Genomic DNA, 50,084 nt, shown 5'->3' with positions numbered 1-50,084 from the left:
AGGCGTAAGGCCACTGCGCTTGGTTCCTTGACACCAGCATGTGCTAGAAGGCATCGGTACAAAATCTATTTAAAGTGAAACAGATGCGGTCACGAATTTTTCTGGTTGCGGCGTTGCTATCGATCGTACTTCCGGCCAGCCAGAGTTCGGCCGCCACCGCCATCGTCCGGGATGGCAGCACGCTTCAGCTTGGCAATGTCACCTACCGGCTCGACGGCATCGATGTCCCAACCGTCGACCAGTTCTGCATCGACGAGCACGCCGATAGCTGGACCTGCGGTATCGAGGCGCGCGATCAATTGGCAAAACTGACCGGCGGCAAACAGGTCCGCTGCGACGATCTCGGTCCCGATCCCAGCTACAAGAAACGGCGCATCGGCGTGTGCAAGATCGAGGGCGAGACCACGAGCCTCAGCCAGTTGCTGGTCCGCAACGGCTTTGCCTTGAATGTTGAAGCCTCCGCCTCCGGCCGCTTCCAGGCGGACGAAGCCCGCGCCAAGGACGACCGCCAGGGTCTGTGGAAAGGGTGCTTCGTAGCGCCGCGCGAGTTCCGCGCGGGCAAGAAGGACGGCGCCCTGCTCGGCGCCGCGTGCCGCGCCGATCGCGACCACGAAATCCGCGAGGCCTTGTTCCCCGAAGATCTCGTGATGCCGGCGGGTTGCAGCATCAAGGGCAAATACGCCGTCCGCGCCCGCGTCACCGGGAACCTCGGCATCTATCATCTGCAGGCGTGCCGCTCCTATCCGGGCCTGAAACCGGATCGCTGGTTCTGTTCCGAGGATGATGCGCAGGCGGCTGGGTTCCGCAGGGCCTACAACTGCCGATCAACCACGAAGAGTAAATGACGCTGGCAAAACCGCCGCTTCCTGTGTGAAAGTGTCGGCAGAGGTTGCCTGCACGCATGACCCCTTCCGATTCGAACGTTCTGCCTGAAGCTGCCGCCGAACGCTTGCGACGGCATCTGCAGCAAATCGCGAGCGAACGCGACCGCGCCCATCGTGCGCTGCAGGAACGCGAAGCGGAACTGGCGCGGATCCAGCGCATCGCCGGCGTCGGCGGTCTCGAAATCGATTTCCGTGACGGCGTCAAGAATCGCCGCTCCCCCGAATATCTCCTGGTTCACGGCTTGCCGCCCGACGCGGCCAACGAGACCTATGAGGAATGGGTCAGCCGAATCCATCCCGAGGATCGCGAGCGAACGGTCCAGCATCTGTTCGGCGTGCTGAAGAGCGAGAGCGAGGATTATTCGGCCGAATACCGCATCCTGCGGCCGAACGATGGTACGACCCGCTGGATCCGCGTCGTCGCCAAGATCGAGCGCGACAGCGACGGCCGCGCGCTGCGCCTGGTCGGCGCCGATTGCGACGTCACCCCTCAAATGCTGGCGCAAGCCACCTTGCGCGAAAGCGAGGAACGCTTTCGCCTGATCGCCAACAGCGCGCCGGTGCCGGTCTGGGTCACCAAGCTCGACCGCACGCGTTCCTTCGCCAACCAGGCCTATCTCGATTTCCTCGGGCTGCCGTTCGAGGAAGCCATCGTGTTCGACTGGCGCAAGCGGCTGCATCCGGACGACCAGTCGCGCATCGTACAGGAATCGGTCGCGGGCGAAGCCTCGCTCAAACCGTTCGTGCTGGAGGCCCGCTATCAGCGCGCCGACGGCGAATGGCGGTGGCTGCGCTCCGAATCCCAGCCGCGCTGGGATCCGACCGGCAAGCATATCGGCTTCATCGGCGTCGCCCATGACATCACGGCAGCCAAGCAGGCCGAGCACGATTTGCGCCGGCTGAACGAAATCCTCGAATTGCGGATCACCGAGCGGACGGCGCAGCTCGAATCCAGCGAAGCCCAGATGCGGGCGATCTTCGAGACCAGCCATCAGTATCAGAGCCTGCTCAACCTGCACGGCGACGTCCTGTATGCCAACAAGATCGCGCTTGCCGGAATCCGCACGGACGCCAGCGAGGTGATCGGCAAGCCGTTCTGGGAAACGCCGTGGTTCACCGGAACCGAAGGCATGCGGGACGCCGTCCGCGACGCCTTTTTCGCCGTCATGCGGGGCGAAGAAATCCAGACCGAGATGCTGCTGCATCTGCCGATTGGCGATTGCTATTTCGACTTCGCGATGCGCCCCTTGCACGACCAGCACGGCGCGATCATCGGCGCCGTGCCGGAGGCCATCGACATCACCGAGCGCCGCCGGGGCGAGGAGGCGCTGCGCCAGTCGCAGAAGATGGAAGCGGTCGGACAATTGACCGGCGGCGTGGCGCACGATTTCAACAATCTGCTGACCATCATCCGGTCCGCGACCGACTTCCTGCGCCGCCGCGAACTGCCGGAAGAGCGACGAAGGCGCTACATCGACGCGATTGCCGAGACGGTGGAGCGCGCCTCCAAGCTGACCGGACAATTGCTGGCGTTCGCCCGCAGGCAGCCGCTGAAGCCTCAGGTGTTCAATGTCGGCACCCAGGTCGAGGCGGTGGCGCAACTGATCCGCCCGCTGATCGGCGCCCGGATCAGGATCGACGTCGACGTCGCCGATCGAAATTGTTTCGCGATCGCCGATGTCGCGCAGTTCGAAACCGCCCTTATGAATCTCGCCGTCAACAGCCGCGATGCCATGGACAGCGAGGGCCGGCTGAATATCCAGGTCGGGAAGGTAGATTCCATTCCGCCGCTCCGCGCCCAGCCCGCCCGCAGCGGCGACTTCATCGCCATCACCGTGACCGATACCGGCACCGGCATCGCGCCTGCCCTGCTCGAGACGATCTTCGAGCCGTTCTTCACCACCAAGGAAGTCGGCAAAGGCACCGGCCTCGGCCTCAGCCAGGCGTTCGGCTTTGCCAAGCAATCCGACGGCGACATCGCGGTCGCGAGCGATCCCGGCCAGGGCGCAACGTTTACGATCTACCTGCCGCAGGCCGCAGTGCCGGCCGATGCCGTCGAGGCCGCCGCGAGCGGCAGCGAACCCGCCGCGCGCGGCCGCGGCTACCGCGTCCTCGTGGTCGAGGACAATGACGACGTCGGACAGTTCTCCACCGAGCTGCTGGAAGATCTCGGCTACACCGTCCGCCGCGTCGCCAGCGCGGATGCCGCGCTCGCGATCCTTGCCGAGGACGAGTTTTCTGCCGACCTGGTGTTTTCCGACGTCATCATGCCCGGGATGAACGGCGTCGAGCTCGCCGGCATCGTGCGCGAGCGCTATCCCGGCCTGCCCGTGGTGCTGACCAGCGGCTACAGCAACGTGCTGGCGGAGAATGCCCACCGCGGCTTCGAGCTGATCCAGAAACCCTATTCGGTGGAACTGCTGTCGCGGAGTCTCAGGAAGGCGATTTCCGAGGCGCGGCCGCAGCCGGGCTGAAGCAACCCGATCTCCAGCCTTACGCGGCGTCCTCGACGCCGGCCTCCCCCGATGCCAGCAGCACGCGGATTTCCTGCGCCGGACGCGCCGCGCTGAACAGGTAGCCCTGCATCTGGGTGCATCCGAGATTCTGCACGGTCTCGCGTTGCTGCAGGGTCTCGACGCCTTCCGCCGTGGTGACCATGTTGCGGTCGGCGGCGATGCTCACCACCGCGCGGATGATCGAGGCCGACGAGGAATTGCGCGTCACCTCCTTGACGAAGGAACGGTCGATCTTGATCTTGTCGAACGGGAAACGCTGCAGATATTGCAGCGAGGAATAGCCGGTTCCGAAATCGTCGAGCGCGATGTGAACCCCGAGCGTGCGGAGCTGATTCAGCGTCGCCAGCGCCGCGTCGTCGTCGGCGATGAGGACGGCTTCCGTGATCTCCAGCTCGAGCCGGCGCGGGTCGAGCCCGGTCTCGGAGAGAACAGCCGCGACCTTCAGCGACAGCGTTTCCGACCGGAACTGGATCGGCGAGACGTTGACGGCGATGCGGACATGGTTCGGCCAGCTCGCAGCTTCCGCGCAAGCCGTGCGCAACACCCACTGCCCGATCTCCTCGATCAGGCCGGTTTCCTCGGCGACCGGCACGAAGTCGGCCGGAGACACCATGCCGCGCACCGGATGCCGCCAGCGCAGTAGCGCCTCGCAGCCGGTGACACGATCGCTGCGCAGGTCGACCTGCGGCTGATAGTGCAGCTCGAAGCTGCCCTCGGCCAGCGCCGCGCGCAAGTCCGCTTCCAGTTCGCGGCGATGATTGGCCTGCTGCTCCATCGCAGGATCGAAGAAGCGATAGGTTCTGCGGCCAGCCGCTTTCGCCGCATACATCGCGAGATCGGCGTTCTTCAGGAGATCGAACAGATCCGAGCCGTCGCGCGGCGCGATCGCGATGCCGATGCTGGCGTCGCTGGAAAATTGATGGCCATGGCAATCGAACGGGGTGCGCAGCGCCTGATAGATCCGCGCGACCAGCGCGTGAACGTCCTCGGCGCTGTCGATGCCGTGCTGAAGGATGGCGAATTCATCCCCGCCAAGGCGGGCGATGAAATCTTCAGGGCCCACCGACTGGCTCAGCCGATCTGCCACGCTTTTCAGGAATTCGTCGCCGATCAGATGTCCCAGCGTATCGTTGATGCGTTTGAACTCGTCGATGTCGATATAGAGGATCGCAAATTCGCGCCCCTCGGTTTCCAGCAGCAACCCTTCCGCATGGCGCTGGAACAGCGAGCGGTTCGGCAGATTGGTCAGCGCGTCGTAATGGGCGAGATGCTCGATCCTGGCCTGGACGCGTCGCCCTTCGGTGACGTCTTCCATCGTCGTGGCCCAGCCGCCGTCCGGCGAGCGCTTGAAGATCAACCGGATCGTGCGCCCGTCGGGCGTCGAGGTCACGGTGTCCTGCACGAGGCTGCTGTCGGGATCGAGAAACCGTGCGCAATAGGCGTCGACGTCGCCGACGAAGGAGCCGCGTTCCTGGCGGTGCCGGATCAGGTCGCGCAGATGAGCGCCGGGCTTGACGACATCGGCGGAGAGACCGAACAAATCGATATAGCGCTGGTTGCAGATGACGAGCCGCCCCGAAGAATCGAACAGCAGCAGTCCCTGCGTCATGTTATTGATCGCGGTGTCGAGATGCTGGCTCTTTTCCGAAAGCTTGCGCTGTGCCTGCACATGCTGGCGGTGCAGTTGGCGCACGATCAGGAAGACCATGACGATGACCACCATGATCGCCAGCACGGCCGCAGAAAACTGCAACCTGGCCTGCGCCCGCCAGTCGGCAAGCGCCGCCTCCGTCCGGGTGGTCGCGACGATCAGGACCGGAAAGTGCGACAGCGATTTGACGGCGCCGACCTTGTCTTCCAACAACCTCGCAGTGGTGAAGCGTCCGGAAATGTTCCCGTCCATCGCCAGCGCGCTCTGGAACGCAGCGGTATTGGCGACGTTGAGGCCAACCAGTTTGTCGTCCTTGGGATAGCGCGCAATGATAGTGCCGTCGCGATGGATCATCGAGATCGCGGTGTCGCGGTCCAGCGCCAGCGAGGCGACGAAGTTCTCGAAGTGGGAAGGTTCGACGCCGCGGATGGCAAAGCCGACGATCTCGCCGCTACGGCCGATGATCTTGCGGGCAAAGACCAGCGTCCAATTCCTGGTGACCTTGCTGACGACCGGTTCAACGATCACGTCCGGGGTCGGCAGTCCCGAGGTAAATTCCCGGAAGTAACGCCGTTCTCTGATGTTGCTGTCGGGCACCGGCCACATTTCGGAGGAATTGATCAGAAAGCCCTTGGCGCTCCACAGATTCAGGGCACCGACAGGCGGAAGCACCGACAGTTTGGCGCGCAGCATTTCGTGCGCGGCCAATGTCGACATCTTCGTCTCGAACTGATCGGCAGTATCGACGCCGTCGGCCCGCATGGCAGCCAGGACATCGTCGTGCACATGCTGCAGGTCGCTCAGCCGCTGGTCAAAGTGCCGCGACAGCAACAGCGCCGTATTGTTGAGTTGGCGCTCGGCGACCTCCAGCGCGCGCTCGCGATATTCCAGGGCGAAATAGCCGGTCCCGAGCGCGATTGCGATCACGAGCGCCGCAGCGCTCAGGATCAGCCACTGGATGGCACCCATCCGGATTCGCCACGGCACGCCGCCACCGAACAGCGGCCGGCTCCCCGCGATGACGTCTTGCGATGAATTGTTCAGCATTTTCCGCCGCCCCCACAGCCGCATGTTGTAGGGAACACAACCCAAGAGGGCGTTAGCAAAATGAGTTATCGCGAGGTTAAGGCGGCCGCGAAATCAGGCGCTTTCCGCCAGTTCAGCTTCCTTGAGGCTGCATTCGATCAGCGCGCCGTCGATCGTGAACTCCGAGAACGGCGACAGCTCTGTCGCGGCCTGCAGCGGCGCGAAGAACTGCGAATCCCCGGGGCTCTTCAGAAAGAAGCGGATGTGGCTGGCGGTCATCGTATCCCGCGACAGCCATACGATGCCGGAGAACAGCGCCACCATCATCTGGGCGTATTGGCCGGCGTCTGCGATCCCCAGGTCGTAGATCGGCGACACCAGGATAAAGCGCGCACGCAGAATGGGGTTCGGAAACTTGCTCATCATCAGGCGGCTGACCTGGCAGGCCGCATGAACCCGTTCACCGTCAGAAAGGCAATAAAGGTTGGGGTTGTCCCCGTCCTTGGTCAGGCCGTCATAAGCCGCAAAGCTTCCCGTCGAAAAGGTCGAAAAGTCCTCGCCGACGCTTTCAGCGTCCTTCTTCCATTGGCCCTTGATCGACCGCCAGGACCTGTCCGGCTCTTTCATCGGCAGAAGGCGCATGACTAACCAGCGGTTAATGCAAAAGTTGATGCCGGTATTTTACGGACAGCGGCTAAACGTTTGCTTACGCTGGCGTCGCTCGCGCAAATATTTGTTCGACCTCGTAAAACTACTACCTCGGCGAGCGTTTTGTCGTGGCGCTTCCTCGCAATATCTGCCCTCGGCACGATTGGTGAAACGTGGGGCGAAGCGAGCACGGTAACGATCGGGCACGGCCCGGGTTTTCCCGTACCGGCGTTTCTTCCCCCCGTAACGTCAAACTCGAGCCCCGCCGAAAATCCCTTGAACGGGGTTGGCGGGGCTTTCTCTATTCGGTTGCGGCAAGGGCCGACGATGGCGCTTTCCGATATGGCCAACCTGGGCCGGCCTCGAAATCACGGAGTGGATTGCAGAACCATCAGCGCCGCCGGCCGGCTAACGCAGCTATGCCGCGGCCTCATAGTTGACGGCGGTCTCGGCAAGCTTGGTCAGGCTTTCGTCGGTTTTCTTCTCTTCGGCCAGGGTCTGGTCGAGCAGCTTCGCGGCTTCCGAATTATTGAGCTTGAGCGCCCAGGCCTTCAGGGTGCCGTAGCGTGAAATCTCGTAATGCTCGACCGCCTGTGCAGCGGCCAGCAGGCCGGCGTCGAGCGCGGGCGTGTCGGCGTACTCCTCCATGATCCCCTTGCCTTCATCGAGAATGCCCTCGATGGCATCGCACTTCTTGCCGCGCGCGGCCTTGCCCAGCAGCTCGAATATCTGTTCCAGGCGCTCGACATGCCCCTCGGTCTCATCATGATGCTTTTCGAACGCGGCCCGCAGCTTGTCCGAATTGGCGGCCTTCGCCATTTTCGGCAGCGCCTTCAGGATCTGCTTTTCGGCGTAGTAGATGTCCTTGAGCGTATCGAGAAATAGTTCGTTGAGGTCTTTCTCAGCCATGACGTCCTCCATTGTTGGTGCGCGGACAACATCGGATTGAACGGAATGGTTCCTAAGCCGCGCGCGACGCCTCGGCCGCGGGTCAGCGTGCAGGACGACTGTATGGAGATCACGGCCGAAAGCGTTGTTCATGCCGCCTGCAGAGCCGACGCGAGCGCGATCAGCCCAAGATCGTGAACTGGAGGAACGTAAACCCAGAGGAGAGGTCGTCGGCATTCCGCGAAGGCTCGATCGCGCTGGCCATGGGCCCGCCACGCCTGTTGCGGCCCGTTGCGATCCGCAATTCAGCCATCATTTGGGCGTTTAGCCTTCCTCGCTGCCACTGAATTGCTGATGGGAGACATTCCATGCGCGCGATCTTTGGCGTTACCATTTGCATGCTGTGGGCCTTGTTCGCTGGCGCTGCCAGTGCGCAGCAGCGCGGCCCGGCCCAAGGCAACGAACTCCCCGAGCGAGATATTCTCAATGCCGGCACCGTCACGGTGATCACGGCTCCGATCGGCGGCCCGATGTCGATCATGGGCTCCGACATGGCCTCGGTGCTCGACGATGGCGACAAGCTCCGGGTGCTGCCAATCCTCGGCAAGGGCGCGGTCCAGAATCTCGTCGACATCCTCCGTCTGAAGAACATCGACATGGGCTTCGTCACGTACGACGCGCTGGAGTTCGCGAAGACCGAATACAACATTCCGGACATTGCCAAGCGTGTCCGCTACATCGCCCGTCTGTTCCACAACGACATCCACATCGTGGCGCGGAAGGAGATCAGGAGTCTGCAGGATCTCCAGGGAAAGAGGATATTCGCCGAACGGAGCATCGGATTTCCGGCGGCGCGCATCATCTTCCGCCGCATGGGCATCGAGGCTGATATCGACTGGCAGACTGATCCCACCGGCGGACTGCAAAAGCTGCTCAACGGCGAGCGTGACGCATGGATTGCGAGCGTTTCGAAGGGCGCTCCGGTCATCAAGAATATCGAGAACGAGGCAGGGAAATTTCATCTGCTGGAGATTCCCTACGCGAAGCCATTGCAGGATATCTATCTGCCGTCGTCTTTCTCGTCCGAGGAATATCCAAACCTCGTGCCGAAAGACACCAAGGTCTATGCCCTTGCCGTTCCAACCGTGCTGATGGTGTACAATTGGCCGCCTGAAAGCGAACGCTACCGGAGAGTTGCGCGGTTCGTCGATGCGTTGTTCGGCAAGATCGGGCAGTTACAGCAGCCCCCACGTCATCCGAAATGGAAAGACACCGTATTATCGATCAACGTCGCCGGACTGGAACGTTTCAAGCCCGCTCAGGACTGGCTGGACAAAGCCCCGCCGGCGGCGGCACCGCAACCGGGCTCGACCGCTGCAACGGCCGAAGAATTTCGCAAGTTTCTCGTCCAGAAACACGGCAATGAAAACGTCTCTTCCCAGGATGCGGCCAAGGCTTACAACGACTTTCTTAAGTGGCAGTCTGGACAGAAATGACATCATCTGCATCTGCGGGCTGCTGCCGTCTCCGCCGGCGTAAGACAGCCCGCCACTCGAATGTCTCTTCCAGCCTTTCGATCTGATCCTCCGTTTCGTCCTGATGTTTTCGAAGGCCGACAGGAGCTTGTCGAGTTCGCGGCTCGACGGTCAGCCTCGCGCACCTTCAAGATCGATCAGCGCGATCCCAAGGTCCGCCCTCTTCTTTCGTCGAAGCATCGCCGGGACTTCGGTCAGAACCACTTCCAGCGTCGGCCTGACCGTGCCCGCCAGCAGATGGCCGCCGCGTGTAGAACCATCGGAAAGGCCGAGCACGGCGTGGACATGAAGGGTTGGCTTGCCATCATCACCGACGGCAACGTCCCCGATCGCACTGAGGACCTCGCATTGTTCGCCGACTTCGATCTTTCTGTAACTTTTCGAGGCGATGTCGAACCACCCGACCGTCGCCCGCTCGAAGGCGCCGATCGCGGTCAGCGATGCGGCTGAAATTTCCTTGTCCCTGACGAACCGGGTGAGCGCGGCGAATGCCTCCTCGCCCGATTCCAGAACCACGACGTGGATCTGCGCGCCCTGTTCGGCGGCGACGATTTTGCTTTTCATGACTGTTCGAAACCAGAGGTGGCGGGGTTCTTGCAATTCAGGTCCATGAAAATTCTCCCAGAGAGTTCGATCCCGCACCAACTCGGCGCCGTGAGAGTCTTTATCCCAACGCACCTAATTCGACGGCCTTCGCAAGCGAAGGTGAGCTAGACTTTCTTCCCGGGTGGGTCTCCACCTCTGTCCACCCTGCTCACGCGCTGGGCGCGCTCCTTATCGGCAGGCTGCTCCTGTCCACGCTCGTCGCGGACGATGCCCTGGTCATGGCCACCGTCGGACGATCCAGGTTCGGTCGCTTCCCGTTGCTGTTTCTTGCCTTCCTGGACCAGAAGCTCATCACCGAGCATTTGCCCGATGAGCTGCTTTGTCTGGGCCTCGGCTCTCTCGTGAAATTTGCTCATTGCGGCCTCCTGCCGATGAGAACGGCCTCAGGCTGCAATGTTTCCATGGATGCGCCCGGGAATATCGGGTTTTGACTGCCTGCCGCCGCGCGCCGCCCTTGAGGCAGGTTCCAGCAATGGCCGGATGCTAAAACCGGAGACCGTGCGCATGGCGGTGCAGAACCATCTGGGCGACAAAAAGGTGACCGCAGCGACATCCGGGACTCTTCGCCAGGCGCCCCACGCATGTCGCGGAGCCTGTCATCGGGCGCGCATTCGCGCGACCCGGTGGCTCATGCGGGCTACACGTGCTGGAAGCGGAAACAGAAAACGGCGGGGAGATAACCCCGCCGTATGTATCTGACTATCCGATGAGCCTCTGACTATCCGATGAGCCATAGCCCCTTGTGGATGTCGAATTTCACCAGGCCTTCGTCGCGCATCTTCAGAAGCAGGGATTGGCAGGCTTCCTCATTCGCGAGATTGGCACGCCGCATGAGTTGATAGGCCTTTTGCGGTTTCTCGCGGAGCGCATTCAGGATATTCTCGCGATCTTTCAGCATGACTGGTCCTGCAATCCAAAACTGGCGTTGATGATGAACGGCTCAGGCCAATGAACGGCTCAGGCCACGAGTTTGATCTGGCCGTCTTCGAGATTTCCCGCCGCGAGCGCGTCGCGCGCCATCTTTTCGATAACAGGCCAATTTGCGAGAAGATATTTTTGCGCCAGCGCCTTCGTCGGCAACTCGGTTTGCAGAATGCAGCACTGCCGCGCGTTCCCGTTCGCGATCTGAAAGGATACCGCTTGCGGGCCCTCGATGATCTCCTGTTCGGTGGGCCTGGCAGCTATCCGCATCGCTATTCCTTTGTGAACGTCCGATTGGGCCAAGCCGTCGGGATCAGCATCAGCCGCCGCGCCTTATTCCGTTTTTAGGCTTGCGAATGAGCGGCGGGCCGCTGGCGGCCAGCTAGCGCTGATCGTCCTCGGCCTTTGGGGAGCCTTTCGGCCCGTGATCCGCGATTGGCTGCGTGTTGCGGACCGCTTCGGCCAGCATCAAGCGCAACTCATCCTTCGTCATCGGTGGTTGCCGCGTGGTCGATGATTTCCATTGTGCCATGGGGTCTATATGGGGATCCCGGAGCGGGAATTAAACCCCCGGACGCCAAGAACTTTCCAGCCAAATTTGCACGAACTACCCCGCCAGCTCGTAGGGTGGGCAAAGGCGCATAGCGCCGTGCCCACCATTTTTGCGCCGCTACTCCGATGGTGGGCACGCTGCGCTTTGCCCACCCTACGAACTGCGGCCTTTCACCGTCATTGCGAGGCAACGGTGTGACAAAAACCACTTGTCGGGCAAATCACCAAAAACCTGTCCAGCCCCCTCTGCAAAAATATTCCGCTTAACTTGCAGGCCAAATCACCGGCATAACTCCGCGCGTCTCACGGCAGATGAGGGGCGTTGGCCATCGTCACGAACGTGCGGTGAGATGCGATGGACGCAGATGGCGCGATAGACGTACGCGCCTGACGCGTACGGCGAAGTCGTGTGGTTCTGGCGCCGCGGTGCTGGCGTCAAGTTGCGCAGATTCATTTTTGAGCAGCGACGGTGGCAAGAAAGCCGTTCACCGGGGAGAGCACGAAGTAAGCCGTAAAGCCATTGCGCAGGGAAGGCCGGAGTGTTTCCGCTGAACCTGTATGCTCGTGTGCGCATTCTTTGTGTGCAAATGCACGCGAGACCGCGGGTGCAGCGCGCACCCGGTCTTCCCTGCGCCCTCTATTTCGAGAGGGCGGGAAGTTTCTGGCAAGCCTCGGGCGAATTGCGCCGCGAGATCGCCGACACATACTCACCTGTCATCACCCGCGAAGGCGGGTGACCCAGTATTCCAGAGGCCATAGCGATTGAACCGATAGGCCGCGGCGTACTGGATCCCCCGCATGCGCGGAGGATAACAGTGGAGGAGGACGCAAGACCTTCAAAAACAAAAGCGGCGGGAAGTAACCCCCGCCGCCTGGAATTCAATGATCCGCAGATGAACCTACAGCATCCCCATATCCAGCATGCCCGGCAGTTGCGCGAGCGGCAGAGCGGCTACGCCGATCAGGGTTGCGACCAGTGCCATGAGGCGGTGGTTGATGCGGCGCTTGCCGCGCATCTGGCTGGCAAGCCATTCCAGCACCTTGGTGTCGATCTTGGCGGCCTGCGTCGGCGCCCAGCTCTCGATGTCGGTATCGGGCGACAGCGCAACCGTGCGCGGCGGCACCGGCAGGCCGGACTCGGAGGCTGCATGGTGGGCAACCGCCTTGGCCAGGAGGTCGTCGAAACGTCCGTCGTCGGTACGCTCGGCGGCGGCATCGCTGATTTCAAACAGCGCCTCGACTTCGGCGCGGCTCACGGCCTGATGCTCGACCGCGCTCACGGTCAGGATGCGCTCGCACCAGGCGGCGTCGTCGGCATCGAGCGCGCGGGAGAAATGGATACGCCCCTTGGTCGTCGGCCCCTCGCCGGTGATCACGCCGTCGCGCACAATCGTGAGCGCGTGGGCCGCAGTCTTGCGGCAGGAAGGTTGGGGAACTTCGGAGGCCTCAGCAGCCTTGTCAGCGGTCTTGGCAGTCGCGGTAGACATAATTGCACTTCTCAATTTCTATTTCGGTCCAGCATTTCCATACGGGGCATGAACGAGCGGTTAACGAATCGAAACTCGCATTCCGAGATTCTTAGATGGTTGCCAATTGGTCGCTGTGAGGTCGGTCACGGTTCAGGGACCAAGCACTCCCGGGTGCAAAACGGCCCGGCGTGATGCGGGCGATAAAAGGCAATATCGGGGCACCGAGCGAGGGCAGAAAAGTGGAACAGCTTTGAAAAGACTGCGATCAAACAAAAACATAGCTCCAGAGCCTGATCCAACCCGGATGAATGCTGGAGCAAGCCGGTTCTTTTCGTCGCAGAGGCGCAGATCAAAAGAAGATGCTAGGAGTTCCGGGCATGCGGAGAAGGATCTCACCTTTTGCGCTAACCGGTTCACTTAACCGCTTCAGACTTCTATAATCCCAAAGACGAATTTTCCTGTAACTAGAATAAGATGAGGTCGTATCATGGCACTCCAGATTGGCGCAGTCGCCCCCGATTTCGAAGCCCAGACCACCGAAGGAAAAGTGAATTTCCACGACTGGATCGGCAACAGCTGGGCGCTTTTGTTCTCGCACCCGAAGGACTTCACGCCGGTTTGCACCACCGAACTCGGCGCTCTCGCAAAGTTGAAGCCGGAATTCGACAAGCGCGGCGTCAAGCTGATGGGCTTGAGCGTCGATCCCGTCGACCGGCACTCGAAATGGTCCGAGGACATCAAGGAGACGCAAGGCGCGGCGCCGAACTACCCGATGATCGGCGACATCGATTTCAACGTCTCCAAGCTCTACGACATGCTGCCGGCCTCAACCTCGGGCGATCCGCTCACGCGCACGCCCGCCGACAACCAGACCGTCCGCAACGTGTTCATCATCGGGCCGGACAAGAAGATCAAGCTGGTGCTGGTCTATCCGATGACCACGGGCCGCAATTTCGCGGAAATCCTGCGCGTCATCGACTCCTTGCAGATGACGGCCAAGCATCGCGTCGCGACGCCGGCCGACTGGAAGCAGGGCGAGGACGTCATCATCGCGGGTTCGGTTAGCGACGACGAAGCGAAGACGATCTATCCGGCAGGCTGGAAGGCGCCGAAGCCCTACATCCGCATCGTGCCGCAGCCGAAGTGACGGTTGCGATTGCTATGCAATCGAAACCGTCATCCCGGGATGGTGCGTTAGCACCAGACCCGGGATCTCGAGCGAGTTATCGTAGCTTCGTAGGGTGGGCAAAGCGCAGCGTGCCCACCATCAACAGCGACGCAAGTAGTGGTGGGCACGCTTCGCTTTGCCCACCCTACGATTCATCCCTTTGCCACCAGCCAATTCGCAACGAGCAGTCCGGCGGTCGATGAGATCGCCGTCACGAACGCGCCCCAGCTGATGTCGACGATCGCAACCTGCCAGCTCCAATGCTTGAGCAGCGCCAACGACGTGAGATCGAAGGTCGCATAGCAAAAGAACCCGAACAGCGCGCCATAGAGCAGCGTCGATTGCCAGTTCGCCCCTGCCCCGCCGCTAACGAAGATCACGATGCCGGCGACGTAGAGCAGATAGAACAGGATCGCGGGAGCGAGCTTGATCTCGCCCAGCATGTTGCCGACCTGGGAGGTGAAGAAGTCCTTGGCGACGACGCCAAGGAACAGGAAATCAAGGGGAACGATGACGAACAGCGTCACCAGATAGAGCGCGGCGTATCGGTTCACGCAAAGCCCTCCAGCCCGGGAACGAGGGGCAATCATTCGCAGTATAGGCAAACTACGAATCCGGAGGCTTCCGGTTTCACGGGCGGCGGGCTCCGCCGCCGTGATGCTCCGATCAGGCGGCGCGGACGCGGTCGAGGAATTTTTCGACCTCGGCCTTCAGCTGCAGGCTTTCGTTCGACAGATTCTGCGCGGAAGCAAACATCCGGCTCGAGGTCTCGCCGGTCTCGTCGGCGCCTTGCGCCGCGTTGCGGATGTTGGCCGCGACGTCAGCCGTTCCACTTGCCGCTGCGCGAACGCTCTGGGCGATGTTCTGGGTCGCGCCGCGCTGCTGCTCGACGGCCGCCGAGATCGAGGTGGCGATATCGCTGATGCGTTCGATGGTCTGGCCAATCGCCTTGATGGCGCTGACCGACTCTTCGGTCGCAAGCTGCATGTTGCCGATCTGGCTGGAGATCTCCTCGGTCGCCTTCGCAGTCTGGCCGGCGAGGCTCTTGACCTCCTGCGCCACCACGGCAAAGCCGCGGCCGGCGTCACCTGCCCGCGCCGCCTCGATGGTGGCGTTGAGCGCCAGCAGATTGGTCTGCTCGGCAATCGAGGTGATCAATTTCACCACGTCGCCGATCCGCGCGCCGGCTTCCGACAATTCGTTGATACGCTGGTCGGTGGCGACCGCCTGCTTAACGGCATCTGCCGCGATCCCGTTCGATTCCTGGACCCGGCGGGTGATTTCGGCGATCGAGCTGGAAAGTTCGTCCGAGGCGGTCGCCGCGGTGCGGACATGTTCGGAGGCGGTTTCCGAAGCGCCCGCCGACTTGCCCGACAGCCCGGCGGTGGTCCGCGCGGTCTCGGTGAGCTGCCGCGCGACGCGCTCGAATTCGCTGGAGGAGCTCAGCACCTTGTCGAGGATGCTGCCGACGCTGGTCTGGAACTCGTCGACGAATCCGCGCAGTTCGGTCTTGCGATGCTCGGCGGCTGCAGCGGCAGCCGCGGTCTGCTCGTCGCGCATCCGGCGGCGCTCGACCGAATTGTTCTTGAAGACAGCAAGAGTACGCGCAATCTCGCCGATCTCGTCCATCCGATCGTCGCAGTTGATCTCGACATCGGCGTTGCCGTTGGCGATGGCGGTGAGCGAAGCCGCAACCGACGTCAGCGGCTTGGTCACCCGCCGCACCAGCACCATGGTGAGCATCATCACGAGCAGCGTCGCGATGCCGGCGGCGATCGCCATGTTCTGGATGGCATGCGACAGCATGGTCTCGTAGTGAGCCATGGGAATGCCGACATAGAGAAGGCCGACCACCTTCCCCGAATTCACGATCGGATAGTACGCCGTCATGAACGTCTTGCCGAACAGCGTCGCCGGCCCCTTATAGGCCTCGCCGCGACGCACGACCGCCTGCCCCGGGTGGTCGGGGGCGAGCTGGGTGCCGACGGCGCGGTCGCCGTTCTCCTTCTTGACGTTGGTGGTGCGGCGGACGAACTGGTTGCTGGCGTCGTCATAGACGAACAGGGTCGCGTTGCCGCCGGTATAGCCCACGGCGCGATCGACGATCGCGTGGTCCTTAAACTCGGGCATCTTGGCTATTTCGGCGCGGGCGACGGCCCCGTCCTTGATGGTGATCTTGGCGTCGCTGTAGGTCTCGGCAAACGCCAGGCCCAGCGTGCGCAGATTGACCTCGATGTCCCGCAGCGCCCGGTCACCGAATTCGTTGGTCAGCGACCAATGGGCCGCCCCCACCACCAGCCCGGTGTTTACCGCAATCAGCAGGATGGCCGAGATGACGGCCTTGGTGCCGAGCCGCAGCTTCAGCGCCGGCAGAAACTTTCCAATGGATCGCGTGGTCATAACGAGAAATCCCCCAAAATCGGGCCCAATCTGACCCGTTTTGCTTACGATCGCCTTAATGGGCACAACCCAGGGAAAATACTGAGAAGATTAATGAAATTTATACGTGCATGAAGGCCGAGCGCTCTACTTCAAACTGAGCGGCGGTTGACCAGCAGCACCGCTGCAGCACAGGCGATCATGCCAACAATCGAAACCGCGTCGAGCTTCTCGCCGAACAGCACATACGCCATCAAGGACGTCACCGCCGGGACCAGATAGAACAGGCTCGCCACCGACGTCGCGGCCGAGCGGCGGATCAGCCAGTACAAGAGCCCGATCGATCCGATCGACAGCACCACGGCAAGCCAGGCCAGCGCCAGCATGAACTCGGTGGTCCAGTGCACCACATTGGTCTCGAACAGCCATGCGCCGAGGCCGAAGAAAATCGTCACCGCGACGTATTGCACGAGATTGCCGGAGCGCCAGTCGATCGCACCGCAGTAGCGGCGCTGGTAGAGCGTGCCGAGCGTGATGCTGACCAGCGATACGGCCGAGGCGAGCCATCCCCAGCCCGCCTCCCCGCCCATCGGCCTGTCGTGCAGGATCAGCACGACGCCGGCGAGCCCGAGCAGCAATCCGCCCCATTGCAGCGGCGTGACGCGTTCGCCGAGCCAGCGGCTCGCAATCGTCGAGGTGAGGATCGGCTGCAGGCCGGGAATCAAGGCCGAGAGCCCCGCCGGAATCGAATGCGCGATCGCGATCGCCGTGCCGCCGAGATAGATTCCATGCACCAGAATGCCGGCGACGGCGCTGTGTGCGATGCCGATGCGATCCGGCCAGCGTGGCCGCGCCACAGCCACGATGATCGCCATCAGTCCCACGACGAAGGCCATGCGGATCGCGAGATAGGTCAGCGGCTCGGCGCTATCAAGCACATATTTGGTGCCGATGAAGCCCGTGCTCCAGAGCACGACAAAGATCGCCGGCGCCGCGCGCGCGGCAATTTTTTCAAAATCGCCAGTCATTTGGCGTCCCTGTTGCCCGATCATAGGCTATGCGGCAAGAACTGATCGCGCCGGGCGACTGCACCTCGCGCTTCTCGATCGGCGGCAAGCCTGTTCATCACTACATGGGTACGTCGACGTTTGCGAATTACACCCGTGCTGCCGGAGATCGCGGTGGCGAAAATCCGCGAAGGCGCGCCGTTCGACAAGGTCTGCTACATCGGCTGCGGCGTCACGACCGGCATCGGCGCGGTCATCAACACTGCGAAGGTCGAGCAAGGCGCGAAGGCGATCGTGTTCGGGCTTGGCGGCATCGGGCTCAACGTGCTGCAGGTTCTGCGGCTCGCCGGCGCCGACACGATCATCGGCGCCGACTACACCTTCGACTGCACCGGCAACGTCACGGTGATGCGACAGGCGCTGGAAGCCTGCCACCGCGGCTGGGGCCAGTCGATCGTGATCGGCGTGGCGCCGGCGGGCGCCGAGATTTCGACGCGGCCGTTCCAGCTGGTGACCGGCCGGGTCTGGAAAGGCACCGCCTTCGGCGGCGCGCGTGGTCGAACCGACGTGCCGAAAATCGTCGACTGGTACATGCAGGGCAAGATCCAGATCGACCCGATGATCACGCATGTGATGCCGCTTGCCGAGATCAACAACGCGTTCGAGCTGATGAAGCGCGGCGAGTCGATCCGTGGCGTGGTGACGTTCTAGGAGATCACGCTTTCCGCAGACGTCATACCCCGCGAAAGCGGGGTATCCAGTACGCTGCGGCTTCTCGATGAATCGCGAGCGTCTCTGGAATACTGGGTCACCCGCCCCAGTGCGCAATTGCGCACAAGGCGGGTGACGACAATGGTGGGTGGGGCGCTCAGTTCAACGCAACGCGATTGCGTCGCGCACTACCACTCTTCCGGACAGGGATCGACGATCTTCCAGAGCTCGCCACCGTTCTTGATCTTCTTCATCTCGGTGGTGAGCCCGCCATTCCTGCGGATCCAGTCCTTCACGGAGTTCGGATAATAGGACATCAGGTCCGACGTCCCCTCCGCACTCGTGACCTTGATGCCGAAGGTGAAGGCCTTGTCGTAATAGGCCTGGTGGAAACCGACGCTGGCCTTCGGCGTGACGCAGATCTTGTTCATCGGCACGATGCCGAACACCAGCGTGCAAGCCGAATTGCAGATGCCGTCGATGATCACGCGCTCCTTGCGGTCGCGGATGCGCTTGTACTTGGTCTTGTACTCCTCGACATACCCGCCGTGATCGCGCCTAATATGCAGGTCGGCGCGCGCCGGGCTCGCGACCAGCACTGACAGGGACAGCAGGGCAAGAGACGTGATGCGCATGGGTCGATCGGGAACCGGATAGCCTTTGTGAGACGCGGGATAGGTCGGCCCGTAGAGTCAGAACCGGACAGCAAAATTCTGGCCGGACTGTGTTGGGAATTCGTTAAGCATCCCTTGAGGCCAAAAATGGGCGCGTTAGCGTGGTTTTCCGCAGCTTTTCTACCCGTTTCTCCTAGAATGCCAAATCAGATCGGCGAAAATGTCAGGGGCGGAAGCTTCGGTCGAATCAGAGGTTCAGCGCCTATCATGTTGTTTTAACGCGCTTTCTTCGCACGAACGGCTATCCGCTCAGCCCGAATTCGCTACTCTTTCAGTGGGACTTCCGGAGAATCAAAATGACCAAAACGAAGTTTTTCGTTGCCGCCGCCCTCCTCGCCACTGCGGCCCTCGCCCCAAACCTGGCAGACGCCCGCCATAATCGGCACCACCTGCACCATTGGGGCCTGCCCTACCCGATCAGCTATCTGCACAATTACGGCCCCGGCCTGCAGCCCGGCACCTTCGCTTATTACGACGGTCCCTCCACCATCCTCTGCCGCCAGAGCGCGGCTGCCTATATCGGCCAGGACCGACGGCGGCATCCCTGCTACTGACATTCCGCTGCTGGCCCTGCCGGGCCAAGTCTGATAATCGGCAGACCGCACGCGCTCGTAGCTCAGCTGGATAGAGCATCGGATTTCGATTCCGAGGGTCGGAGGTTCGAATCCTTCCGAGCGCGCCAGTTCGGTAAGCGGGCAATGAACTTCAGCCGTTCATCCATAGGGTAACACCCCTGCCAGGGCATTGTGGAACCTATGTCTCCGGAATGAACTGTCACCCTTCTGGGCTCGACGGCCGCGCGAGCTGCCGCGGCGCGATAACACGCTGCACGACAGGGTTGTCCATACGACAAGGGCTGCCTCCGGTTGAAATTTGGGTTAAGCTACGGAAGCCATCGCAGGGCACTATCCGTGGCCGACGATCTGAACGAGGCAAGTGCGCACAACAACCGTGGCCGCGTGCTCGCGGACCAGGAGCGCTTTGACGACGCAATCGAAGAATATCGCCAGGCAGACGAGCTTTGGCAAAAGAAGAAGTCCAAGGACCGTAAGCGCGCTCTGTGCAACTGGGCGGACGCCCTGCGCCTACAGGAGCACTACGATAAGGCAGCCGAGAAGTGCCTGCAGGCCATCGGCATCGATCCAGAATTCCCCGACGCCTACAACAGCTTTGGCTTGGTGCGCGCGGCGCAGGGGCGCTTTGACGAAGCGATCGAGCTATACCGCCGGGCGAACGCGTTGTGGCAGGAGAAGGAATCCAAGGACCGTAAGCGCACTCTGTGCAATTGGGCGGACGCCCTGCGCCTACAGGAACATTACGATCAGGCGGCCGAGAAATGCCAGCAGGCCATCGGCATCGATCCGGAATTCCCCGACGCCTACAACAGCTTTGGCTTGGTGCGCGCGGACGAGGAGCGCTTTGACGACGCGATCGAGCTATACCGCCGGGCGGACGAGCTGTGGCAGAAGCAGGAATCCAAAGACCGTAAGCGCGCTCTGTGCAACTGGGCGGACGCCCTGCGCCTACAGGAGCACTACGATCAGGCGGCCGAGAAGTGCCAGCAGGCCATCGGCATCGATCCGGAATTCCCCGACGCCTACAACAATTTTGGCTTGGTGCGCGCGGTGCAGGAGCGCTTTGACGACGCGATCGAGCTATACCGCCGGGCGGACGAGTTGTGGCAGAAGAAGGAATCCAAGGACCGTAAGCGCGCTCTGTGCAACTGGGCGGACGCACTTCGCGAGCAAGATCACTACGAACAGGCCGCCGAGAAGTGCCAGCAGGCCATCGGCATCGATCCGGAATTCCCCGACGCCTACAACAGCTTTGGCTTGGTGCGCGCGGCGCAGGAGCGCTTTGACGACGCGATCGAGCTATACCGCCAGGCGGACGAGCTGTGGCAGAAGCAGGAATCCAAGGACCGTAAGCGCGCTCTCTGGAGCTGGGCGAACGCCCTGAGCGCGCAGAAGCACCATGAACAGGCCGCCGAGAAGTGCCGAGAGGCCATCGACCTCGATCCGCAAGGCCCGTGGGGCCACATACGGTTTGGCTTGGTGCGCGCGGTGCAGGAGCACTTTGACGACGCGATCGAGCAATACCGCCAGGCGGACGAGCTATGGCAGAAGAAGGAATCCAAGGGCCGGAAATATGCCTTGCTATGTTGGGCATGGGCCCTGAGTGCGCAGGAGCACTACGATCAGGCGGCCGAGAAGTACCAGCAGGCCATCGGCATCGATCCGGAGTTCCCCGACGCCTACAACAGTTTTGGCTTGGTGCGCGCGACGCAGGGGCGCTTTGACGACGCGATCGAGCAATACCGCCAGGCGGACGAGCTGTGGCAGAAGAAGGGGTCCAAGGATCGGAAATATGCCTTGTTGAATTGGGGATTGGCCCTTCGCGAGCAGGAGAAATTCGAGGACGCGAAGACAAAATTCGATTGCGCCCAGGACATCAGCAAGGGCGATGCGCAGGCGGTTTACTTTTACGGCCTCAGCCTCGCCGATCTCGGCCAATACCAGGATGCGATCGCGCAATTCGATAAGGCATCTGTGCTCGACCAGGACGACCCGCTGCCGCGTCATGCCAAGTCAAACTTGTTGTTCCGGCTTGGTCGTTATGAGGAAAGTTGGAAGGAATGGCGGTCGGTGCGGCAATGCTATGAGCGCCTGCTCGACGGCGAGCTGCGCGGCGCGGAACGCTTGCAGAGAGCGGTCTATTTTGCCGCCGCGTTGGGAGAGAATGAGTCCTACGAGGAATCCGACAAATTATATAAGCGGGTTCTAGAACATCAGAACGACAACGCGGATGCATGGGCGGGACGCGCCATTCTCAACCAGAGATGGGCAAAGTCGGATGCGAAGAAGCCTGCTGAAATCCATGCTCGATTGAACTACCTGATGCCTCGGGCGAGTGAGTTGCTTAAGCGTCAACTTGGCAAGGGCACAGAACTCCAGACCCACCTCACCCTGGCAGCCCTTTACCTCGAATCCTGTGATTGGACGGAGGCCAGGGAACAGCTCGATCTCGCCGAGTCGGTCTGCCGCGGATCCAGGTTGAAGCACGCGCAAGTAACCGAGATGCGGGGCCTTGCCTGCTACCACAACGGGGAGCACTCCGAAGCCGTGAAACACTTCCGGCAGGCACTTCTAGTAAAGCCGGGGGATTTGACCTTGCAAAGCAATCTCGGAAACGCGCTATTGCTATGGAAACAATTCGAGAGTGCCCAGGCTCAGTTCGAGCAGGTGTTGAAGTTCGCGCCGGGAAATATCGATGCATTGCGCGGGGCAGCGCAAGTCTGTATCGAACTCGCGGACGATGGCGATCCGGATCAATACGAAATAGCTGTGCAATTTCTCACGAATGCCCTCAAGTATGGCAGAAACCAGGAATCGGGCTCAAAACGTTTGTCGAACAGCGACCTCGCAAAAATATACTATACGCGCGGATACGCCCGGACGAAATCCTACGAGGCCGGTGCGTCCCCGAACACGTTGATCGCGTCGCTCAAGGTCGCATCATACGACTTTCGGAAATGCAACGAGGCGGATCCCCACGACAGCAAAGCGCGTGCGGCGATTGAGAAGATCAACAAGCGCAAGCGCCAGCGCAGGGGTGAGTTTTTGGTGGAGGTGCTGGGCCCCACCATCATCTTTTGTTTGAGCGTGCTCGTATTCTTATTTGCGCAGCTGGCCTTCATCTGCTCGTTGTTCGGCAAGTCCCCAGAACATGCTTTGGTCAAAGACCAATGGGCCTACTTCTGGCTTACCTTCACCTCACTTTTGTTCATGATTGCGGCTGCCTATCTGCCACAGCTGCTCAAGCTGAAGTTGCCCGGCATCGAATTGGAAAAGGCGGCGGTCGACAAGGTTTCGACGCCCTCGATCGGGATCAGTCGGCCCGTACGGCTGATCAGGCCTTCCGTATGACAAACTGACCTGGAGCCTTGGCAGTGTCGACCGTTCCACCGTGGCCCGCAGATGGTCTGCGGCGGTAGCCGCTTGCCCTCGGTCCACCGCCGACCGGACACTCGGACGACTCGAGGCGTCGCTTCAAATCCTGCTGACACCACGCTGTCAGTAGGACTGGCGCATACGAAGCTATCGGCATGGAAGACTTCCACGGCCGAGGCGGCCACCGAAGTCGAGCGGGCCGCTGATCTCTGACCTACCCTAGATCCCTGCCATAAGGGGGACGGCATACACAATCGCGCATCCGAGGTAGCGCAAGGGCGATCGAACCTGATCACGCTCGCGCTTGGTCTCGGCACGTTCCTGACGCTGTTCGACGTGACGGCGGTCGTGGTCGCCATGCCCGCCATCGCCAAGGACCTTGGCTTTGCCGTCGCCGGTGCCGCCTGGGTCATCGACGCGTACAGCCTTGCCTTCACGGGCGCTCTCCTTGCATCAGGCGCGCTTGCAGATCGCTTCGGTCGCCGCCGCGCCATGTTGGCCGGCAATGCCGTGTTTCTCATGGCTTCAATCGCCTGTGGCTTGGCGACCAGCGGCCCGCTGCTCCTGACTGCGCGGGTCGTGCAGGGGGTCGGTGCAGCCTTCATGGTCACGGGTGCAATTGCACTCGTCGCCGGTGCGTTTCCAGACTATGGTCAGCGGGCGCGGGCGTTCGGCATCATCGGCGTGATTTCCGGTGTTGCCATGGCCTTGGGCCCGACCTTGGGCGGCTTGCTCGCCTCGTGGGTTGGTTGGCGTTGGATCTTTTACGCCAACGTCCCGTTCTGCCTGGCGCTGGCTCTCGCCGTGCCACGGGTCGTTGCCGAGACGAATGACCCGAACGGGCGTCCACTCGACCCTCTGGGTGTCGCGCTGCTGACGATATCGCTGGGCCTGGCAATCGATGCACTCTTGCGACGCGACGCGTCATTGGCGTTAAGAGCCGGCTGCCTCGTCGCCAGCGCTGCGGCGGCGTTCGTGTTCGTCTTGCAGCAATGGCGCAGTCCGCGTCCGGTGCTTGATCCCCGGGTGTTCGCAACGTCGGCGATGACAGGGGTCGGCGCGTTGTTGACCGCCATCCAGTTTGGTTACTGGGCCGTGCTGGTCTATTTGCCCCTGTTCCTGAGCGCCGGGCTGCTCGTGAGCATCGAAGTGGCCGGGGTAGCGCTGCTGGCGGCGACACTGCCGATGCTGCTGGTGCCGCTGTCAGGCGGCCGCTTTGTGACACGATGGGGATGGCGGCGTTTCTTCATCGTTGCGTTCGGCATCCTCGCCATAGGAGACCTGTTTCTGGTGTTGGCCACCCTCTCCGCCAGCCCTGCGATGCGCCTTGCAGCAACGATCGCCGGAATGCTGACGATTGGCGTCGGAGCCGCGCTGGCGAATCCGCAGATAGGGAACGTCGTTTTGGCGCTCGCACCGCCCACGCAGGCCGGCATGGCCTCGGCTGTGACAATGATCGTGCGCCAATCCGGCTTTGCCATCAGCATTGCCGCGTTAGGAGCGACGCTGGGGACGACCGAAGCGGCAGTGGCGTTTGCTACACCATTCACCCTGGCGGCATTCGCCGCGCTGGTCGCGATGGTCGCCGCTCTGGTTTTGCTTCCGGCAAAGTCCTCGCAAAACGTTGCGTCAAGTTAGGTCGCTCAGGCTCCAAAGCGTGCGCATCACCGGGACACGTCATGGTCTCCAGGAAACTTTTGACTTGAATCCCGGCTCGCAACGAGATTGAATTGAATTCAATTCACCGCCCGGATCGAGCATGACCGCAACGATCACGACACGAGAGAGATTAATCCGAGCGGCCGAAAAGGAGCTCATCCAGAGTCACGGGCATCTGGAAATGCAGGCCGTCGCGAAGCGGGCGCGGGTTTCGGTCGGGCTGGCCTATCACCACTTCGGATCGAAGGCAGGTCTGATCGCTACCGTTGTTGAAGCGTTCTATAGCCGCATCGATGAAGAGGTTTTCAACGACGTGTGCAGGCCCTCGGAAAGCTGGGCGGACAGAGAGAGAGACGGCGAATAGCATCCTATATCGCCTTCCACTACGACCACCCCTTCGCTCCCCTTGTCATCGGCGCCTTGAGCCGGGCGCCCGAAGTCCTCGATGTCGAGCGGGCTTTCACCAACAAACAGCTCGCTGGTGGCGCACGCATGATCGAGGCGGCGCAGCGCGACGGCTTCGTTCCCGATCACATCGATCCCCATCTCACCATTGCGCTGATGATCGGCGGAATTCGCCAGGCCCTTCTCGCTGCCCTGATGAGCGAACAACGACCCGATCCGGAGAAACTCACGGACGAAATCTGGGCCTTCATGGCCGGAGCCCTGCGCCTGACTGCCGGCGCCGGCATCGAAAAAAACGGTCGCGACAAAGTCGCCTGACGTCGCGCAACCGCCAGCCAAACACCGAAGGAGTTTGTCTTGTCCAACCCTCGCGACTTTCACACTGCGCAATCGTCCTACACAAAGGAGGATCTGCTCAAATCCAGCGAAGGCGGCTATTTCGGCCCGGGCAATGCCCAGCTGCCGGCACCGCCCATGCTGATGATAGACCGCATCACCGAAATCAGCCTGGACGGCGGCGAATTCGGCAAGGGTCACGTCATCGCTGAGCTGGATATCACCCCTCGCCTCTGGTTTTTTGACTGTCACTTTCTCGGCGATCCCGTGATGCCGGGATGTCTGGGTCTGGATGCCATGTGGCAGATCGTCGGCTATTGGCTTGGCTGGTCGGGTTCACCGGGAAAGGGCCGCGCCGTCGGCGTCGGCGAGGTCAAGTTCCGGGGAGACATCAAGCCAGACATCAAGCGCGTGCGCTACGAGGTCAGTATGCGCCAGGTAAGGCGCGGCAAACTGGCTGTTGGCATTGCAAACGGCAGCGTGTTTGCCGACGACGCATGCGTATATCTCGCCAAGGATATGAGGGTCGGAATGATCGCGTCCGCGACTTGAGGGCCACGCGCAGTGCTGCGGCAGCATGGGAACGCCGCGAACGAACAGCGCCATGGATCGTGGTCCGCCACGCCCCTCACAGACGAGCGCCGTCAGAAAACAAGCGGGCACCGATCAGGAACAAATCCAGATGATCGCAACCGCAATCGGAACACCCAAACCAAGTGCGCCGAAAATCGCCGGAACGAATTCAGAAAGCAAACTTGCTTCGTGTTTTACGCCAGGTGACGGCATGACGTTACTCCTTGGAGCCCCACGAGCCTCGGCTCGCCCCCAAGATGAACGATCAATTGCGCCTTCGGACTAACGCCCGTGGCGGCTCTCTTTAGAGGGGCAATGCTGGGGCGTTATGGTTAACAAGTAGTTAATCGGCATAAAGAGAAGTTTGCAGACCGCGCCTCGAAGGCGCGCCGCTTGATTGTGAATCCCACGCCGGCGCTACACACGTCGTTTCGGCCAAAGTTCCGGAAGAGTGCCTCGCCGGCATTGTCGGACCGCTCCCGTCTCGCCCCGGCCACCGCCAGGGAATGGCGCCCACGCGGCGCCACTCCTTTTCAGCGGCGCAGGCGCCGGTCAGAACGAGCAGCCAAAGGACGTGAGCGAGGCCTTCGTCGCATCCAGGGTCTGCTTGCAGGTCGATTCCATGGTCGCCTTCGCCGACGGATTCTTGGCCATGTCGACCCACGCCTTGCGCGTCTGGTCGATCTGCGTCTTGTACATCGCGCGCTGTGCCTCGGGGACCTTGGAGACGACGCAGGCGTCGTATTTGGTCAGGAAGTCGTCACAGGCGGCGATGCCCGTGCTCTGCGCGTGAGCCGTGGTGACGCCCGCGAGCAAGGCTATGCCCGCCGCGAGTGACAGCACCGGTCGGCGGTTCGCGCTCGAACCTGCCGCGGCCTTCGATGTTGCTTGACGCATAACTTTCATTCCTCTGTAACAACTGAATAATTTAGATCGCCGGCGTGCACTGGACTTCGCCCGCGTCTCACCGATCTAGCCGCAAAGCATCGCGCGCCGACAACCGGTCGGCGTTTTCGGACGTTAAGCAGTTCAAGCGTTGAGCAGTTCGAGGCGAGGCTGGGCACCACCGTGCCGGCCACGAATAAGTGTTCCGTCAATTTGGCGACATTAAGGGTGACGGCGTGGTGACATTGCGACGGCCGCGCGATCGATGACAGGCTGTCGCCATGATGTTGCGGTGCTAGCCCGCTGTACTGAACGGCAACGGAGCTGCGACATCAGGCGTTGATCGAACTCACCCGGCCGCGGCCATTCGCGGATGATCCGATACGCGGTAGTTGGCGATGAAGGTCTCGACCTCGCTCTGCGGCATCGGCTTGGCAAAGAAGTATCCCTGCATCGTCGAGCAACCGAGACGGTTGATGATCTCGACCTGCTCTGCCGTTTCCACGCCTTCGACCACGCAGTCGAATTTCAGGTTGCGGCACAGGTCGATCACCGTCTTGACGATGTTGCGGGCGTTCTCCTGTGTCGCGATATTGCGAATGAAACCCCGATCGATCTTGATCTTGTCCAGCGACAATTGATGGACACAGGCTGGACTGCCCCGATCCGAAATCGTCGAGCGCCACCTTCAATCCCATCGATCGCAAAATCCTGAGCGAATCCTGCACCTGCTCGTAATCCTGCATCAACGCCGTCTCGGTGACCTCGATGATGATGCGGCGAGGATCGATGCCGCTGCTTTCGATGAGGGCCACGGTCTGCAGGATGGTGACTTGCGAGATCAGGTCGCGCATCGACAGATTGAAGGACAGGAAGATATCGTCCGGCCAGGAGTGGGCGGCGGCCAGCGCCTTGCGCAACAGGACCTGCGTGATCGTCCCGATCAATTCGGTGCGCTCCGCGACCGAAATGAAAACGTCGGGAGCGACATCACCGAGCTCGGGATTATGCCATCGCGCGAGCGCTTCGAAGCCGACCAGCCGCGCCGTTCCGACATTGACGATCGGCTGATAGTGCAACGACAGTTCTGCGTCGAGATCGATCCGCCGCAATGTGTGTTCAATGGTGCTGAGCTTGCGGATTTCGACTTCGTGTTCCCTGGAGAAGATCACCGGCCGGCCGCGGTATCTTGCCTTGGCGTGGTAGAGCGCGTAGTCGGCGCGCTCGTAGAGCAGTTCCGCCGTCGTGCCGGCATCCGGTGCAAGTGCAAATCCCACCGAGCCGCCGATCTTGGCGACGATCCCGGCGACGGAAAACGGCGCGTCGAAGACGGAGCAGACTTTCGAGCCGACCGCAAGAACGGCCTCGGGATCGAGGTCCGCATCGACGATGATTCCGAACTCGTCGCCGCCGAGGCGCGCGATGAATTGCGTGTCGTCGGAAAGCTCCAGGAGGCGCTGGCCGGTTTCCTTCAGCACCCGATCGCCGACCCCGTGTCCGTAGAGATCGTTGACCGCCTTGAAGCCGTCGAGATCGAGCACGCCGACGACGAACCTGTGGTTTGCCGTTCTCGCCTGTTCTGCGAGGTCCGACAGCCGGTGGAAGAACTGGCGCCGGTTGGGCAGATCGGTGAGGCTGTCGACATTGGCGAGACGGAAGTTCTCGTTGCTGAGACGCCTGGTCTCCACCTGGCCATTGACCATGGCGGCGAACTGCCCGGAGCAGATGATCAGGATGTAGATCATCGCGACCGTGACCAGGAACAGGTTCAATCCAATGGCGATATGAACCACGTCGCCGCTCGCAAGCAGAAACACCACGAAAGGTGCGATCACCGTGCCGGTCAGGATCAGCGCCGCCGGGCGCACATGCATCAGGCAGAAGATGCAGCTGACGACCGTGATGCCGACGAAGAACAGGATATGGCCGTGGCGGGAGGTGTCGCCATACGGAAACAGACTGAGCGCCCACGTCAGGAATGCAAATCCCAGTGCGCCGCCCAGCAGCACGGTCGCCCGCAGGGTGCGGGCTGCGGCCTTCGGCTCGACCACGCCGTCGCGGCGGCGCAGCCAGATCAGGCAACGGATCGCGCACGCCCCGACCAGAAAGCCAGGAAACGCGACGGTCAAGCTTAGCGGCGCAATGTCCAGATGGGTAAACGCCAACGCAATCGAATTCACGCTCAGGATAAAATACAGCAACGGGACCTGCCGCGAAAACGCGGCGAGCTGCGCGCCCATCAATTCGTGATTCTCGGCATCGATTCGAAATAACTTTGCAATATTGTTCATGAGGCAGCCAAAAAAGACCCAACCTCATTGATCGTGCCGCAAATACCTTAAAATCGATGCCCTGCCGGTTCCACCGCGCTGCGCGGCTGGTTAACGGTTCGCTAATGCGTCGAAAATGGCTTCGCAATATCCCCTTTACGCGGCTGAAGTATCGATCGAACGGCGTATCACCCGCCGCACCTCTGCATTGGACAGGAACAAATCGTGGTTGATGACGCCCCAGCCCGCGTCGGACGCGTCGATGACGCGCACCCCGAGCTGCTCAATGGCAGCCTTCTCGGCGGCGCCGACCCGTGTCATCCCGCCGGCTATTCGCCCCGACAACGCCAGCGCGCGGTCGTTCGTCGCGGTGACGACGGTGATCTTGCGGCCGATGGGACCGATGCGAACAACCGCCGACGAGAATACGTCCATGTCGATGTCAGGTGAGGCAAACACCACCGCCCCAATCTTGTCTGCAACGGCGTCGCCATTTCGCGCATAGAGCTGGCGCAGGCTTTCGAGCGTCAGCATGGTGCCCATGCTGTGCGCGACGATGTGAACGCGGGCGGTGCCGGGAGTCGTGACGACGGATTGAAGCACACGTTCGAAGCCATCGCGGGACCACATCGCACTTTCGCGATCATAGGCATAATCGAACAGTCCCGCCTTGGACGGCCATGAGAAGACCATCGTCTGGCCGCGGAACCTGATGCCGTCAGCAAGATGCGCGGCATCGAGCGCCGCCGTCTCGAACGTCTGCTTGAAACCGTGCACGTAGATCAGGACGTCGCCGCTGCCCTGAGCGAGAAGATCGCTGACCTCGCCCGACACCGGCTCGACCCCATCAAGACGCCAGTCGCCAATACCGGCTGCGGCGAGCGAGAAACGACTCTCGTCGGGCGGCACCAGCTTCGCCCGGGCGACGGTCATCCGTGTCGCGCGCTCCGGCCCGAACCAGGGTTTCGCCCGCCCGCCGTTCACCGGCTTGCGCGTGGTTGCGACGACCAATGTCGGTTCTGCAGTAAGCGACGAAGCGTCGTAACGCGCGCCCGTCGCGCCCAGGCTCGCGCACCCGCCGAGCGCAAGCACGCTGGCGGAAGACACAATCCCGCGCAGGAACGCGCGGCGGGAAGCAGAAGTCTCGTTTTGCAGTAAATGTTGGACGATCACACAGGACCTTTGGGAACACGGCGTTCGCAGAGCGCGCCCCGCAGGTCTCCTGAACTAGGATGGCGAGAAAAGGGCGGACGATGGCAATCCGTTGTTCCGGTTCCGTCGCGATTCCGTGATCTGCGGGCGGCGCGACGAAACCATTTCGATTCGCCGCGAAGTCCTCTGGAAACAAAGGCCCCCTACCATGTTGTCGTGTCAAACGACGGGGTTAGATCATGTTGGTATCGGTCCTGAACCTCATTTATCGCGGATTTATCAAGCGTGCCCTTTCCGGCATGGCAATACAGGGAGGAAGGTTATGACCGAAGTCGTGACAGCATTCCTCATTTTCGTCAGCATCGGCATTTTCCTCGCGCATGCATTTGATGCCTATCGTCTGCGCTAGCCCTGCCCAACAGCAGGCAGACAGGATTGGGTCGTTTTAATGCGCGCCTGGCGGCCCTCTCCTATTAGGTTCCATCCTTGCCGGCGATGAACACGTCGCGATCCGGGAATTTTCCAAAAACTTCCGCCGGCTGACCGAAGTTCGTGGCGAGCACGTCCTTGGGATTTGCCGCGATCCATTGCGACAGGTCGATGGTCTCGTAGATCCCGGCATTGAATCCGATCAGGACGCGCGCAGATCCGCCGCCGACATTCTCGATCGAGTGGCCGTAGCCTTGCGGGATGTAGCCGACGTCGCCCCTCTGCAATCGCTCGATCCGGTAGCGGCCATGAGAGCCGAACAGGGTGACGCTCACCTCGCCCTCGACGACGTACTGCCACTCGTCGGCGTTCGGATGCCAGTGCAGCGTCCGCAGCGCGCCGGGATCGAGATCGAGCACGACGCCCGTGATCGTCTTCGCAATCGGAAAGCGGCTGGAATCGACGCGCCACTCGCGGCCGCCCCGATAGGCCGCATGCGGCGGCTGCGCCAGCAGGCGGTACTTGTGTGTTTCCGGCGGCAGCTTCCAGCCCTGCAGCGGCACCGATGGCTCGGCAGGCGGCGGTTTGCCGCGCGCAAAATACACTTCCTCCTTCGGGAATGTTGCAAACACAGCTTCCGGCAGGCCGAAATTCTTGGCCAGCAGCGCCGGCGGCGTATGTCCGACCCAGTCGGTGATGCTGAAGGTACCGAGTTCGGAGAAGTAGCCGTTGTCGAAGATCAGGATGAAGTGACAGGGCTTGTCGCCGAGGCATTGCAGCATGTGGCCGTGGCCGCGCGGGAAGTACCAGACGTCGCCGGGGTCGAAATCGTTGGTCTCGGCGAGGCCGCCTGGGTCGACGACGGTGGTGCGGACGCGGCCCTCAAGAACGAACGCCCATTCGGCCGCGGTGGCATGCCAGTGCAGTTCGCGCATCGCGCCGGGCTCAAGCCGCATCGAGACGCCGGCGATCCCCTTGGAGATCGGCAGTTGTGCGACGGTCGCCTCCTTGCCGTAACTGTGGCCGATGACCTTGCCCTCCGACTTCTCCAGCGCGAATTTGAAGGTCGGCAGATCCTTACCCGCGAGCGTTGGGTCCGGAACATTGTTCATGAAACTCGGATCGCCGCCGGCGGCCGGCTGGGTTCCACCCAGCGCTGCCAGCGAGGCGATGCCGGCGGCGGCCAAAAACTCCCGGCGTTGCGGATCGGACATGATGCTCTCCCTGCGGGCCAAGCGAAATGCTCCGACCACTGCCGGAGACGCGCCCACTAGACCACAAAGGTGGAGCTGGGGTGTGCCGGCCACAAGCCGCCGCCCCCCTAGGTAACCAGGACGTCAAACAAGGCCCGGCCAACGCTCTCCAGGCCCGTCGCAGGCTCAATTGAATGGCCATTAAATCAACAGGTTAGACAGACGCTTGGGGATGATGCTAGAGAACGCAGGTGCGCAGGCGGGATTTCGATTCCGAAGGTCGGGAGCTTTGGTCTCTCCAGGCGCGCTCGTTCGGCTTACGGCAATTCGGACATTTCGACATGAAAAAGATCATCCTGACGCTGGCGATCCTGTATCCCGCGGCGGCGCTGGCTCAGGGGGCCGCCCCCGCCAGCCCTCCGACCGTCGGCGACAAACCGCTGGTTGTGGTCGGCTCGAAGAAATCAGAGGCGGGCAAGAAGGAAAAGCCTCTGTCCCCCGCCCAGAAGCTGCAGGCCTGCCAGGACATCGACGATGCGACCAAGGAACGCCTGAATTGCTACGACGCCATTTATGCGCCGCAGCCCAAGCCGAAGGCGCCGGCGGCGAAAGGCGTTGCTGACTGCCGCTTCCTGAAGGAAGAAGACGAGCGGCTGACCTGTTTCAACGGTTTTGCGGACAAGATTCCGAAGCTGCCGCGCTAGAGCGTTTTCGAGCGAAGTGGAAGCCGGTTCGCGTCAAGAAAACGCGTCAAATATGAATCTAGAGACCCGTTTCGATTTCATCGAAACGGAAAAGGTTCTAGATCAGGCGGTGCGCTACCAGGTCCATCTCGGACCACCGAAAAAGCCGAATTGCGACTGCTGTGCGACCCGCATTTGCGGCTGCGCGAACTGCATCGGCGCCGCCGGACGGGGCTTGGCGATCTTGCGTTTGCGCTGCCCCTGCTCGGGCTTCTTCGCCTCTGCCGGCACGAACTGGGCAAACGTCTCCCGGACGCGGGCCTGGGCGGTGGCATCGGCCGAGGCAGGAGCCGCGGCAGGCGCAGCAGCAGCCTGGGCCGTAACGGCCGGCGGCGGGACAATGGTCGGAAGGCTGGTGTCGTAAACCACCCGCTCCGGCGGCTTTTGGTCGGAGCGAATACGTACGACGGTCTTGTCGACCGAAGAGGCGGCCTGGCTGGCCACTACGGTCTGCTGTGGGACGAACGCATCGATCGCCAACAACAGCGCGAGCAACACTCCGCCGACAAACAGGAAATAACGCGCTACGGGCATTGGTCTCGCTCCCCCCGCGCGAGTAGTGCGCGGTTCAATCGCCTAACGGGCGATACACCAGTTAGTTCCTGCCCCGCCGGCAAGGTTCAAAGGGGGCGATCACATTTTCGGGTGCGGATGCGCGTTTGAGCGCGCAAGGGTTAAATGCGGCTGGCCGTCACTACGGAACATTTCGCCTTATTTGCGTTGACGTTGACGAACCCGACCAGCATGCCGGCGTAGCGCTTCCGGCTCTTCATGTTCACGGTATCGGGAATGATACGCCTGCGGTCGGTCAGATGGCTGCCGTCCCGGCGGGCGAACTTGCAGGCGATCTCGATATCCTTCACCGCGTAGTCATTGGCGTTGCGGAGTGTGAAGGTCACCAGCGCCTTCGAGCCGAGCCCGCCCCTTCGCCACGACTGCGAGATAATTTTCAGGCCGTCGAGTGGCGACTTGGCGGGCTCCACCATTTCCGGCGGCGCGATGTCGAGAGGAGCGGCGGCCGGGTTGGCATCGGTGGGCGCCGGGCTCTGCAAGGTCGCCTGTGTCCCGGCCGTGTCGTCCGTGCGGGATGTATCCTGCGTAACGCGGGTGACTTCAGTCGCCGTCGAATGACTCTCGGCATCGCTTGCTTGCGGGAGCATCAACCATATGGCGCAGCCAGCGATGGCGATGGCCGGCAGCACGGCGAGCCGTGCTTCGGACTTTCCGAACGACCACCCGGCGATTGTCATAGCCGTGCCCTCACCCGGCAGCACCGGCGATTGCCGTACCGCGCACGAAAAAAGCCTTACGGGCGTTTCCCGTACGGCTTCTGTCACGACCGCCGCTGTACGGATCCCGCCGCCCGAAAATAATCACCCAGGGCAGAAATGGTTTCATCCCACCTCGACAATATTGCGGCGGCGCCGCAACCGGGATGGAATTGCGGATGCGCGGCGGCTACATTGGCCGCGCCGCAACCGGCCTCGAGCGCCGCAACAACAATAATGGGAGACCGAAATGCCGACCGTCGATTGGGCAGTTACTTGGGATCATGTTCATCTGCGCAGCCCTGATCCCGAAGCGACCGCAGCCTGGCTGGAAGACATTCTGGGCGGCGAGATCGTCCGTGGCCCCGGGCGGATCGACGTCAAACTCGGCGGCGCCAATGTGTTCATCGCACCCGTCACGGCCGGCGACGGCGTCAACACCCCGCCGGCGACGCCCTATCAGGGCCTCGACCATTTCGGCCTGACCGTGAAAGACATCGACGTGGTCGCCGCCGAGATCAAGGCCAAGGGCGTCGAGTTCACGAAGGAGCCGACCACCATCCGGCCCGGCGTGCGCATCTGCTTCATCCGCGGACCACAGGGCATTTCGATCGAACTCCTGGAGCGCGACAAGAAATACGCCTGACGCGTCTTCGGTCGGGCGTGCCAGAACTTCCCCTTTCCCTGTCATTGCCTGCGACAAACGCGAAGCGTTTGCGCAAGGGAGCAAAGCGACGAAGCAATCCATCCATCCCCGTGCGGAGAGATGGATTGCTTCGCGGAGCCTGTCATCGGGCGCGCATTCGCGCGACCCGTTGGCTCGCAATGACGACAACGTATAACGGTCGCTTGCGCGTTAGGTCATGCTGCCCGGCATGAAGCAGCGGATGCTCAATCCTTGATAACCGCGGATCGGCCAGACCATGGTTCGGCCTACCCGGTTCGGCTCGGTGATGACGGCATCCTCGGGCACGTCGTGCCACTCGCCGTCGATGCGAACGCGGTAATGCCCGCTTTTCGATTCCCAATCCACGTCGCTGACGGCGCTGCCGTCTGCGTCGGAACAGCATGGTCCCTTCCCGCTCTTGAGACTGTCGAACCACTGCTTCAGCGGCGAGTTGGCATAGCGGCCGTCGGGATCGCGGGCATCGCCGGGATCCGCAGCCAGCGGCAACATCAGCAACATCGCACCGATCATCAACGACCAACGGCCCGCACGGTGACGGCCCGTAGTTTCACGGTTGCTATTCTCTGCGTATGGGCGCGGCACGTGGCCGCCGGAATTCATCCAGTTGGTCACCTGTTTCTCTTGCTCCAGCACCCGCCGGCCGGTGCCAAACCGAGCCATGCATTTCGCGGGCCAAGTTGAGTCGCGAGTCACCCCCGCATCACGTCGGAGTGGCACGTTTCGAGTTTGCTTCCTGTACGGGAATTGGCAGTCAACCTGACGCGTTGACGGTGCATGCTACGCTTTGGCATAACCCCTTGACCGGCTTCCTTGGGCGCGGCGGCCGTCATCTGGGACGTCATGAAGAACGGGCTCTATTCGATCCACGTCACCCTGCTGGATGGGCGCACCGGCAAGGGCAGCGGCGTCATTCTGTTCCGGGATGGCCAGATTCTCGGCGGCGACGCCTATCTGTTTTATACCGGCAGCTACACCGTGAAGGGCGATACCTTCAAAGGCGAGGTCCTGGTACAGCGCCACACCACCCCGCGCGACAATGACAATCCGCTGTTCGGCGGGCCCAATCCGGTCGGCATCGGCGTATCCGGAACCTTCACCGACACCCGCGGCAGCATGAATGGAACCGCGCTCGTCGGCAAAGCGAGCCAGATCTTCGGCGCCACCCTGCACAAGCTGGCGGATATCAATTAGCGTCCGCTGTCATGCCCCGCTTCAAGCGGGGCATCCAGTACGCCGGGCTTTCTCGGCTCAAGCACGAACGTCTCTGGAATACTGGTCGCCCGCTCCTGTGCGCACTTGCGCACAAGGCGGGCGATGACGTGCCGGGGCCCGTCTACTCTGCCGCCTGTTCCAGCGGCGCTGTGCGCGGCAGGATCATCTGGATGCGCGTGCCGCCGCCGGGCTGGGAATCGAGATCAAGCCGGCCGCCCAGGCGCGTCGTCACGATGCTGTAGACAATGTGCAGGCCAAGTCCGGTGCCGCCCTGGTCGCGCCGCGTGGTGAAAAACGGATCGAAGGCGCGGCGGCGGACGTCGAGGCTCATGCCGATACCGTTATCGGAAAAGATGATCTCGACATTGTCCTTGCCGGACTCGCGCACCTGGATATCGACCGTGCCGGGCTTGCCGTCCGGGAACGCATGCGCCACCGAATTGAGGAACAGGTTGGTCAGCACCTGTCCGTACGGCCCGGGATAACTGTTCATCATCAGATTGGGCTGGCACTCGACATTGAGCGTCAGGTTGTGTTTGCGAAGGCCCGGCCGCAGGCTCATCACCACCTGCTCGGTGAGATCGCCGAGATCGAAAGAGCGCTGGTCCGAATAGTTGCGGTCGGCGGCGACCTGCTTGAACGACTGGATCAGCTCGGCGGCGCGGTTGAGGTTGGCGACGAGCTGCGACGACGCATCGCGGCTGGTCTCGAGAAAATCGTTCAGGCTGGAGCGCCGCAGTTCGCCACGGGCGACCTCGGCCGTAAAGTTCGACGTCTTGCGCTCTAGCGCGGACGCAACCGTCAGGCTGATGCCGACGGGGTTGTTGACCTCGTGGGCCACGCCGGCCACCAGCCGGCCCAACGCGGCGAGTTTTTCAGCTTCGATCAGCGAATTCTGCGTCTCGCGCAAGTTCCGCAGCGCCCCCTCCGCCGAATCCTTGGCCTTGCGCATTTCGAATTCGACGCGCTTGCGCTCGCCGATGTCGAGCGCAACGGTGACGATGTTCTCGATCTCGCCGGCCGCATCCAGGATCGGCAGCTTGTTGACCAGCCATTGCCGCATATGGCCGGACGCATCTTTGTACTCCTCTTCGTAGAAGCCGAGCTCCTTGCCGGCCGCCAGCACCCGCTTGTCAGGCTCGCTGGTCTTTTCGGCTCCGTAACGCGACATCAGATCGGCGGTGGTGCGGCCGATCGCATACCCCGGCTCGACCCCGAAAATGCCGGCCATATAGCGGTTCATCAGGACGTAGCGGAGCTCCTTGTCCTTGACGTTGATGACCGCCGGCACGGTGTCGATCACCATTTGCAGCAAGCGGCGGCCTTCGGCGATCGCATCCTCGGCGCGCTTCTGGTCGGTGATGTCGCGCACCGTTCCCTCGTAGCGGATGATGACGCCCGCCTCGTTGTGCACGGCGCTCGCGCTGTCGGAGAGCCAAAGCACCGAGCCGTTGCGCGTCTGAACCTGGTACTCATACTCACGGACCATGCTGTCGCGCTGCATCAGCCGCTCATATTCCGCCCGCGCCTCGGGACGGACGTAGACCGTATCCGCGATGTCGCCGATGCCGTTGATCAGATCCTGCGGCGTGGCATAGCCCATCATCCGCGCCAGCGCCGGGTTGGCGTTGAGCAGCGCGCCGCCGGGCGTCGTGACGTAGATTCCGTCGACCGAGGACTCGAACAGCTTGCGGTAACTTTCCTCGGCAAGCCGCTGTTCGGCGAGCGCGCGCACCGCCGCCTCGCGCGCCGCGTCGGCGTCGACCAGCGTTTGGCGGAACACCTCGGCCGCGCGGGCAATGTCGCCGATCTCATTGTCCACGTCGGTTGCCGGGATCGAGGCGCTCTTTTCGCCACGGGCCACCGCGCGAATCGAATTTGCGATCGCGGCAAGCGGACGCACGGTGCGGCGAACCACCAGCAGCGAGGCAAAGAGCCCGATCAACACGCCGGCGGTGCCGAGCACGATGCTCTGCCACTTGGCTTCGGCGAGCGTCCTCGCAAAATCGCGGGAGAGAACGCGCCCCCGCCGCTCACTGACCTCGCGCAATAATTCCGTCACGCGCTGGATCAGGCGGCCCTCCGCACCCAGCACTTCCTTGTCGATGTCAGATATCTGCCGTTCGCGCCTCGATATGCCGATAATCGCGTCGGCATAACCATCAACAGCCGCGCGAAGTTTCGGCTCCGTAATGGTCATCGAGCGCATGCCCTCTGCGGCATTTTCGGCAGCGGATGGATTACGCGCCAGCAGCGCCGAAGCGATCCGGCTCTGGCTCTGGAACAATGCCGACGCAACATGCGGATCGGGCGTGTCGGCGATCGCGGCGTCGAACTTTTCGCGCAGGGGCGGCAGCGCAACGATCATTTCGGCGCGACGGCTGATCAGCGCGGAAATCCGCTCGATGCCGTTGCGGTAGGTCGTCAGGCGCTCGCTGACGCCGTCGATCATGTCCTGCTGCTCGGGAGCAAGTTCCAGCCGGGTCTTCTTCAGGATCTCGTTGAGCGAGCTTGCGGCCTCCCCGACCTGGACCGACTGGGTGCCGGGGTCGGTGACGAAATCCCGCGCGGCGAGCCGCAATTCGTTCATGCGGCGATCGATGTCCTCGGCGAGGTCACCGACGCTCTGCAGCCGCTGCAACTCGGCAAAGGTCGAATCGATGTGGCGGATGGCGATGACGCTGGCGGTCGAGGTGATGATGATCACCGCCAGCACCAGCATGAAACTGCCGAATGTCAGTTGGCCGATCGAAAGCGAGAACGATCGCGGCGGCAGCGAATTCGGCGGCGTTTCGGCGGTCATGTTGGTCGGGCCGGGCTCCTATCGGGCGCAATATACGATGTATTTCGGGCCGTGGGGAACATGCCGGCCGGTGGTTAATGGCGGTATACAAGCCGGATTGCTCGGGGCCGAACGGATCGCGACCCGGTCACACAGCCCTTTCACACTTGGGCCGCCCCCGGCCTCAGCGCCCTCGCCACGTCCGACGGCATCATGCCGAACATGTCGCGAAATGCGCTGGAAAAATGCGCCGAACTGGCAAAGCCGGCGGCGTGGGCCGCTTCCGTCAGGGAGGCGCCCTCGCCGCTGGCGCGTACCGCCGCGCCCATCCGGTTCCAGATGCGGTAGCGCCGCAGCGGCACTCCCGTCTCCGCCTTGAACAGATGAAGGAAACGGGACGGCGACAGGCCGGCGCGCGTCGCCAGGGTCGTCAGCCGGTGGGCCCGCTGTGGTTCGTCCCGCATATGCTGTAGTGCTGCGGCGATGCGCGCGTTGGTTTTCCCGCGCGTCCCCACACCCAGCAGTTCGCCGAGCGACGCGCGTCCATCCTGCGCCGCCATCCGGCTTTCGGCCAGGCCGGTCATGATTTCGATCACGTCGGACTCTTCTCTCAGGTCGAAGGCGGCCCGCGGCGTTGCGTCCGTCATCCGCGCGAGCAACGCCTTGAGGTCGCGCCCCAACGGATCGACATAGAGGAACGCCATCCGGCCCCGTTCGATGCGCAAATGGTGCAGGCTGTTCGGCAGGATCAGCACGCTTCGGGCTGCACGATAATCCGTCGCGCGATCCGCCGGATCGTCGGCGACCTCGAGCGGCGCATCGAGGCCGACGGCAAGGACGGCGGTCGCATTCCGGTGCGGCGTCAGCCCGAAGGCCGGGCCCAGGTAAAGCACCCGGCCGCCCCATCCGATCAGTTTCGCTGCCGCCATTGCGTGCATAGCCAGTTCTTGAAAGCCCGGATTGTCAGGTGGATCTAACGTCAGGGATGGCAACGATCCCTGAGATTGACAACGATGGCAAATAACCGGTCTGAAATCGAGCACCAAGCAGCGATTGAGCGCACACGACTAGCCGTCAGCCGTTACGCGAACGCCTGGCTCGCCGGCGACCGTCCGGCGCTCGCCGCCTGCTATCATGACGACTTCACGCTGCGTTACTTCGGCCGCAACCCGCTGGCCGGCAACCACAGGGGCAAGGCCGCCGCGCTCGGCATCCTGGCCGAGGTCACAAGGCGCACCAATCGCCGGCTGCTCGCGATCGTCGACGTCATGGCCGGACCCAAACGCGGCGCGCTGCTGGTCCGCGAGCGCTTCGAGCGCGACGGCAGGACGGCAGAGGTCGAGCGCTTGCTGGTATACACCGTGCGCGACGGACTGCTTTCCGAATGCTGGGTCTACGACCAGGATCAGACGCTGGTCGATGCCTTTCTTACGTGAAGCCCGTTCAGGCAGCCTCCCCGATCGGGCTCGCCTTTCGCGCCGGAATCGTCATCGCGGCGACACCGACCACAACACAGGCGAGCCCGATCCAGGCGGTCGAACTCAACTGCTCTCCGAGGAAAACCACGCCCACCGCGACGCCGATCGGCACGCGCAAATAGGCCTGCGCCGTGGTGCCGACCGATCCCAGGGTCCGGATCAGGCGAAAATAGATCACGAAGGCGAGTGCGGTGGAGAACACCGCGAGCGCGAGCAGCGCCAGCATCGAACCGGTCGACGGCTGCAGTGTCCACGGCCGCTCCAGTACCAGGCTCACGGGAATCAGGAGCGCCGCGCCGCACAGCAGCGATCCCGCCGCGGGCACCATCGGATCGAGATCCCTGAATCCCCGGCCGAGGATGGCGGCGCCCGCGTAGCAGATGGCGGCAAGCACCATCGCGATCTGGGCCGTCAGTTGCTCGCCGAAGCCGGACAGAGCCTGCACCCCGACGATCAGGCAGATGCCGGCCATCCCGGCGAGGACGCCGAGCAACTTCCGTGACGTCACGGCCTCGTGGCGCGTGATGGCGAGCGTCAGGAAAAACGTGAATATCGGCGCCGTGGAGTTGAGGATGGTTGCCACCCCCGCATCCAGCGCCTGCGCGCCCCAGGCGACCATGATCCACGGAATGACGCTGTTGAGGCAGGCCTGGAACAGGAAGCGTCGCCAGGTCGTGGCATCCACGGGCATTCTCACGCCGCGCCAGCGCATGATGGCCAGCAGCAGCAATCCGGCAATCAGGGTGCGGCACGCGATCAAGGTGATCGGTGGGATGGTCGCGACCCCGATCCGGATGAAGGTGTAGGACGCGCCCCAGAGCGTCGCGAGCGCGAGCAGCAGCGCCAGTTCGGTCGCCATGCTGGCGCGCTGAGGATGGCTTTCGCCCATGTCCGTGTTTCCCGGTCTCGATGAATTCCGGGACGGACATTACAGCCGGACGCCCTTCGATACTTCGTTATACGCCGAAGTGTGAGCGCAGCTTTCGCCGCGGCCCGCGTCGGACGCGTCAGCCGACCGAGCCGACCTCGAATACGTCGCCGTCGTAGCCCGCCTCAAGCGGGATGCGGAGTTGGCGGCCGTTGTTGGTCTTGGTCATGACCGGCGTCACGGTGACGACGGGCTTGCCACGGCTGTCATCCATCGCCGCCTGCACGCTCGCCTGCTTGCCGAGCTTGATCAGATTGCGCGTGGTGGGGAACGGCAGCTTGAAGCGACCGCTCTCGCCGCCCTCCAGCGCCTCGCGCGGCGACACCCAGATCGAATCGGTGGATTCCTTGCCGTCATGGGCGCCGACCTGTTCGGGCGGCGCGGCGGCGAGGAAGAACCAGGTGTCGAACCGCTTGGGCATGCCCTCCGGCGTGATCCAGTGCGCATAGGGCACGAGTTCGTCGAGCGCCAGCACCATGCCGTTGTCGGTCAGCACTTTGAGGAAGCTGATCTTGCCGTCGCAGAGATCGGCGCGATGCGCCGCTTCGATCTCGCCGGCGCGTTTGGCATCGACCAGCGTTTTCGACCCCTTCGGCCGCGCCAGCAGGATACCGCTTTCCTCAAAGGTTTCCCGGATCGCAGCGATGCGGAAGCTCAGCGTGGCCTCGTCGAGCCCCTCGCCGCCCGAATACAGTTCCGGTGTCGCGATGATTTCCTTGTCGCCCTTGTCGACACTGCCGCCGGGAAACACCAGCGCACCGGAATTGAAGTCGATCTCATAATGGCGGACCATCATGAAGACCTCGATCTCCTTGGCGTCAGCGCTGTCGCGCAGCAGCAGGATGGTGGATGCGGGACGCGGGGCGACGGCTTCGGCCATTGGACTAGCCCGCCGCGCTGGATTGCGGTTGCAAATTGGCGCGGCGGTCGACGCGCGCGACCCGCGACAACAGATACTCGACTTCGGCCTTTGCGGTCGCCGTGATGGTCGCGCCGGGCTTGCGCTGCGCGCTGGACGAAATGATGCCGCGCTTCTGCAGCACGTATTTGCGCACCGACAGGCCGGCGCCGGGCTGCTGCTCGTAGCGGATCAGCGGCAGATGCGCGTCGAACAGGTCGTGCGCGGCGTCGCGCTTGCCGGCCTTCGACAGTTTGACGACGTCGATCAACAGTTCCGGGAAGGCATAGCCGGTCATGGCGCCGTCGGCGCCGCGCTCCATTTCGAAATCGAGGAACAGCCCGCCATTGCCGACCAGAATGGAGAGCGGCCGCAGCGAGCCGTCTTTCTGATAGCCGCGTAGCGTTGTGATCTTTTCCAGGCCCGGCCAGTCCTCGTGCTTGAGCATCACGCAGGACGGCGAGTCCATCACGATCTTGCGGATCACGGCCGGCGTGAAGATGACGTTGAGTGTCAGCGGATAATCCTGCAGCACCCAGGGAATGTCGTCGCCGATCGCTTCCTGCGCCTGCTTGAAATAGCCCGTGATCTGGTCGTCGGTACGCAGGTGCGGCGGCGGCGCGATCATCACGCCGGCTGCTCCCGCATCCATCGACGCCTTCGCCAGCGAGCGCATGCTGGCAAATCCCGGCGCCGAGACGCCGACGATGATCTGCATGTTCTTGGCGCGCTTGACGAAGCGAACCGCCACCTGCTCGGCCTCGGCAGCGTCGAGCTTCGGCGCCTCGCCCAGAATGCCGAGCACCGTGACGCCGTCGCAGCCGACTTCGGCGTAGAAGTCGGTCAGCCGGTCGATCGATTTCTCGTCGATGCGGCCGTCGTCGTGGAACGGCGTCGGTGCGATCGCAAAAGTGCCGGCGGCCTGGGCGGTGAGTTTGGTCATTTGGCGTCTATCCTCTTGGGTCATTCCGGGGCGATGCAGAGCATCGAACCCGGAATCTCGAGATTCCCGATGCGCAATTGCGCATCTGCGGTCTGGTCCTTCGGACCACCCCGGAACGACATTTACTTGAATCGGCGCGCCGACTTCTTGATATCCTCCTCGGAGAAGAAGATTTCCTCGGCGTGGGTTACGATATCCTCAGCCTTCCACCCCGTAAACGGCGGCGTCCAGCCTTCCATTTCCATCATCCGCATCTCCCGCACGCCGCGCGGGCCGGAGACGCCGAGCACCTTGCCGGTCTGGTCGCCCGACAAGTCGCTGACCATGTATAGCACGGCCGGCGCGATGCCGTCCGGGCCCAGCGCCGCGCCGGGGTTCTCCTTATAGCGCGGCAGGTCTGCGGTCATGCGGGTCAGTGCGCCCGGGGCCAGCGTCCAGATCCGGATGTTGTATTTGCGGCCCTCGATCGCCAGCACGTTCGACAGTCCCCAGATACCGCCCTTGGCGGCGCCATAATTGGTCTGGCCGAAATTGCCGATCAGGCCCGAGGTCGAGGACGTGTTGACGATGACGCCGCCGCCGTTTTCGCGCATCCATTTGAACACCGGCTGGGTGCAGCAGAAGGTACCCTTGAGATGCACCTTAATCACCCTGTCCCAGTTGGCCTCTTTCGCCTTGGCAAAAGTCTCGTCGAGCAGGATGCCGGCGTTGTTGACCAGAATATCGGCGCGGCCGAAATTCTTGATGGCGTCGTCGAACACAGATTGTCCGCCTGCGATGGTCGAAATGTCGGAACCGTTGGCGACCGCCCGGCCGCCCTCCTCCTTGATCGCATTGACCACCTTCTGCGCCATCGACACGTCGGCGCCGGAACCGTCGCGGGGACCACCGAGGTCGTTGACCACGACCGCCGCACCCTCGCGCGCGAACAGCTTTGCGTAGGCCTCACCGAGCCCGCCGCCTGCACCGGTGATGATGGCAACCTTGCCGTCGAGCAGTCCCATTGTGTTTTTCTCCCTTTCGGTTTCGTGTCCCGGACGCGATGCAGCGTGAAACGCTGCTTCGCAGAGCCGGGACCTATATCGGCTCCGTCATGGGCCCCGGCTCAGCAGCGCAACACTGCGTGTTGCACTGCGTCCGGGGCACGAGAGTTATGCAAGCACCGTCTTGCCGCTCTTGATCACCGTGACGCCACGCGATTTTACCTTGGCTTCGAACGAGACGACGTTGCCGTCCTTCCACAATTCCATCGTCACGGTTTCGCCGGGGAAGACCGGCGACGAGAATCGCGCGATGTGCTGTTTGAAGGCGGACGGATCGTAGTCGGCATAGGTCTGCAGCACACCGCGGCAGGTGATGCCGTAGGTGCACATGCCGTGCAGGATCGGTTTCGGGAAACCGGCCTTCTTCGCAAACTCGGGATCGCTGTGCAGCGGATTGCGGTCGCCGCAGAGACGGTAGACCAGCGCCTGGTCCGGCCGCGTCGTGATGTCGACGATCTTGTCAGGCGCGCGGCTCGGCACCTTGTGCGGTTCGGGCTGGCCTTCGGACGGTCCGCCAAAGCCGCCATCGCCGCGGGCAAAGCGCGAAGCGACCAGCGTGGCGAGCTTCTCGCCGCTCTCGTCCTTCAGCACGGTCTGGTGGCGGATGACGGCGCCCTTGTCCTTGCCCTTGTCGAAGACGTCAAGCACGGTCGAGTCGGCGGTGATCTTGGCCGCGCTCGGCAGTGGCTTGTGGAAGGTGATGTCGCGCTCGCCGTCGACCACCATCACGCGGTTGAGATTCATTTCGCCGGGCCCTGAGCCCCAGGCTGCCACCGAGGCGAAGGTCGGCACGACCTTGAGGGGCCGCGGGGTGAAGGTGCCTTCGTTGACGTAAGCGAGTTCGCTCTCGTCCATCGGATCGGCGCCCATGCCGATACCGTAGGCGTAGAGCATCACCTCGCGATCGGTGTAGGCGTATTTCTGGCCGAGATTTTTCAGGGCCATGATCTGTTCGTAATTGATCGGCATCGCGGTCGTCCTCTCCCGAATCTTTCTTGTGCCGTTGCAACGCTTTCTTTCGTCACCCCCGCCACCCGGTCCGGCCTCTGGCCGGCCGGATGACAGGCTCCGGCGGGGGTCCAGTAATCACCGGCGTTTACTGGATCCCCGCCTTCGCGGGGATGACGACTTGTTGTTTGGCGCGCAGTGTGGGCAATTTCGTCAGGCCGCCGTGAAGAACGGCAGTGGGGCGCCATCGGTTGGCTTGAACACCACCTTCACCTTCTGGCCGATCTTCAGGCTCGTTAGATCGCAATCGACGATGTTGGTCTGCAGCGACGGGCCTTCCTTCAGCGTCACATAGGCGATGGCGTACGGCCCGGTCGGTGATTTCCGCATCAGGCTGTAGGTGTAGATCGTGGCCTCGCCGGAAGCTTCTTCCCACTCCGTCTTGTCGGAGAAGCAGAACGGGCAGATCGAGCGCGGGAAGTAATGCGGCTCGCCGCAGGCGGTGCAGCGCTTGATCAGGAACTTGCCGGCCTTGGCCGCTTCCCAGAACTGCGCGGTCTCGGGATTGGTCACCGGCGCCGGATATTTTTTCGCTTCAGCCATCACACGCGCTCCAGAATGCAGGTTGAGGCGGCGTGACGCACGCCGAGAAGTCCGCCGGTGCCGTGGGCGATCGCGAGGTCGCAATTCGGCACCTGCACCTTCGGATGCGCTTCGCCGCGCAACTGGCGGACCGCCTCGAGGATTTTCGTCATGCCGCCGCGGTTGACCGGGTGGTTGCTGCAGAGGCCGCCGCCATCGGTGTTGAACGGCAACTTGCCGACGCCGGAAATGAGATTGCCGTCGGAGACGAACTTGCCGCCCTCGCCTTTCTTGCAGAAGCCGAGGTCTTCGAGCTGCATCAACACCGTGATGGTGAAGCTGTCATAGATCGAAGCGTATTTGATGTCCTTCGGCGTGATGCCCGCTTCCTCGAAGGCGCGCGGGCCGGACCAGACGCCGGCGGAATAAGTGAGATCGAGATCCTTGCCGCCGCGCGGGCCCTTCATCGCCTCGCCATGGCCGATCAGCCGTACCAGCGGCTTCTTCAGGCTTTTCGCGATCTCCGGCGTGGTCACGATCATCGCGCCGCCGCCATCGGTGACGACGCAGCAATCCATGCGGTGCAGCGGGTCCGAGATCATCGGCGAGTTGATGACGTCCTCGACGGTGACGACATCCTTCAGCATCGCGTGCGGGTTGTACTGGGCGTGATGGGAGGCTGCGACCTTGATCCAGGCGAGCTGCTCGCTGGTGGTCCCGTAGTCGTGCATATGGCGCATGGCACACATGCCGTAGGCATTGTGGGTGGTGGCCCCGTAAGCCGTCTCGAAATCGGCTTCCGCGCCGGCCGCGCGCGGCGGCATCACCCCGGTGCGCGGCTTGCCCGCGAGCGTGACCAATGCGATCGAGCATTTGCCGGCCGCAATCGCCTCTGCCGCGTGGCCGAGATGAATCAAATAGGAACAGCCGCCGGTCTCGGTGGAATCGACGTGACGCACCTTCAATCCGAGATAATCGACCATCGGCCAAAGGCCGCCGGGGGCGTCGCCGGCGCAGAAATAGCCGTCGATGTCGGCTTTGGTGAGCCCGGCATCTTCGATCGCCCCCTTGGCGACCTCGGCGTGCAACTGCGCGGTTGATTTGTCGGGTGCGTGCCGGGTGGGATGCTCGTAGATCCCGGCAATGTAGGCTTTGCCCTTGATGGTCAAATCGTTCTCCGTTGGCGTTTCTTCTTCCAGGTTTTTTCTGGCCTGTCAGGGCTGCCTTGGCAAGCGCCGAGATATTCCGCAGGGCGAGACAGGTAGCGACCAGACTCAACTCGGGATGATTATCAGCGGAAATCGTATCAGGTCTGAGATGCGGATATACCTACGCGTTCTCGCGGCGCGACGCGCCCGAGTTGTACCCGCTCGCTTGCCCCCTCCATGATGAGAGGGCGCAGGGAAGACCGGGTGCGCGCTGCACCCGCGGTCTCGTGTGCAATGTGCACAAAGAAGTGCGCACACGAGCATACAGGTCCAGCGGAGAGCATCCGGCCTTCCCTGCGCAATGGTTTGACGGCTTATGGCGCGCTCTCCCCGGAGACGAATTCCTCTTGCCTCCGTCGCTGCCAGATTGACGGCCCAACGAACCCGGTTGGATTCGTTCAGCCTCCGTCAGCTTGACACCAGCCACGGGTGCCAGAACCACACGCTTTTGCCGTACGCGAACTGCGCCGCTCGTCTTGCGCGGATCAATCGCTCACAGCCCCAAGACAATGCTTAAGGCCGCCCTGCAATGCCTCGCGCGCGCAACGCCATCGCGTCCACCGCTCCCCGCACTCCACGTATCGTGACGACGCGTACGCCCCTCTTCATGAGGCGGGATGGCGCAAACATGGAGCTGATTTGGGGGAAATGAGAAGCGGAATATTTTCGATGCGCAATCTGGACGACCCAAATCACGTTGAAATGGCTGGTGAAATTCGTTTTTGCGCGCAGCGGACACGAGGCGCCGTAGGGTGGGCAAAGCGAAGCGTGCCCACCATTCACGAGCGGCGTGTTGGATGGTGGGCACGGCGCGTTGCGCCTTTGCCTACGCAGTCAGATCAGTGATGCTTTTCCAGAACAATAACCGGCCCGGTGGATGCGCACTTCCACATTGTCGCGACATAGCAATAGCTGCCTGGATAATCGTCCTGGATGAAGCCATCGGCGTCTGGAACCACCAGCCGGGACTTCACTTCGGTCTTCCAGAAGGCGAAACGATCGTCCTCGGATATCCACCACAAGGGCAATCCTACGTCGGCGACCACGAAGCTCGAGCCGTCCCGTAGAAGCAGCACAATATCTGCCTCGCCCAGATACTCACCGCGACTAGCATCCAGCGGACCGTTACCGTTCCAGAGTTCTGTGAGCGGCATCTCCGTGACGATCTTGTGGACCGTGTCCATTGCTTTACCTACCTATGCACGTCGACCGCGCAGCACCATCCATGTTGATGGATGGTGGGCACGGCGCTTTGCGCCTTTGCCCACCCTACAGCGCCTTGGTCCGCCTGAGCAGCCACCAGGTCAGGGCTCCCGCGGCGATCACCAGCAGAAGCGCGTACCAGGTGCCGCCGTCACCGGTCTGGAACGGCATGTCCTTGGTGTTCATGCCGAAGAAGCCGGTGACCAGCGTCGAGGGCAGCATACACGCGGTCAGTGCCGTAGGGTGGGCAAAGCGAAGCGTGCCCACCGTCAACACCACGAACGCTGATGGAATGGTGGGCACGACGCCTTGCGCCTTTGCCCACCCTACGCAGCCGGGTAGTCATCAATGCCCGCAACGAGTTGCAATTTCCCGGAGACAGATTTCGCCATGCCGTAGGGTATTGCCCTAAAGGGCAATGCGCATCCTGCGACATTTTGGTTAGGCTAGTTGGGCTGCATCTGAACGACAGGAGCCGACAATTTGGCCCTCAAATGGAGCACCCCAATGACACACATAATGCGAGCATGTTTAATGCGAGCACGTTCAGTACTTATTGCGGTCGCGCTGGGCTTGGCAGTAGCGACGCCGGCACTTGCCCAGAACCAATGCGTGGTGTCGGGATCACCGCCAGCAGGCTGGGGCTTTAACTCGATCGGCTATATCATGATCGCTTCCGGGGGAAGTTGCTTGTTTACCATCAATATTTCGGGCGAAGTATTGAGTTCGAGAGTTTCACAAAGACCAGCGCACGGGAGGTTACAAAGGCTCAACAGGTCTTCTTACGTATACACATCGCAGGCAGGATATAGAGGTAGCGATGCTTTCTCCGTTCAAGCGACGGGCAAGAGTCCGACCAGTTCCGGCACCTCAATAGTAACCGTCAACGCAACCCTACAATAGCCGTTCCAACTCTCCATCAGGGTGATCGCCCGCTGTACGAACCATAGCCGGTGATCAGGCGGCGCCGATGTACTGCAAAAGTCAGTGCCATGACCAAGTCAGTGCCATGACCAAGCATGATTCAGAAGCATTCGATATAGCAATGATGCGCCGCTGCGTTGCTCTGGCACAATCCGCAAGTTCAAGGAGGGAATACCCGTTTGCAGCTGTCATCGGACGACGAGGCGAATTCATTTGCGAATCGCTCAATATGGTCAGAAACGAACGAGACGTTACGCGGCACGCCGAGATGGTCGCAATTTCTTCAGCTCAGAAAATGTTAGGGTCAACGAGCCTTGATGAGTGCACGATCTATTCAACTATTGAGCCCTGCGCGATGTGTTCTTACGCCATCCGGGAAAGCAGGATCGGCAGGGTGATATTCGGCCTGCAATCCCCGGTAATGGGCGGTAACTCACGATGGAATATTCTAACCGACGCCGGTTTGTCCTCAATAGTGCCGGAGGTATTTGCTTCCCCGCCCGATGTCGTGTCAGGATATTTTCATAACGAAGTTCAGAAGGTTTTTCAGAAGCGGCATCCGGTCATTTGGGAATTCGTGAAAGCTCGAAGGATATTCGTGGATGGCTCCGGAGATGATCGCGCCGGGACTTTAAAAGGCAAGATGGGAGCTGGGCTCGGCTCGCGCCTTGCAACTTGGGCAAGGGTTTTTGTTGTTGATCGCCTTTGGCGCGGTTAGGATTCTTCACATCCCCTGAGCTGAACGCCATCCCCGCGAACGCAGTCATTCGTAGGGTGGGCAAAGCCACCGGGTCGCGCGAATGCGCGCCCGATGACAGGCTCCGCGTGCCCACCGTTAACGTCACGAACGCTGATGGAATGGTGGGCACGGCGCCTTGCGCCTTTGCCCACCCTACGCAGCTTCCAGATATCCATAGTCCGGAGGTCGGGCAGAAGGTAGCGGGCCAAAGTTCGCGATTATTCCTTGCCGTATCACGTAACGGTTAGTCGACGTCGTGGGCAGGGTCTAGAGAAGGTACGGGATGATCATCTTGGTTCGCTGTCGATAAACCTCGAAGCGCTCGCCAAATGTACGGCTGAGCAGCTTCTCCTCCGCGCGGGCGCGCCAGGCCAAGGTCGGGACGACCCCCGACAGCGCAATAAAGAGAGCCGGCCAATTGCCGAAGGCGAGTGCTTCGCCGATGACGAGCAGTGCAAGGCCTAGATAGATGGGGTGTCGCACGAGGCGATAAGGGCCGGTTGTGATGAGCCCGGTGCTCTGATCTGCTATGGGCGCGTAGCTCCAAGCGGCACCAAGCTCGGCCCGGCATCTGACGACGAGGGCGGCGCCCGCTAGCGCAAGAAGGGACCCCGACAGCGCCAGCAGAACTGCCGTAAAACCGGCGGAGCTGCTGGGAAAGATCAGAAGCGATGAGAAGAGAAGGCCGAGAGCAGTGAAGTTCGCCACCACCGGTGCTCGGTCGCCACGATCCTGACGTGCTTGCGTCTTGGCATGTCCGCGACTCCAGCTGACTGACAACAACATGAGTCCCGCAAAGGCGAGCACGGCGACGACACGCAGGACGATGGTCAGTGTTACCATTTCTTAGGCGCCGAGTCGCATCAGATAGAGCGCGATGGGTAGCAGGAGTATGGGGAGCACATAGCTCACCGCAAGGGCAGCGACCGGCCGGTCCCAAGCATTCTTCGGAATGAATATCGTTCCGCCCTTCTCAAAAGGGTGTCTACAGCGCCTTGGTCCGTCTGAGC

The 50,084-nt window shown here is 62.1% G+C and carries 46 protein-coding genes, 1 tRNA gene and 2 pseudogenes (1 of these 49 running past the window's edge); 18 read left to right on the top strand and 31 right to left on the bottom strand.

What is annotated here, in order from left to right; translation table 11 throughout:
* The first annotated feature begins 83 nt into the window (after positions 1-83).
* Positions 84-845: a thermonuclease family protein gene (locus KIP88_RS27725; RefSeq protein ID WP_214491234.1), complete on the top strand. Its 762-nt coding sequence runs from the start codon at positions 84-86 to the stop codon at positions 843-845.
* Positions 846-901: 56 nt separating this feature from the next.
* On the top strand, positions 902-3,358 hold the full coding sequence (locus KIP88_RS27720; protein ID WP_249791058.1) for a PAS domain-containing sensor histidine kinase: 2,457 nt from the start codon (positions 902-904) through the stop codon (positions 3,356-3,358).
* Between the two features lie 19 nt (positions 3,359-3,377).
* Here KIP88_RS27720 and KIP88_RS27715 read toward each other — a convergent pair whose 3' ends face one another.
* The 3 genes from KIP88_RS27715 to KIP88_RS27705 all read right to left on the bottom strand — a co-directional run bounded on the left by KIP88_RS27715 (position 3,378) and on the right by KIP88_RS27705 (position 7,634).
* A complete protein-coding gene (locus tag KIP88_RS27715; protein ID WP_374226522.1) occupies positions 3,378-6,020 on the bottom strand; it encodes an EAL domain-containing protein in 2,643 nt (880 codons plus the stop codon).
* 171 nt (positions 6,021-6,191) lie between these two features.
* Positions 6,192-6,719, bottom strand: a complete 528-nt coding sequence (locus KIP88_RS27710; RefSeq protein ID WP_214491231.1) for a hypothetical protein — start codon at positions 6,717-6,719, stop codon at positions 6,192-6,194.
* Between the two features lie 423 nt (positions 6,720-7,142).
* Positions 7,143-7,634, bottom strand: a complete 492-nt coding sequence (locus KIP88_RS27705; protein ID WP_214491230.1) for a ferritin-like domain-containing protein — start codon at positions 7,632-7,634, stop codon at positions 7,143-7,145.
* Positions 7,635-7,981: 347 nt separating this feature from the next.
* Here KIP88_RS27705 and KIP88_RS27700 point away from each other — a divergent pair, with 347 nt between their 5' ends.
* Complete coding sequence (locus tag KIP88_RS27700) at positions 7,982-9,109, top strand: TAXI family TRAP transporter solute-binding subunit (protein WP_249791057.1); 1,128 nt, start codon at positions 7,982-7,984, stop codon at positions 9,107-9,109.
* Positions 9,110-9,259: 150 nt separating this feature from the next.
* On the opposite strand, the gene KIP88_RS27695 is transcribed toward KIP88_RS27700, so the two are convergent.
* The 3 genes from KIP88_RS27695 to KIP88_RS27685 form a co-directional block, all read right to left on the bottom strand.
* On the bottom strand, positions 9,260-9,712 hold the full coding sequence (locus tag KIP88_RS27695) for a PPC domain-containing DNA-binding protein (RefSeq protein WP_214491229.1): 453 nt from the start codon (positions 9,710-9,712) through the stop codon (positions 9,260-9,262).
* 146 nt (positions 9,713-9,858) lie between these two features.
* The gene (locus tag KIP88_RS27690; protein ID WP_214491244.1) at positions 9,859-10,110 is read right to left on the bottom strand and encodes a hypothetical protein; all 252 of its coding nucleotides are present in this window, start codon (positions 10,108-10,110) and stop codon (positions 9,859-9,861) included.
* A 362-nt stretch (positions 10,111-10,472) separates the two neighbouring features.
* Entirely contained in the window at positions 10,473-10,652 is a 180-nt protein-coding gene (locus KIP88_RS27685) for a hypothetical protein (protein WP_214491243.1), read from the bottom strand.
* 50 nt (positions 10,653-10,702) lie between these two features.
* Here KIP88_RS27685 and KIP88_RS27680 point away from each other — a divergent pair, with 50 nt between their 5' ends.
* Positions 10,703-11,023, top strand: coding sequence for a hypothetical protein (locus KIP88_RS27680; protein WP_214491228.1), 321 nt, complete (start codon positions 10,703-10,705; stop codon positions 11,021-11,023).
* A 1,103-nt stretch (positions 11,024-12,126) separates the two neighbouring features.
* On the opposite strand, the gene KIP88_RS27675 is transcribed toward KIP88_RS27680, so the two are convergent.
* Positions 12,127-12,714, bottom strand: coding sequence for a hypothetical protein (locus KIP88_RS27675; protein ID WP_214491227.1), 588 nt, complete (start codon positions 12,712-12,714; stop codon positions 12,127-12,129).
* 469 nt (positions 12,715-13,183) lie between these two features.
* On the opposite strand from KIP88_RS27675, the gene KIP88_RS27670 reads away from it, so the two are divergent.
* A complete protein-coding gene (locus tag KIP88_RS27670; RefSeq protein ID WP_214491226.1) occupies positions 13,184-13,843 on the top strand; it encodes a peroxiredoxin in 660 nt (219 codons plus the stop codon).
* Between the two features lie 173 nt (positions 13,844-14,016).
* On the opposite strand, the gene KIP88_RS27665 is transcribed toward KIP88_RS27670, so the two are convergent.
* From KIP88_RS27665 to KIP88_RS27655, 3 genes are all read right to left on the bottom strand, one after another.
* A complete protein-coding gene (locus tag KIP88_RS27665; RefSeq protein WP_214491225.1) occupies positions 14,017-14,418 on the bottom strand; it encodes a DUF2177 family protein in 402 nt (133 codons plus the stop codon).
* Positions 14,419-14,530: 112 nt separating this feature from the next.
* Positions 14,531-16,264 (bottom strand): methyl-accepting chemotaxis protein, encoded by a 1,734-nt coding sequence (locus KIP88_RS27660; RefSeq protein ID WP_214491224.1) that lies wholly within the window; start codon positions 16,262-16,264, stop codon positions 14,531-14,533.
* Between the two features lie 131 nt (positions 16,265-16,395).
* A complete protein-coding gene (locus KIP88_RS27655; RefSeq protein WP_214491223.1) occupies positions 16,396-17,271 on the bottom strand; it encodes a DMT family transporter in 876 nt (291 codons plus the stop codon).
* A 56-nt stretch (positions 17,272-17,327) separates the two neighbouring features.
* Here KIP88_RS27655 and KIP88_RS27650 point away from each other — a divergent pair.
* Positions 17,328-17,961, top strand: a pseudogene (locus tag KIP88_RS27650) (zinc-binding dehydrogenase); the annotation flags it as partial.
* A 188-nt stretch (positions 17,962-18,149) separates the two neighbouring features.
* Here the strand turns inward: KIP88_RS27650 and KIP88_RS27645 are convergent.
* Positions 18,150-18,596, bottom strand: coding sequence for a hypothetical protein (locus KIP88_RS27645; RefSeq protein WP_214491222.1), 447 nt, complete (start codon positions 18,594-18,596; stop codon positions 18,150-18,152).
* A 335-nt stretch (positions 18,597-18,931) separates the two neighbouring features.
* Here KIP88_RS27645 and KIP88_RS27640 point away from each other — a divergent pair, with 335 nt between their 5' ends.
* From KIP88_RS27640 to fabA, 7 genes are all read left to right on the top strand, one after another.
* Positions 18,932-19,189 carry a hypothetical protein gene (locus tag KIP88_RS27640; RefSeq protein ID WP_214491221.1) on the top strand — a complete coding sequence of 86 codons (258 nt, stop codon included), beginning with the start codon at positions 18,932-18,934 and terminating at the stop codon, positions 19,187-19,189.
* A 51-nt stretch (positions 19,190-19,240) separates the two neighbouring features.
* Positions 19,241-19,317: transfer RNA gene (locus KIP88_RS27635), tRNA-Arg, on the top strand.
* 229 nt (positions 19,318-19,546) lie between these two features.
* Positions 19,547-22,561, top strand: coding sequence for a tetratricopeptide repeat protein (locus tag KIP88_RS27630; protein ID WP_214491220.1), 3,015 nt, complete (start codon positions 19,547-19,549; stop codon positions 22,559-22,561).
* 270 nt (positions 22,562-22,831) lie between these two features.
* Positions 22,832-24,223 carry an MFS transporter gene (locus tag KIP88_RS27625; RefSeq protein WP_308163651.1) on the top strand — a complete coding sequence of 464 codons (1,392 nt, stop codon included), beginning with the start codon at positions 22,832-22,834 and terminating at the stop codon, positions 24,221-24,223.
* A 121-nt stretch (positions 24,224-24,344) separates the two neighbouring features.
* Positions 24,345-24,608, top strand: coding sequence for a TetR/AcrR family transcriptional regulator (locus KIP88_RS27620; protein WP_214491219.1), 264 nt, complete (start codon positions 24,345-24,347; stop codon positions 24,606-24,608).
* Positions 24,609-24,736: 128 nt separating this feature from the next.
* A complete protein-coding gene (locus KIP88_RS27615; RefSeq protein WP_214491218.1) occupies positions 24,737-24,967 on the top strand; it encodes a hypothetical protein in 231 nt (76 codons plus the stop codon).
* Between the two features lie 39 nt (positions 24,968-25,006).
* On the top strand, positions 25,007-25,537 hold the full coding sequence (fabA, locus tag KIP88_RS27610; RefSeq protein WP_214491217.1) for a bifunctional 3-hydroxydecanoyl-ACP dehydratase/trans-2-decenoyl-ACP isomerase: 531 nt from the start codon (positions 25,007-25,009) through the stop codon (positions 25,535-25,537).
* Between the two features lie 573 nt (positions 25,538-26,110).
* Here fabA and KIP88_RS27605 read toward each other — a convergent pair.
* From KIP88_RS27605 to KIP88_RS27590, 4 genes and pseudogenes are all read right to left on the bottom strand, one after another.
* On the bottom strand, positions 26,111-26,455 hold the full coding sequence (locus KIP88_RS27605) for a hypothetical protein (RefSeq protein WP_214491216.1): 345 nt from the start codon (positions 26,453-26,455) through the stop codon (positions 26,111-26,113).
* 337 nt (positions 26,456-26,792) lie between these two features.
* A pseudogene (locus KIP88_RS27600) lies at positions 26,793-28,146 on the bottom strand (putative bifunctional diguanylate cyclase/phosphodiesterase).
* A 723-nt stretch (positions 28,147-28,869) separates the two neighbouring features.
* Positions 28,870-29,886, bottom strand: coding sequence for an alpha/beta hydrolase (locus tag KIP88_RS27595; protein ID WP_214491214.1), 1,017 nt, complete (start codon positions 29,884-29,886; stop codon positions 28,870-28,872).
* A gap of 452 nt (positions 29,887-30,338) precedes the next feature.
* Positions 30,339-31,508, bottom strand: a complete 1,170-nt coding sequence (locus KIP88_RS27590; RefSeq protein ID WP_214491213.1) for a cupin domain-containing protein — start codon at positions 31,506-31,508, stop codon at positions 30,339-30,341.
* Between the two features lie 320 nt (positions 31,509-31,828).
* Between KIP88_RS27590 and KIP88_RS27585 the strand changes: the two genes are divergently transcribed.
* Positions 31,829-32,191: a hypothetical protein gene (locus KIP88_RS27585; RefSeq protein WP_214491212.1), complete on the top strand. Its 363-nt coding sequence runs from the start codon at positions 31,829-31,831 to the stop codon at positions 32,189-32,191.
* A gap of 114 nt (positions 32,192-32,305) precedes the next feature.
* Here the strand turns inward: KIP88_RS27585 and KIP88_RS27580 are convergent, their stop codons facing one another.
* The gene (locus KIP88_RS27580) at positions 32,306-32,764 is read right to left on the bottom strand and encodes a hypothetical protein (protein WP_214491211.1); all 459 of its coding nucleotides are present in this window, start codon (positions 32,762-32,764) and stop codon (positions 32,306-32,308) included.
* Positions 32,765-32,904: 140 nt separating this feature from the next.
* A complete protein-coding gene (locus KIP88_RS27575; protein ID WP_214491210.1) occupies positions 32,905-33,480 on the bottom strand; it encodes a hypothetical protein in 576 nt (191 codons plus the stop codon).
* Between the two features lie 268 nt (positions 33,481-33,748).
* On the opposite strand from KIP88_RS27575, the gene KIP88_RS27570 reads away from it, so the two are divergent.
* Entirely contained in the window at positions 33,749-34,144 is a 396-nt protein-coding gene (locus KIP88_RS27570) for a VOC family protein (RefSeq protein WP_214491209.1), read from the top strand.
* A gap of 210 nt (positions 34,145-34,354) precedes the next feature.
* On the opposite strand, the gene KIP88_RS27565 is transcribed toward KIP88_RS27570, so the two are convergent.
* Positions 34,355-34,798 carry a hypothetical protein gene (locus KIP88_RS27565; protein ID WP_214491240.1) on the bottom strand — a complete coding sequence of 148 codons (444 nt, stop codon included), beginning with the start codon at positions 34,796-34,798 and terminating at the stop codon, positions 34,355-34,357.
* Positions 34,799-35,026: 228 nt separating this feature from the next.
* Between KIP88_RS27565 and KIP88_RS27560 the strand changes: the two genes are divergently transcribed.
* Complete coding sequence (locus KIP88_RS27560) at positions 35,027-35,377, top strand: GrlR family regulatory protein (RefSeq protein ID WP_057838711.1); 351 nt, start codon at positions 35,027-35,029, stop codon at positions 35,375-35,377.
* A gap of 142 nt (positions 35,378-35,519) precedes the next feature.
* On the opposite strand, the gene KIP88_RS27555 is transcribed toward KIP88_RS27560, so the two are convergent.
* Together KIP88_RS27555 and KIP88_RS27550 are read right to left on the bottom strand one after the other, a co-directional pair.
* Positions 35,520-38,201, bottom strand: a complete 2,682-nt coding sequence (locus KIP88_RS27555; protein WP_214491208.1) for a PAS domain S-box protein — start codon at positions 38,199-38,201, stop codon at positions 35,520-35,522.
* A 140-nt stretch (positions 38,202-38,341) separates the two neighbouring features.
* A complete protein-coding gene (locus KIP88_RS27550; RefSeq protein ID WP_249791054.1) occupies positions 38,342-39,109 on the bottom strand; it encodes an AraC family transcriptional regulator in 768 nt (255 codons plus the stop codon).
* A gap of 84 nt (positions 39,110-39,193) precedes the next feature.
* On the opposite strand from KIP88_RS27550, the gene KIP88_RS27545 reads away from it, so the two are divergent.
* Positions 39,194-39,616, top strand: coding sequence for a nuclear transport factor 2 family protein (locus KIP88_RS27545; protein WP_214491207.1), 423 nt, complete (start codon positions 39,194-39,196; stop codon positions 39,614-39,616).
* Between the two features lie 7 nt (positions 39,617-39,623).
* Here KIP88_RS27545 and KIP88_RS27540 read toward each other — a convergent pair whose 3' ends face one another.
* The 9 genes from KIP88_RS27540 to KIP88_RS47910 form a co-directional block, all read right to left on the bottom strand.
* Positions 39,624-40,547, bottom strand: a complete 924-nt coding sequence (locus tag KIP88_RS27540; protein WP_214491206.1) for a DMT family transporter — start codon at positions 40,545-40,547, stop codon at positions 39,624-39,626.
* Positions 40,548-40,665: 118 nt separating this feature from the next.
* Complete coding sequence (locus KIP88_RS27535; protein ID WP_214491205.1) at positions 40,666-41,466, bottom strand: NUDIX hydrolase; 801 nt, start codon at positions 41,464-41,466, stop codon at positions 40,666-40,668.
* A 4-nt stretch (positions 41,467-41,470) separates the two neighbouring features.
* Positions 41,471-42,427, bottom strand: coding sequence for a dihydrodipicolinate synthase family protein (locus KIP88_RS27530; RefSeq protein ID WP_214491204.1), 957 nt, complete (start codon positions 42,425-42,427; stop codon positions 41,471-41,473).
* A 122-nt stretch (positions 42,428-42,549) separates the two neighbouring features.
* Complete coding sequence (locus tag KIP88_RS27525; RefSeq protein WP_214491203.1) at positions 42,550-43,431, bottom strand: SDR family oxidoreductase; 882 nt, start codon at positions 43,429-43,431, stop codon at positions 42,550-42,552.
* 147 nt (positions 43,432-43,578) lie between these two features.
* On the bottom strand, positions 43,579-44,439 hold the full coding sequence (locus tag KIP88_RS27520) for a MaoC/PaaZ C-terminal domain-containing protein (protein WP_214491202.1): 861 nt from the start codon (positions 44,437-44,439) through the stop codon (positions 43,579-43,581).
* 192 nt (positions 44,440-44,631) lie between these two features.
* Positions 44,632-45,021 carry a Zn-ribbon domain-containing OB-fold protein gene (locus tag KIP88_RS27515; protein WP_214491201.1) on the bottom strand — a complete coding sequence of 130 codons (390 nt, stop codon included), beginning with the start codon at positions 45,019-45,021 and terminating at the stop codon, positions 44,632-44,634.
* Positions 45,021-46,169, bottom strand: coding sequence for a thiolase domain-containing protein (locus KIP88_RS27510; protein ID WP_214491200.1), 1,149 nt, complete (start codon positions 46,167-46,169; stop codon positions 45,021-45,023). The genes KIP88_RS27515 and KIP88_RS27510 overlap by 1 nt, the downstream gene beginning before the upstream one ends.
* Positions 46,170-47,047: 878 nt before the next feature.
* The gene (locus KIP88_RS27505; RefSeq protein ID WP_214491199.1) at positions 47,048-47,392 is read right to left on the bottom strand and encodes a hypothetical protein; all 345 of its coding nucleotides are present in this window, start codon (positions 47,390-47,392) and stop codon (positions 47,048-47,050) included.
* Positions 47,393-47,477: 85 nt separating this feature from the next.
* Positions 47,478-47,714: a CorA family divalent cation transporter gene (locus tag KIP88_RS47910; protein ID WP_214491198.1), complete on the bottom strand. Its 237-nt coding sequence runs from the start codon at positions 47,712-47,714 to the stop codon at positions 47,478-47,480.
* A 706-nt stretch (positions 47,715-48,420) separates the two neighbouring features.
* Here KIP88_RS47910 and KIP88_RS27495 point away from each other — a divergent pair.
* Complete coding sequence (locus KIP88_RS27495) at positions 48,421-49,053, top strand: nucleoside deaminase (RefSeq protein ID WP_214491197.1); 633 nt, start codon at positions 48,421-48,423, stop codon at positions 49,051-49,053.
* Between the two features lie 288 nt (positions 49,054-49,341).
* Here KIP88_RS27495 and KIP88_RS27490 read toward each other — a convergent pair whose 3' ends face one another.
* Positions 49,342-49,917 carry an isoprenylcysteine carboxylmethyltransferase family protein gene (locus KIP88_RS27490; protein WP_214491196.1) on the bottom strand — a complete coding sequence of 192 codons (576 nt, stop codon included), beginning with the start codon at positions 49,915-49,917 and terminating at the stop codon, positions 49,342-49,344.
* Positions 49,918-50,059: 142 nt separating this feature from the next.
* Positions 50,060-50,084, bottom strand: the 3' end of a protein-coding gene (locus KIP88_RS27485) for a CorA family divalent cation transporter (protein ID WP_214491195.1). 959 nt of this gene lie beyond the right edge of the window; 25 of the gene's 984 nt are visible here — the last part of the coding sequence; its start codon lies off the right edge, out of view; the stop codon is at positions 50,060-50,062.

Source organism: Bradyrhizobium sp. SRL28, assembly GCF_018596315.1.
In the GTDB taxonomy this organism is placed as follows: Bacteria; Pseudomonadota; Alphaproteobacteria; order Rhizobiales; family Xanthobacteraceae; genus Bradyrhizobium.
The sequence above is the reverse complement of the archived record's forward strand: the minus strand, read 5'-3'. Positions and strand labels throughout refer to the sequence as shown.

Coding starts and splice junctions, on each gene's coding strand:
- KIP88_RS27545 (WP_214491207.1), top strand. CDS start 39,194: ATGGCAAATAACCGGTCTGAAATCGAGCACCAAGCAGCGATTGAGCGC.
- KIP88_RS27660 (WP_214491224.1), bottom strand. CDS start 16,264: ATGACCACGCGATCCATTGGAAAGTTTCTGCCGGCGCTGAAGCTGCGG.
- KIP88_RS27615 (WP_214491218.1), top strand. CDS start 24,737: ATGATCGAGGCGGCGCAGCGCGACGGCTTCGTTCCCGATCACATCGAT.
- KIP88_RS27605 (WP_214491216.1), bottom strand. CDS start 26,455: ATGCGTCAAGCAACATCGAAGGCCGCGGCAGGTTCGAGCGCGAACCGC.
- KIP88_RS27710 (WP_214491231.1), bottom strand. CDS start 6,719: ATGCGCCTTCTGCCGATGAAAGAGCCGGACAGGTCCTGGCGGTCGATC.
- KIP88_RS27550 (WP_249791054.1), bottom strand. CDS start 39,109: ATGGCGGCAGCGAAACTGATCGGATGGGGCGGCCGGGTGCTTTACCTG.
- KIP88_RS27505 (WP_214491199.1), bottom strand. CDS start 47,392: ATGGACACGGTCCACAAGATCGTCACGGAGATGCCGCTCACAGAACTC.
- KIP88_RS27540 (WP_214491206.1), bottom strand. CDS start 40,547: ATGGGCGAAAGCCATCCTCAGCGCGCCAGCATGGCGACCGAACTGGCG.
- KIP88_RS27670 (WP_214491226.1), top strand. CDS start 13,184: ATGGCACTCCAGATTGGCGCAGTCGCCCCCGATTTCGAAGCCCAGACC.
- KIP88_RS27585 (WP_214491212.1), top strand. CDS start 31,829: ATGAAAAAGATCATCCTGACGCTGGCGATCCTGTATCCCGCGGCGGCG.
- KIP88_RS27700 (WP_249791057.1), top strand. CDS start 7,982: ATGCGCGCGATCTTTGGCGTTACCATTTGCATGCTGTGGGCCTTGTTC.
- KIP88_RS27655 (WP_214491223.1), bottom strand. CDS start 17,271: ATGACTGGCGATTTTGAAAAAATTGCCGCGCGCGCGGCGCCGGCGATC.
- KIP88_RS27715 (WP_374226522.1), bottom strand. CDS start 6,020: ATGGGTGCCATCCAGTGGCTGATCCTGAGCGCTGCGGCGCTCGTGATC.
- KIP88_RS27680 (WP_214491228.1), top strand. CDS start 10,703: ATGAACGGCTCAGGCCACGAGTTTGATCTGGCCGTCTTCGAGATTTCC.
- KIP88_RS27620 (WP_214491219.1), top strand. CDS start 24,345: ATGACCGCAACGATCACGACACGAGAGAGATTAATCCGAGCGGCCGAA.
- KIP88_RS27580 (WP_214491211.1), bottom strand. CDS start 32,764: ATGCCCGTAGCGCGTTATTTCCTGTTTGTCGGCGGAGTGTTGCTCGCG.
- KIP88_RS27490 (WP_214491196.1), bottom strand. CDS start 49,917: ATGGTAACACTGACCATCGTCCTGCGTGTCGTCGCCGTGCTCGCCTTT.
- KIP88_RS27570 (WP_214491209.1), top strand. CDS start 33,749: ATGCCGACCGTCGATTGGGCAGTTACTTGGGATCATGTTCATCTGCGC.
- KIP88_RS27705 (WP_214491230.1), bottom strand. CDS start 7,634: ATGGCTGAGAAAGACCTCAACGAACTATTTCTCGATACGCTCAAGGAC.
- KIP88_RS27520 (WP_214491202.1), bottom strand. CDS start 44,439: ATGCCGATCAATTACGAACAGATCATGGCCCTGAAAAATCTCGGCCAG.
- KIP88_RS27720 (WP_249791058.1), top strand. CDS start 902: ATGACCCCTTCCGATTCGAACGTTCTGCCTGAAGCTGCCGCCGAACGC.
- KIP88_RS27640 (WP_214491221.1), top strand. CDS start 18,932: ATGACCAAAACGAAGTTTTTCGTTGCCGCCGCCCTCCTCGCCACTGCG.
- KIP88_RS27675 (WP_214491227.1), bottom strand. CDS start 12,714: ATGTCTACCGCGACTGCCAAGACCGCTGACAAGGCTGCTGAGGCCTCC.
- KIP88_RS27525 (WP_214491203.1), bottom strand. CDS start 43,431: ATGGGACTGCTCGACGGCAAGGTTGCCATCATCACCGGTGCAGGCGGC.
- KIP88_RS27725 (WP_214491234.1), top strand. CDS start 84: ATGCGGTCACGAATTTTTCTGGTTGCGGCGTTGCTATCGATCGTACTT.
- KIP88_RS27685 (WP_214491243.1), bottom strand. CDS start 10,652: ATGCTGAAAGATCGCGAGAATATCCTGAATGCGCTCCGCGAGAAACCG.
- KIP88_RS27590 (WP_214491213.1), bottom strand. CDS start 31,508: ATGTCCGATCCGCAACGCCGGGAGTTTTTGGCCGCCGCCGGCATCGCC.
- KIP88_RS27575 (WP_214491210.1), bottom strand. CDS start 33,480: ATGACAATCGCCGGGTGGTCGTTCGGAAAGTCCGAAGCACGGCTCGCC.
- KIP88_RS27695 (WP_214491229.1), bottom strand. CDS start 9,712: ATGAAAAGCAAAATCGTCGCCGCCGAACAGGGCGCGCAGATCCACGTC.
- KIP88_RS27560 (WP_057838711.1), top strand. CDS start 35,027: ATGAAGAACGGGCTCTATTCGATCCACGTCACCCTGCTGGATGGGCGC.
- KIP88_RS27515 (WP_214491201.1), bottom strand. CDS start 45,021: ATGGCTGAAGCGAAAAAATATCCGGCGCCGGTGACCAATCCCGAGACC.
- KIP88_RS27645 (WP_214491222.1), bottom strand. CDS start 18,596: ATGCGCATCACGTCTCTTGCCCTGCTGTCCCTGTCAGTGCTGGTCGCG.
- KIP88_RS27495 (WP_214491197.1), top strand. CDS start 48,421: ATGACCAAGCATGATTCAGAAGCATTCGATATAGCAATGATGCGCCGC.
- KIP88_RS27535 (WP_214491205.1), bottom strand. CDS start 41,466: ATGGCCGAAGCCGTCGCCCCGCGTCCCGCATCCACCATCCTGCTGCTG.
- KIP88_RS27555 (WP_214491208.1), bottom strand. CDS start 38,201: ATGACCGCCGAAACGCCGCCGAATTCGCTGCCGCCGCGATCGTTCTCG.
- KIP88_RS27530 (WP_214491204.1), bottom strand. CDS start 42,427: ATGACCAAACTCACCGCCCAGGCCGCCGGCACTTTTGCGATCGCACCG.
- KIP88_RS27690 (WP_214491244.1), bottom strand. CDS start 10,110: ATGAGCAAATTTCACGAGAGAGCCGAGGCCCAGACAAAGCAGCTCATC.